This is a genomic window from Stenotrophomonas sp. AR029, from assembly GCF_047520695.2.
GTDB classification, from domain to species: domain Bacteria; phylum Pseudomonadota; class Gammaproteobacteria; order Xanthomonadales; family Xanthomonadaceae; genus Stenotrophomonas; species Stenotrophomonas sepilia.
This window is the reverse complement of the sequence record NZ_JAXBQQ020000002.1, coordinates 1,099,935-1,153,855: the sequence shown is the minus strand read 5'-3', so window position 1 is coordinate 1,153,855 and position 53,921 is coordinate 1,099,935. Positions and strand designations below refer to the sequence as shown.

Annotated in this window: 58 protein-coding genes; 24 read left to right on the top strand and 34 right to left on the bottom strand. The window is 67.7% G+C overall.

What is annotated here, in order from left to right:
* Positions 1-38: 38 nt before the first annotated feature.
* The 8 genes from ACM0PB_RS11970 to ACM0PB_RS11935 all read left to right on the top strand — a co-directional run bounded on the left by ACM0PB_RS11970 (position 39) and on the right by ACM0PB_RS11935 (position 6,358).
* Positions 39-1,199 (top strand): MFS transporter, encoded by a 1,161-nt coding sequence (locus tag ACM0PB_RS11970; protein ID WP_005415337.1) that lies wholly within the window; start codon positions 39-41, stop codon positions 1,197-1,199.
* Positions 1,200-1,765: 566 nt separating this feature from the next.
* Complete coding sequence (locus ACM0PB_RS11965; protein ID WP_069139522.1) at positions 1,766-2,386, top strand: LemA family protein; 621 nt, start codon at positions 1,766-1,768, stop codon at positions 2,384-2,386.
* A gap of 3 nt (positions 2,387-2,389) precedes the next feature.
* Positions 2,390-3,277 (top strand): TPM domain-containing protein, encoded by an 888-nt coding sequence (locus tag ACM0PB_RS11960; RefSeq protein WP_171956439.1) that lies wholly within the window; start codon positions 2,390-2,392, stop codon positions 3,275-3,277.
* Positions 3,277-3,771 carry a TPM domain-containing protein gene (locus ACM0PB_RS11955; RefSeq protein WP_053500484.1) on the top strand — a complete coding sequence of 165 codons (495 nt, stop codon included), beginning with the start codon at positions 3,277-3,279 and terminating at the stop codon, positions 3,769-3,771. Before ACM0PB_RS11960 ends, ACM0PB_RS11955 begins: the two co-directional genes overlap by 1 nt.
* A gap of 51 nt (positions 3,772-3,822) precedes the next feature.
* The gene (lgt, locus tag ACM0PB_RS11950) at positions 3,823-4,710 is read left to right on the top strand and encodes a prolipoprotein diacylglyceryl transferase (RefSeq protein ID WP_005415341.1); all 888 of its coding nucleotides are present in this window, start codon (positions 3,823-3,825) and stop codon (positions 4,708-4,710) included.
* Positions 4,707-5,501, top strand: a complete 795-nt coding sequence (locus ACM0PB_RS11945; RefSeq protein WP_005415342.1) for a thymidylate synthase — start codon at positions 4,707-4,709, stop codon at positions 5,499-5,501. The genes lgt and ACM0PB_RS11945 overlap by 4 nt, the downstream gene beginning before the upstream one ends.
* 81 nt (positions 5,502-5,582) lie before the next feature.
* A complete protein-coding gene (locus tag ACM0PB_RS11940) occupies positions 5,583-5,870 on the top strand; it encodes a hypothetical protein (protein WP_065179687.1) in 288 nt (95 codons plus the stop codon).
* A complete protein-coding gene (locus ACM0PB_RS11935; RefSeq protein ID WP_053500480.1) occupies positions 5,867-6,358 on the top strand; it encodes a dihydrofolate reductase in 492 nt (163 codons plus the stop codon). The genes ACM0PB_RS11940 and ACM0PB_RS11935 overlap by 4 nt, the downstream gene beginning before the upstream one ends.
* 86 nt (positions 6,359-6,444) lie before the next feature.
* On the opposite strand, the gene ACM0PB_RS11930 is transcribed toward ACM0PB_RS11935, so the two are convergent.
* From ACM0PB_RS11930 to ACM0PB_RS11885, 10 genes are all read right to left on the bottom strand, one after another.
* Positions 6,445-7,092 carry a DUF1287 domain-containing protein gene (locus ACM0PB_RS11930; RefSeq protein ID WP_032953945.1) on the bottom strand — a complete coding sequence of 216 codons (648 nt, stop codon included), beginning with the start codon at positions 7,090-7,092 and terminating at the stop codon, positions 6,445-6,447.
* Complete coding sequence (locus tag ACM0PB_RS11925) at positions 7,089-8,111, bottom strand: symmetrical bis(5'-nucleosyl)-tetraphosphatase (RefSeq protein ID WP_065179686.1); 1,023 nt, start codon at positions 8,109-8,111, stop codon at positions 7,089-7,091. Before ACM0PB_RS11925 ends, ACM0PB_RS11930 begins: the two co-directional genes overlap by 4 nt.
* 15 nt (positions 8,112-8,126) lie before the next feature.
* Entirely contained in the window at positions 8,127-8,510 is a 384-nt protein-coding gene (gene apaG / locus ACM0PB_RS11920; RefSeq protein WP_008268668.1) for a Co2+/Mg2+ efflux facilitator ApaG/CorD, read from the bottom strand.
* A 13-nt stretch (positions 8,511-8,523) separates the two neighbouring features.
* Positions 8,524-9,327, bottom strand: coding sequence for a 16S rRNA (adenine(1518)-N(6)/adenine(1519)-N(6))-dimethyltransferase RsmA (gene rsmA / locus ACM0PB_RS11915; protein ID WP_414604875.1), 804 nt, complete (start codon positions 9,325-9,327; stop codon positions 8,524-8,526).
* Positions 9,324-10,304: a 4-hydroxythreonine-4-phosphate dehydrogenase PdxA gene (gene pdxA / locus ACM0PB_RS11910; RefSeq protein ID WP_139726750.1), complete on the bottom strand. Its 981-nt coding sequence runs from the start codon at positions 10,302-10,304 to the stop codon at positions 9,324-9,326. The genes rsmA and pdxA overlap by 4 nt, the downstream gene beginning before the upstream one ends.
* Before the next feature lie 3 nt (positions 10,305-10,307).
* A complete protein-coding gene (locus ACM0PB_RS11905; protein ID WP_053500472.1) occupies positions 10,308-11,651 on the bottom strand; it encodes a peptidylprolyl isomerase in 1,344 nt (447 codons plus the stop codon).
* Positions 11,648-14,128, bottom strand: a complete 2,481-nt coding sequence (gene lptD / locus ACM0PB_RS11900) for an LPS-assembly protein LptD (RefSeq protein WP_081275821.1) — start codon at positions 14,126-14,128, stop codon at positions 11,648-11,650. The genes ACM0PB_RS11905 and lptD overlap by 4 nt, the downstream gene beginning before the upstream one ends.
* 89 nt (positions 14,129-14,217) lie before the next feature.
* A complete protein-coding gene (locus ACM0PB_RS11895; protein WP_053500468.1) occupies positions 14,218-15,156 on the bottom strand; it encodes a histone deacetylase family protein in 939 nt (312 codons plus the stop codon).
* A 9-nt stretch (positions 15,157-15,165) separates the two neighbouring features.
* Entirely contained in the window at positions 15,166-15,720 is a 555-nt protein-coding gene (locus ACM0PB_RS11890; protein WP_414604874.1) for a cob(I)yrinic acid a,c-diamide adenosyltransferase, read from the bottom strand.
* Positions 15,721-15,728: 8 nt separating this feature from the next.
* Positions 15,729-16,313, bottom strand: coding sequence for a hypothetical protein (locus ACM0PB_RS11885; RefSeq protein ID WP_005415353.1), 585 nt, complete (start codon positions 16,311-16,313; stop codon positions 15,729-15,731).
* A gap of 109 nt (positions 16,314-16,422) precedes the next feature.
* Between ACM0PB_RS11885 and ubiH the strand changes: the two genes are divergently transcribed.
* Positions 16,423-17,631, top strand: coding sequence for a 2-octaprenyl-6-methoxyphenyl hydroxylase (ubiH, locus tag ACM0PB_RS11880; protein ID WP_414604873.1), 1,209 nt, complete (start codon positions 16,423-16,425; stop codon positions 17,629-17,631).
* Positions 17,628-18,809, top strand: a complete 1,182-nt coding sequence (locus ACM0PB_RS11875) for a UbiH/UbiF family hydroxylase (RefSeq protein WP_374083007.1) — start codon at positions 17,628-17,630, stop codon at positions 18,807-18,809. Before ubiH ends, ACM0PB_RS11875 begins: the two co-directional genes overlap by 4 nt.
* A 68-nt stretch (positions 18,810-18,877) precedes the next feature.
* Here the strand turns inward: ACM0PB_RS11875 and ACM0PB_RS11870 are convergent, their stop codons facing one another.
* From ACM0PB_RS11870 to ACM0PB_RS11845, 6 genes are all read right to left on the bottom strand, one after another.
* Complete coding sequence (locus ACM0PB_RS11870; RefSeq protein WP_065179680.1) at positions 18,878-19,273, bottom strand: EF-hand domain-containing protein; 396 nt, start codon at positions 19,271-19,273, stop codon at positions 18,878-18,880.
* Between the two features lie 49 nt (positions 19,274-19,322).
* Positions 19,323-20,390, bottom strand: a complete 1,068-nt coding sequence (rlmM, locus tag ACM0PB_RS11865; protein ID WP_053501233.1) for a 23S rRNA (cytidine(2498)-2'-O)-methyltransferase RlmM — start codon at positions 20,388-20,390, stop codon at positions 19,323-19,325.
* Complete coding sequence (locus ACM0PB_RS11860; protein ID WP_005415358.1) at positions 20,374-20,934, bottom strand: nucleoside deaminase; 561 nt, start codon at positions 20,932-20,934, stop codon at positions 20,374-20,376. The genes rlmM and ACM0PB_RS11860 overlap by 17 nt, the downstream gene beginning before the upstream one ends.
* Before the next feature lie 96 nt (positions 20,935-21,030).
* Positions 21,031-21,753 carry a DUF6348 family protein gene (locus ACM0PB_RS11855; RefSeq protein ID WP_005415359.1) on the bottom strand — a complete coding sequence of 241 codons (723 nt, stop codon included), beginning with the start codon at positions 21,751-21,753 and terminating at the stop codon, positions 21,031-21,033.
* Positions 21,754-21,801: 48 nt separating this feature from the next.
* Positions 21,802-22,455, bottom strand: coding sequence for a hypothetical protein (locus ACM0PB_RS11850; protein ID WP_171956436.1), 654 nt, complete (start codon positions 22,453-22,455; stop codon positions 21,802-21,804).
* 43 nt (positions 22,456-22,498) lie between these two features.
* Entirely contained in the window at positions 22,499-24,247 is a 1,749-nt protein-coding gene (locus ACM0PB_RS11845; RefSeq protein WP_065186344.1) for a glutamine--tRNA ligase/YqeY domain fusion protein, read from the bottom strand.
* 258 nt (positions 24,248-24,505) lie between these two features.
* On the opposite strand from ACM0PB_RS11845, the gene ACM0PB_RS11840 reads away from it, so the two are divergent.
* Positions 24,506-24,769, top strand: a complete 264-nt coding sequence (locus ACM0PB_RS11840) for a putative signal transducing protein (RefSeq protein WP_005415362.1) — start codon at positions 24,506-24,508, stop codon at positions 24,767-24,769.
* A gap of 30 nt (positions 24,770-24,799) precedes the next feature.
* Positions 24,800-25,465: a peptide-methionine (S)-S-oxide reductase MsrA gene (msrA, locus tag ACM0PB_RS11835; RefSeq protein ID WP_065179689.1), complete on the top strand. Its 666-nt coding sequence runs from the start codon at positions 24,800-24,802 to the stop codon at positions 25,463-25,465.
* Between the two features lie 194 nt (positions 25,466-25,659).
* On the opposite strand, the gene ACM0PB_RS11830 is transcribed toward msrA, so the two are convergent.
* From ACM0PB_RS11830 to ahpC, 6 genes are all read right to left on the bottom strand, one after another.
* Positions 25,660-25,785, bottom strand: a complete 126-nt coding sequence (locus tag ACM0PB_RS11830; RefSeq protein ID WP_255313051.1) for a hypothetical protein — start codon at positions 25,783-25,785, stop codon at positions 25,660-25,662.
* Between the two features lie 258 nt (positions 25,786-26,043).
* Positions 26,044-27,000 carry a transaldolase gene (locus ACM0PB_RS11825; protein ID WP_414604854.1) on the bottom strand — a complete coding sequence of 319 codons (957 nt, stop codon included), beginning with the start codon at positions 26,998-27,000 and terminating at the stop codon, positions 26,044-26,046.
* A gap of 50 nt (positions 27,001-27,050) precedes the next feature.
* Positions 27,051-27,455, bottom strand: a complete 405-nt coding sequence (gene rnk, locus ACM0PB_RS11820; protein WP_005408156.1) for a nucleoside diphosphate kinase regulator — start codon at positions 27,453-27,455, stop codon at positions 27,051-27,053.
* A gap of 124 nt (positions 27,456-27,579) precedes the next feature.
* Entirely contained in the window at positions 27,580-28,542 is a 963-nt protein-coding gene (locus tag ACM0PB_RS11815; RefSeq protein WP_049414506.1) for a LysR substrate-binding domain-containing protein, read from the bottom strand.
* 85 nt (positions 28,543-28,627) lie between these two features.
* Positions 28,628-30,220 (bottom strand): alkyl hydroperoxide reductase subunit F, encoded by a 1,593-nt coding sequence (gene ahpF / locus ACM0PB_RS11810; protein WP_005415367.1) that lies wholly within the window; start codon positions 30,218-30,220, stop codon positions 28,628-28,630.
* A 225-nt stretch (positions 30,221-30,445) separates the two neighbouring features.
* The gene (gene ahpC / locus ACM0PB_RS11805) at positions 30,446-31,009 is read right to left on the bottom strand and encodes an alkyl hydroperoxide reductase subunit C (protein WP_005415368.1); all 564 of its coding nucleotides are present in this window, start codon (positions 31,007-31,009) and stop codon (positions 30,446-30,448) included.
* Positions 31,010-31,364: 355 nt separating this feature from the next.
* Here ahpC and prmC point away from each other — a divergent pair, with 355 nt between their 5' ends.
* On the top strand, positions 31,365-32,222 hold the full coding sequence (gene prmC / locus ACM0PB_RS11800; RefSeq protein ID WP_065196909.1) for a peptide chain release factor N(5)-glutamine methyltransferase: 858 nt from the start codon (positions 31,365-31,367) through the stop codon (positions 32,220-32,222).
* Between the two features lie 48 nt (positions 32,223-32,270).
* Entirely contained in the window at positions 32,271-33,212 is a 942-nt protein-coding gene (gene pip / locus ACM0PB_RS11795) for a prolyl aminopeptidase (RefSeq protein ID WP_019661138.1), read from the top strand.
* 90 nt (positions 33,213-33,302) lie between these two features.
* Here the strand turns inward: pip and ACM0PB_RS11790 are convergent, their stop codons facing one another.
* Positions 33,303-34,187, bottom strand: a complete 885-nt coding sequence (locus ACM0PB_RS11790) for a LysR family transcriptional regulator (RefSeq protein ID WP_414604855.1) — start codon at positions 34,185-34,187, stop codon at positions 33,303-33,305.
* 105 nt (positions 34,188-34,292) lie between these two features.
* On the opposite strand from ACM0PB_RS11790, the gene ACM0PB_RS11785 reads away from it, so the two are divergent.
* Positions 34,293-35,705: an MFS transporter gene (locus tag ACM0PB_RS11785; protein ID WP_414604853.1), complete on the top strand. Its 1,413-nt coding sequence runs from the start codon at positions 34,293-34,295 to the stop codon at positions 35,703-35,705.
* A 73-nt stretch (positions 35,706-35,778) separates the two neighbouring features.
* Here ACM0PB_RS11785 and ACM0PB_RS11780 read toward each other — a convergent pair whose 3' ends face one another.
* Genes ACM0PB_RS11780 through ACM0PB_RS11765 form a run of 4 tightly spaced genes read right to left on the bottom strand, consistent with a single transcriptional unit; the run spans position 35,779 to position 38,633 of the window.
* Positions 35,779-36,576, bottom strand: coding sequence for an N-formylglutamate amidohydrolase (locus tag ACM0PB_RS11780; protein WP_414604852.1), 798 nt, complete (start codon positions 36,574-36,576; stop codon positions 35,779-35,781).
* A complete protein-coding gene (locus ACM0PB_RS11775; RefSeq protein ID WP_061480126.1) occupies positions 36,569-37,123 on the bottom strand; it encodes an NUDIX hydrolase in 555 nt (184 codons plus the stop codon). The genes ACM0PB_RS11780 and ACM0PB_RS11775 overlap by 8 nt, the downstream gene beginning before the upstream one ends.
* Positions 37,120-38,055: a 5'-3' exonuclease gene (locus tag ACM0PB_RS11770; protein WP_088496471.1), complete on the bottom strand. Its 936-nt coding sequence runs from the start codon at positions 38,053-38,055 to the stop codon at positions 37,120-37,122. The genes ACM0PB_RS11775 and ACM0PB_RS11770 overlap by 4 nt, the downstream gene beginning before the upstream one ends.
* Positions 38,052-38,633 carry a nitroreductase family protein gene (locus ACM0PB_RS11765; protein WP_414604851.1) on the bottom strand — a complete coding sequence of 194 codons (582 nt, stop codon included), beginning with the start codon at positions 38,631-38,633 and terminating at the stop codon, positions 38,052-38,054. The genes ACM0PB_RS11770 and ACM0PB_RS11765 overlap by 4 nt, the downstream gene beginning before the upstream one ends.
* 331 nt (positions 38,634-38,964) lie before the next feature.
* Here ACM0PB_RS11765 and pacR point away from each other — a divergent pair, with 331 nt between their 5' ends.
* Together pacR and ACM0PB_RS11755 are read left to right on the top strand one after the other, a co-directional pair.
* Positions 38,965-41,286 carry a PacR family protein gene (pacR, locus tag ACM0PB_RS11760; protein ID WP_032953949.1) on the top strand — a complete coding sequence of 774 codons (2,322 nt, stop codon included), beginning with the start codon at positions 38,965-38,967 and terminating at the stop codon, positions 41,284-41,286.
* Positions 41,287-41,337: 51 nt separating this feature from the next.
* Positions 41,338-42,417: an NAD(P) transhydrogenase subunit alpha gene (locus tag ACM0PB_RS11755; RefSeq protein ID WP_065179594.1), complete on the top strand. Its 1,080-nt coding sequence runs from the start codon at positions 41,338-41,340 to the stop codon at positions 42,415-42,417.
* 62 nt (positions 42,418-42,479) lie between these two features.
* Here ACM0PB_RS11755 and ACM0PB_RS11750 read toward each other — a convergent pair whose 3' ends face one another.
* The 3 genes from ACM0PB_RS11750 to ACM0PB_RS11740 are packed head-to-tail and all read right to left on the bottom strand — an operon-like array spanning position 42,480 to position 43,852.
* The gene (locus ACM0PB_RS11750) at positions 42,480-42,941 is read right to left on the bottom strand and encodes a DUF3106 domain-containing protein (RefSeq protein WP_053500492.1); all 462 of its coding nucleotides are present in this window, start codon (positions 42,939-42,941) and stop codon (positions 42,480-42,482) included.
* Positions 42,942-42,944: 3 nt separating this feature from the next.
* The gene (locus tag ACM0PB_RS11745) at positions 42,945-43,271 is read right to left on the bottom strand and encodes a hypothetical protein (RefSeq protein ID WP_065186350.1); all 327 of its coding nucleotides are present in this window, start codon (positions 43,269-43,271) and stop codon (positions 42,945-42,947) included.
* A complete protein-coding gene (locus ACM0PB_RS11740) occupies positions 43,268-43,852 on the bottom strand; it encodes an RNA polymerase sigma factor (RefSeq protein ID WP_081275820.1) in 585 nt (194 codons plus the stop codon). The genes ACM0PB_RS11745 and ACM0PB_RS11740 overlap by 4 nt, the downstream gene beginning before the upstream one ends.
* A 98-nt stretch (positions 43,853-43,950) precedes the next feature.
* Between ACM0PB_RS11740 and ACM0PB_RS11735 the strand changes: the two genes are divergently transcribed.
* Positions 43,951-44,271 (top strand): NAD(P) transhydrogenase subunit alpha part 2, encoded by a 321-nt coding sequence (locus ACM0PB_RS11735; protein ID WP_005415382.1) that lies wholly within the window; start codon positions 43,951-43,953, stop codon positions 44,269-44,271.
* Positions 44,268-45,728, top strand: a complete 1,461-nt coding sequence (locus ACM0PB_RS11730; protein ID WP_414604850.1) for an NAD(P)(+) transhydrogenase (Re/Si-specific) subunit beta — start codon at positions 44,268-44,270, stop codon at positions 45,726-45,728. Before ACM0PB_RS11735 ends, ACM0PB_RS11730 begins: the two co-directional genes overlap by 4 nt.
* 92 nt (positions 45,729-45,820) lie before the next feature.
* On the opposite strand, the gene ACM0PB_RS11725 is transcribed toward ACM0PB_RS11730, so the two are convergent.
* Complete coding sequence (locus ACM0PB_RS11725) at positions 45,821-46,240, bottom strand: membrane protein (protein ID WP_032953950.1); 420 nt, start codon at positions 46,238-46,240, stop codon at positions 45,821-45,823.
* Between the two features lie 122 nt (positions 46,241-46,362).
* Between ACM0PB_RS11725 and sufT the strand changes: the two genes are divergently transcribed.
* From sufT to ACM0PB_RS11710, 3 genes are all read left to right on the top strand, one after another.
* The gene (gene sufT / locus ACM0PB_RS11720; RefSeq protein WP_005415385.1) at positions 46,363-46,914 is read left to right on the top strand and encodes a putative Fe-S cluster assembly protein SufT; all 552 of its coding nucleotides are present in this window, start codon (positions 46,363-46,365) and stop codon (positions 46,912-46,914) included.
* Between the two features lie 59 nt (positions 46,915-46,973).
* The gene (locus ACM0PB_RS11715) at positions 46,974-48,068 is read left to right on the top strand and encodes a branched-chain amino acid aminotransferase (protein ID WP_065186352.1); all 1,095 of its coding nucleotides are present in this window, start codon (positions 46,974-46,976) and stop codon (positions 48,066-48,068) included.
* Positions 48,069-48,518: 450 nt separating this feature from the next.
* On the top strand, positions 48,519-50,261 hold the full coding sequence (locus ACM0PB_RS11710) for a S8 family peptidase (protein WP_414604849.1): 1,743 nt from the start codon (positions 48,519-48,521) through the stop codon (positions 50,259-50,261).
* A gap of 189 nt (positions 50,262-50,450) precedes the next feature.
* Here the strand turns inward: ACM0PB_RS11710 and ACM0PB_RS11705 are convergent, their stop codons facing one another.
* The 3 genes from ACM0PB_RS11705 to wrbA form a co-directional block, all read right to left on the bottom strand.
* Complete coding sequence (locus tag ACM0PB_RS11705; RefSeq protein WP_053501049.1) at positions 50,451-50,936, bottom strand: asparaginase domain-containing protein; 486 nt, start codon at positions 50,934-50,936, stop codon at positions 50,451-50,453.
* 79 nt (positions 50,937-51,015) lie between these two features.
* Complete coding sequence (locus tag ACM0PB_RS11700; RefSeq protein WP_005415388.1) at positions 51,016-51,351, bottom strand: DUF2069 domain-containing protein; 336 nt, start codon at positions 51,349-51,351, stop codon at positions 51,016-51,018.
* On the bottom strand, positions 51,348-51,941 hold the full coding sequence (gene wrbA, locus ACM0PB_RS11695) for an NAD(P)H:quinone oxidoreductase (protein ID WP_053501045.1): 594 nt from the start codon (positions 51,939-51,941) through the stop codon (positions 51,348-51,350). The genes ACM0PB_RS11700 and wrbA overlap by 4 nt, the downstream gene beginning before the upstream one ends.
* Positions 51,942-52,018: 77 nt before the next feature.
* On the opposite strand from wrbA, the gene ACM0PB_RS11690 reads away from it, so the two are divergent.
* Both ACM0PB_RS11690 and ACM0PB_RS11685 read left to right on the top strand, forming a co-directional pair.
* Positions 52,019-53,293, top strand: a complete 1,275-nt coding sequence (locus ACM0PB_RS11690; RefSeq protein WP_005415390.1) for a YihY family inner membrane protein — start codon at positions 52,019-52,021, stop codon at positions 53,291-53,293.
* Entirely contained in the window at positions 53,290-53,865 is a 576-nt protein-coding gene (locus ACM0PB_RS11685; protein WP_053501043.1) for a TlpA family protein disulfide reductase, read from the top strand. Before ACM0PB_RS11690 ends, ACM0PB_RS11685 begins: the two co-directional genes overlap by 4 nt.
* Positions 53,866-53,921: the final 56 nt, after the last annotated feature.

The window sequence follows — 53,921 nt, the reverse complement described above, 5'->3', positions numbered from 1 at the left end:
GGCTACGCACTCCCGATTCCCGCCCCCAGGACCCCCCCATGAATTCCAGAGCCGCCTTGCTGGCGCTTGCCGTTGGCGCCTTCGCCATCGGAACCACCGAGTTTGCCCCGATGGGCCTGTTGCCGGTCATCGCCGACGGCGTCGGCGTTGGCATCCCCACTGCGGGCATGCTGATCACCGCCTATGCCGTGGGCGTGATGCTGGGCGCGCCGGTGATGACCCTGCTGATGGGGCGTTTCGGCAAGCGCACCGCGCTGATGCTGCTGATGTCGATCTTCGTCGCCGGCAATCTGTTGTCTGCGCTGGCGCCGAACTACGGGATGCTGCTGCTGTCGCGCCTGGTCACCAGCCTCAACCATGGTGCCTTCTTCGGCATCGGTGCGGTGGTCGCTGCGAGCCTGGTGCCGAAGGAAAAGCAGGCCGCTGCCGTGGCCACCATGTTCATGGGCCTGACCATCGCCAACATCGGCGGCGTGCCGCTGGCGACCTGGGTGGGGCAGCAGCTGGGCTGGCGCCTGTCCTTCGCCGGTACCGCAGTGCTGGGCCTGGTTGCGATCACTGCGCTGGGTTTCGCGCTGCCGGCATCTGCACCGGGGCCGCGCCCGGACGTGCGCCGCGAACTGAAGGCGATCCTGCAGCCGCAGGTGCTGCTGGCGATGGCCACCACCGTGCTTGGTGCGGGTGCGATGTTCACCCTCTATACCTACGTCGCACCGGTGCTGACCGAATTGACCGGCGCCTCCAATGCCTTCATCGCAATGTCGCTGGCCCTGATCGGCATCGGCTTCACCTTCGGCAACGGCATCGGTGGACGCATGGCTGACTGGTCGCTCGATGGCGCCACACGGATCCTGCTGGCCGTCCTGGCGGTGCTGATGTTCGTGCTGCCGCTGGCCTTCATGAGCCACGCCACCGCGGCGCTGGGTGTACTGCTGTTCGGTGCGGCGACCTTCGCCCTCGTGCCGCCGCTGCAGATCCGGGTGATGCAGGTGGCCAGCGAGGCGCCGGGCCTGGCGTCGTCGATCAACGTGGGTGCATTCAACCTGGGCAATGCGGTAGGTGCTGCGCTGGGTGGTGCGGTGATCAGCTCGGGACTGGGCTACGCCGCGATTCCGGTGGCCGGTGGCCTGCTGGCCGCGTCGGGCCTGCTGCTGGCATGGCTGGGGCGTCCGCGCACTGCGGTGGCTGAGGCCTGCTGAGGGTGAGGGGTTCCGGCAGGGCTGCGCCCTGCACCCGCAGAGGCAACGTCAAAAGCTGGGCTACTGAGGGATGGCGGGGCGGGTCCGGTGGCGGGGGACGCCGTAAACCCTTCCCTGGGGGCTTGGCCGCGGCATCCATGCCGCGGACACCCCCGCCACCGGACCCACCCCGCCTTCGACAGTCTTCCGCGATCTGTCGGAACGCGTTCTGCGCTGCTGTTGGTAGGTGTCGATCTTGGTCGACACGGTAGATCCACGCCATGCGTGGATGGCAGACACCAGGAATGTCTGAAGGGTCGGCTTTTGCCTTTGATTTTTCTTTTGATCTTCCCGCGGTGCGCAGAAAACTGTCCATGGCCGGGAGGGTGGGTCGGCTGGGGGCGTGAGCCGCATGGATGCGGCGACCGAGCTTACATGGACGTACTTGCAGCGGCCCCCAGCCGACCCACCCTCCCGGCCCATCCCCGAGCTGGCTGGACCACACCGCGGAGGGGGCGGCGCCCGATGGCCGGTCTTTCACCCGAACCATGGCATGCTCGGCGCCAAGCCCACCCGGAACCCCCGCCATGCGCCTGTTCACCCGTGTCCTGCCCCTGATGCTGCTGGCCTCCCTGTTGTCCGGCTGCGGCTACAACGCCATCCAGCAGAAGGATGAGGCGGTCAAGGCCAGCTGGTCCGAAGTGCTCAACCAGTACAAGCGCCGCGCCGACCTGGTGCCCAACCTGGTGCAGACCGTCAAAGGTTTCGCCAGCCAGGAAGAGCGCGTGCTGACCGAAGTCACCAACGCCCGCTCGCGTGTCGGCCAGATCAACGTCAACGCCGATGACGAAGCCTCGCTCAAGCAGTTCCAGCAGGCCCAGGGTGAACTCGGCAGCGCGCTGTCGCGGCTGCTGGTGGTGACCGAGAACTATCCGGTGCTGAAGTCCGACCAGAACTTCCGCGACCTGCAGGCCCAGCTGGAAGGCACCGAAAACCGGATCACGGTTGCGCGTGGTCGTTACATCCAGCAGGTGCAGGACTACAACACCTACATCCGTTCGTTCCCGCAGGTGATCACCGCCAAGATCTTCGGCTACAAGACCAAGCCGAACTTCACTGTGGAGAACGAGGCGCAGATCTCCAACGCACCGGCGGTGGATTTCGGCAACGCGCCGCAGCAGCAGCCGGCACCGCAGCCGGGCCACTGACCGATGCGCCTGGCCACTGCGCTGCTGGCCCTGCTGCTGTGGCTGCCGCTGGCGGCGCAGGCCCAGCAGCTGGCGCCGATTCCGGCGCTGGATTCGCCGGTGGTCGACACCACCGGCACGCTGGATGCCGCGCAGAAGCAGGCGCTGGTGCAGCAGGCGCTGGACCTGCAGCAGCGCAAGGGCAGCCAGCTGCAGGTGCTGGTGGTACCCACCACCCAGCCGGAGGACATCGCGCAGTACACCACGCGGGTCTTCGACCAGTGGCAGATCGGCCGCAAGGGCGTCGATGACGGCGTGCTGCTGGTGGTGGCCAAGGACGACCGGCGCGTGCGGATCGAGCCGGGTTACGGCCTGGAAGGCGCGATTCCCGATGCCATCGCCAACCGGGTCATCCAGGAATACCTGGTGCCGCGTTTCCGCGCCGGCGACTACGCCGGGGGCATCACCGATGCCACCGCCGTGCTGGTCAAGCTGATCGATGGCGAAACGCTGCCGGCACCGGTCAGCGGTCATCGCGGGCGCGAGCCCGGCGGTGGCGGCGACACCTGGTTCCTGGCGCTGTTCATCGGCGTGTTCGCCGGCAGCATCCTGCGCGGCGTGTTCGCGCGCGTGCCGCGCCCGCTGCGTGGCCTGCTCGGCGGCGCTGGCGCAGCCGTGGCGGCGTTCCTGTTCACCTCCACCCTGCTGGCCAGTGGCCTGGCCGGCGTGGTTGGCCTGATCGTGGCGATGCTGTCCGGCCATCCGGGGCGCTTTGCCGGCGGTGGTGGCTGGGGCGGTGGCAGCTGGGGCGGGGGAGGCGGCTTCGGCGGTGGTGGTGGATTCGGCGGCGGAGGCGGCTGGGGCGGCGGCGGTGGCCGTTCCGGTGGCGGTGGCGCTTCGGGAGGCTGGTGATGATCCAACGTCTGTTCCGCCATGTATGTTCGCCGTCGGTACGGCGCGCGTTCCCGCCAGCCACGCTGCAGGCGATCACCGAGGCCATCGCTTCCGGTGAGCAGCGCCACGGCGGTCAGGTGATGTTCGCGGTGGAGGCCGATCTGCCGCTGGCCGCGTTGTGGCACAAGGTCACCCCGAGGCAGGCCGCCGAGCATGCCTTCGCACGCCTGCGCACCTGGGACACCGCCCACAACAACGGCGTGCTGATCTACCTGCTGTTGGCCGACCATGCCATCGAGATCGTCGCCGACCGCGGCCTGCATGGCCGGGTCAGCCCAGCGCAGTGGCAGCGGGTCTGCACCCATCTGCGCGAGGGCCTGCGTGGTTCCAACCCGGTGGAAGCGCTGCAGGATGCCATCGACGAGGTCTCCAGCCTGATCGAAGGGCACTTTCCGGCCTCGACGCGGTCGAACGATGACGCGTTGCCGAACTCGCCGCAGATCCTTGGTTGAGCCGGGGCGGCACTGGCCCGAGAATAGACGTTCAACCGCAAGGCACCTTCCATGATCTACTTCCACGACATCGACCCCATCGCCCTCTCGCTGGGGCCGATCAAGGTGCACTGGTACGGCATCATGTACCTGCTCGGCTTCACTGCGGCCTGGCTGCTGGGCCGCACGCGCATCGCCGCCGGGCGCCTGCCGGGCGTCGATGCCAACGGCTTCTCCGACCTGTTGTTCTACGCCATGCTCGGCGTGGTGCTGGGCGGCCGCATCGGCTACATGCTGTTCTACGCGCTGGGCGATTTCCTGCACAACCCGCTGCTGCTGTTCAAGGTGTGGGACGGCGGCATGAGTTTCCATGGCGGCCTGCTGGGCGTGCTGGGTGCCTGCTGGTGGTGGTCGCGCAAGCACGCGCTGCACTTCTTCGACACCATGGATTTCATGGCGCCGCTGGTACCGCTGGGCCTGGGTTTTGGTCGCATCGGCAACTTCATCGGCGCCGAGCTGTGGGGCAAGTACACCGACGGCACGTGGGGCGTGGTGTTCCCGTCGGGCCTGCCGGCGCCGCTGAACCAGTTGGACCACGCGACCCTGCAGGCGCAGTTCGCCACCGGCGCGCTGAACCAGTTCGCCCGCCATCCCTCGCAGCTGTATGAAGCGTTCCTGGAAGGCCTGGTGATGTTCGTGGTGCTGTGGACGGTGTCGGCCAAGCCGCGCCACCGTTACCTGGTCGGCGGCCTGTTCGCGCTGATGTACGGCCTGTTCCGCTTCGCCGTCGAATTCGTACGCATGCCCGACAACGGCGTCTACGTGGCCTTCGACTGGCTGACCCGTGGCCAGATCCTCAGCCTGCCGCTCATCGCCTTCGGCCTGGTGCTGCTGGCGATGTCGCGCCGCGCGCCGGTGCTGCAGCCGCAACCGGTGATGGCTGCGGAGGGCAAGGCATGAAGGCCTACCTGGACCTGCTCGCGCATGTGCTGGAACATGGCGCGGAGAAGAGCGACCGCACCGGCACCGGCACCCGCAGCGTGTTCGGCTGGCAGATGCGCTTCGACCTCAATGAAGGTTTCCCGCTGGTCACCACCAAGAAGCTGCACCTGCGCTCGATCATCCACGAGCTGCTGTGGTTCCTGAAGGGCGATACCAACATCGGCTACCTGAAGGACAACCAGGTACGCATCTGGGACGAGTGGGCCGACGAGAACGGCGACCTCGGCCCGGTCTACGGCAAGCAGTGGCGCAGCTGGGCCACCGCCGATGGCCGCGAGATCGACCAGATGCAGTGGCTGGTGGACGAGATCAAGCGCAACCCCGATTCGCGCCGGCTGGTGGTCAGCGCCTGGAACGTGGGCGAGCTTTCGCAGATGGCGCTGATGCCGTGCCACAATCTGTTCCAGTTCTACGTGGTGGACGGCAAGCTCAGCTGCCAGCTGTACCAGCGCAGCGGCGACATCTTCCTCGGCGTGCCGTTCAACATCGCCAGCTATGCGCTGCTGACCCACATGGTGGCGCAGGCCACGGGCCTGGGCGTGGGCGACTTCGTGCATACGCTGGGCGACGCGCACCTGTATTCGAACCATTTCGAGCAGGCGCGCGAGCAGCTTTCGCGTGAACCGCGCGCGCTGCCGAAGCTGTGGTTGAACCCGGAGGTGAGCGACCTGTTCGGCTTCCGGTTCGACGACATCCGCATCGACGGCTATGACCCGCACCCGGCGATCAAGGCGCCGGTGGCGGTGTGAGTGATGTTTGGCATGCTGCGTATCAGCTGGTGAGACCTGACTGATGCAGATTGTTTCTCGGATTCACCAAGTGGAGAAGCAATGAGCAAACATTCACGAAAGGCACGGGAAAAGCTGGCGGAAGGCTTGATGTCGATGTCCGGCTCCCTGGCCGTTGCATTGACTGTTGGTGTGTTAATTACTCCTCTCCTGGCAGTCGCCAATGCGGCGGTCGCGGGAAAGGATGTGGACCTTTGGGTCATGATTACTGACCTCAAACCGACTACTGCGGCAATACTGTTCCTGCTCTATTGCTCAGCGGTTGCGACAGTACTCGGTGGACGTAGCGCGGCGATGAAAATCTTCAACGAGTTGTATCCGGACAAATGAAGCTCTCGATGATCGTGGCGCTGGACCGCAACCGTGGCATCGGCCAGGGCAATGCCATGCCCTGGCACCTGCCGGATGATTTCAAGCACTTCAAGGCGCTCACCCTGGGCAAGCCGATCCTGATGGGGCGCAAGACGGCCGAGTCGATCGGCCGCGTACTGCCGGGGCGCACCAACCTGGTGCTGACCCGCAGCGGCCAGGTGCCGTTCGCGGGCATGCGCGCGGTGGCGTCGCTGGACGAGGCGAAGGCGATTGCCGAAGGCGAGGGCGCCAGCGAGCTGTGCATCATCGGCGGCGGCGAGATCTTCCATCAGCTGCTGGACCAGGCCAGCGACCTGTACCTGACCTGGGTCGATGCCGAAGTCCCCGCCGACACCCATTTCCCCGAGGTGGCCGTGCAGGACTGGCGGGAAGTGAGCAGCGAGCCGCATCCGGCCGATGACCGCCACGCCTATGCGTTCCGCTTCGTGCATTACGTGCGCCGCTGAGGATGGTTTTCTGTAGAGCCGAGCCATGCTCGGCTGCTGTTGCCTGATACCTCCCGTAGCTGAGCATGGCCCGGCTCTGCAGGTGCCTACGGCATCCGGTAATGCCCGATGATCGCGTGCTGGAACAGCAGGTTCTCTTCACGCGTGCCGCGCGCGATGTTGTGCAGCACCAGCGGTGTGCCATTGGCCAGCCTCCGGTCGGAGACGATGCCGACATGCAGCAGACCGTTGCCGTTGAGCTTCCAGGCCACGATGTCACCGGCCGCATAGTCGGTGGCGAGGGCGGTGATCGGTTGCTGCCAGCCCTGCCGTTCGAACCAGCGCATCAGGTTCGGCACACGTCGATGATCAATGTTGCGGTCCGGCCGTGACAGGCCCCAGATCGCGGGATACGCGCTGAAGTTGCCGCGCATGTCTTCATGCACGCGCGCCTGCAGGTCCAGGCCCTGGCTGCGCAGGGCGCGCACCACCACGTCGGTGCACACGCCGCGATCAAGCGGGACGTCGCCGCCGGGATAGGACAGGACCTGGTAGGCGGGATCGTAACGGGTGGTGACGCCGATCTGTGCGCGCGCTGCGGCCACCAGTGGCGGTGAAGGGGCCTGCGGCTGCGATGGCGTGGGGGCGGCATTTCCGCCGCCGGTGGGAGCCGGGGGCGAAGCAGGCTGGCAGCCGCTGGCCAGGGCCAGCGTCAGCAGCAGCACCCTCCATGGTGCCCAGCCGCGTCGCGTCATGCCTGCGGCGCGGCGCCGTTGTTGTGGGGTCCACCGGAGCCTCCACCGCCACCACCTCGACGGCGACGACGGCGCGGACCACGGTTGCCCGGGTTGGCAGCAGCGGCGTTGCCGCCGCCCTGTTCCTTGCCCTGCACCGCAGCGGCGGAGCGCTCGTGCGCCGGTCGCGCCGGCGGGCGGGCGTGGGGTACGGGTGCCGGTACATCACGGCCCGGTACCTGCACCACGCGCAGCTCGTCGGTATCGAGCTGGATCGCGGTCAGCTTGCCGCCCCAGACTGCGCCGGTGTCGATGGCGTGCACGCCCTGGGTGATGGTCAGGCCCAGCGCCGACCAGTGGCCGCAGACGATCTTGAGGTCGCGCTCGACCCGTCCAGGTACTTCGAACCAGGGGTAGAGTCCCTGTTCCTGCGTGCCAGGGGTGCCCTTGTCCTCGATGCCGATGCGCCCGCGCGGGGTGCAGTAGCGCATGCGGGTGAGCACGTTGATGATCGCACGCGAACGGTCGTAGCCGGACAGGTTCGGCGCCCAGCTTGGCTTGTCGCCGTACATGTTGCGGAACAGCTTGCGGTAGCCGGCGCCGTGCAGCTGCACCTCGACTTCGGCGGCGTGCTTCTCTGCCATCTGCGTGGTCCACTTCGGCGCCAGGCCGGCGTGCACCATCATCCAGCCCAGCTCGCGATCCACATGCACCAGCTTCTGCAGGCGCAGCCAGTCCAGCAGTTCGTCGCGGTCCTCGGCCTGCACGATGCGCAGCAGGTCCGGGTTGACCTTGCGCTGCTCCTCTTCGGTGCGTGCACCGACGGCCAGCAGCGAAAGATCATGGTTGCCCAGCACCACCACGCTGTGCTCGCGCAGCGAATGCACCAGCCGCAGCGTTTCCAGCGACTGGCCGCCACGGTTGACCAGGTCGCCGCAGAACCACAGGGTGTCCTGGGCCGGGTCGAAGCGGATCTTCTCCAGCAACCGCTGGGTCACGTCGTAGCAGCCCTGCAGGTCGCCGATCGCCCACACACTCATCGTTCGGCCTCCGTGTCAGTGCAGGGTACGCGGGACGGCCAGCACGAACGGTGCGACCGGCGCGGCAAATTCGGTGCCATCGTCGGCGACCATGTCGTAGTGCCCCTGCATGGTCCCGTGATCGGTCCCCAGCATGACACCGGACGTGTAACGGAAGTCTTCACCGGGGCGCAGCCGCGGCTGCTCGCCGATCACCCCGTCGCCATCGACATGCTCGACACGGCCATTGGCATCGGTGATGCGCCAGTGGCGTGCGACCAGGCGTGCGGCGACCCGCCCCTGGTTGTGGATGCGGATCGTGTAGGCGAACGCAAAGCGACCGTCTTCCGGCGCGGATTGATCGTCGAGGAAGCGCGGCGCGACTTCGACGGAGATGGCATATACGTCAGCGTCTTCCATACCGGCAGTGTAATCAGGAGACATTGGCCAAAGCGATGAATTCGGCCACGTCCAGCTGTTCGGCGCGGGCATCGGGACGCACGCCGGCAGCGATGAACTGCTCGGCGGACACCACGTTGTTCAGAGCATTGCGCAGGGTCTTGCGGCGCTGCCCGAAGGCGGCCTTGACCACCTCGGCGAAGCGCGTGTGGTCGTTGATGCTGATCGAGGCCGGGTCACGCGGCACCAGCCGCACCACGGCGGAATCGACCTTCGGCGGCGGCCGGAACGCGCCCGGCGGAACCACGAACAGCGAGGTCACCTGGCAGTAGGCCTGCAGCATCACGCTGAGGCGGCCATACACCTTGCTGCCGGGGCCGGCGGCCATGCGGTCGACCACCTCCTTCTGCAGCATGAAGTGCATGTCGCGGATCACTGCGGCATGCTCCAGCGCATGGAACAGGATCGGCGAGGAGATGTTGTAGGGCAGGTTGCCGACCAGGCGGATCGGCTGGCCATTGGCCAGTTCGGTGAAGTCCACGCGCAGCACGTCGCGATGGACGATGGTCAGCTCGCCCAGCGGCTCGGCGGCGGCGGTCAGCGGCGCGATCAGGTCGCGGTCGAACTCGATCACCGTCAGCGTCGGGTGCACGCGCAGCAGCGGCAGGGTGATGGCGCCCTGGCCGGGTCCGATCTCGACCAGGCGGTCACCATCTTTCGGATTGACCGCCATCACGATCTTGTCGATGTAGTGGCGATCGGCCAGGAAATGCTGGCCAAGCTGCTTCTTGGCCGGTGCGGTGAACACCGGGCCGGAGGGGGAATGCGGGGAATTCATGCGCTCAGTGTACGTTGCCGCGCCAGCTGCGCACACAGCGTCGTTGCCGCCTGCAGGCTGGAAGGATCGGCGATGCTGCGGCCGGCCAGGTCCAGCGCGGTGCCATGGTCGACCGCCACGCGCGGGTAGGGCAGGCCGAGGGTCAGGTTCACCGCCTGTTCGAAGCCGGAATACTTCAGCACCGGCAGGCCCTGGTCGTGGTACATCGCCAGCACGGTGTCGAAACCGGCCAGCTTGGCCGGCAGGAAGGCGGTGTCGGCCGGCAGCGGCCCGACCAGGTCCATGCCCTCCGCGCGCAGGCGCTGCAGCAGGGGGATGACCAGGTCCAGTTCCTCGCGTCCCAGATGACCGTCTTCGCCGGCATGCGGGTTCAGCCCGAGCACCGCGATGCGCGGCGCAGGCAGGCCGAACTCGCGGCGCAGCGCGGCATGCACCGTGCGCAGGGTGTGTTCCAGGCTGGGCGCGGTGATCGCATCGGCCACCTCGCGCAGCGGCAGGTGGGTGGTGGCCAGGGCCACGCGGACAATGTGATTGGCCAGCATCATCACCACCTTCACTCCGGCCTGGTCGGCCAGCAGTTCAGTGGTGCCGCTGTAGGCGATGCCGCCCTCGTTGATGACCGCCTTGTGCACCGGGCCGGTCACCACACCGTGCAGCTCACCGGACAGGCAGGCCTGGCCGGCGCCGAGCAGGGCGCCGATGACCGCGCTGGCATTGGCCGGATCGGCCTGGCCGAAGTGGCTGGGCGCCGCGTTGCGGACGGCGCGCAGGCGCAGATCGCCGGGGACGCGTGCTTCGGCGTGCTCGGGCAGCAGTTGCAGGGGCAGGTTCAGGGCGGCCGCAGCCGCGCGCAGGGTGTCCGGGTCGGCGAAGGCCAGCAGCCGGCAATCTTCACGCGGCTGCTGAACGAGGCGGACACACAGCTCCGGGCCGATCCCGGCGGGCTCGCCCGGTACCAGAGCGAGCTCGGGGCGCATCGGTCAGGACTGCGGCGGCGTGGCGGTGTTTTCCGCGCGGTCGCCGCTGCGGAAGCTGACGTAGGCTTCGCCACGCAGTTCCTGCAGGAAGCGGTTGTACTCGTCTTCCAGCTTGCGGCGGCCGATGGTCTCGCGGACCTGGGCGCGCTGGTTGTCGGTGGTCACGTCGGTCTGGCGGGTCGCCACGCGCTGCACGATGTGCCAACCGGCGTCGGTGCGGAACGGCTGGCTGACGCCACCATCCTGCAGGCCACTCACCTGCTGGCCGAAGGCCGGACCGAACGCGTCAGCCGGGAACCAGCCGAGATCACCGCCCTGGCCCTTGCTGTTGTTGTCCTCGGAGGACTCCCTGGCAACGGTCTGGAAGTCGGCGCCGCCGGCAATGCGGGCGCGCAGGGTATCGATCTTGGCCTTGGCAGCGGCATCGGTCTGGTGGTCGTCCACGCGGACCAGGATGTGGCGGCCGTGGAACTCGGTGACCGTCTGCTCACCGGCGGCGGAACTGCTGTCACGCACTTCCACCAGCTTCAGCAGCTGGAAGCCGCTCGGGCCGCGGATCGGGCCGACCACCTCGCCCGGCTTCATCTTTTCCATCAACTGGGCAAAGGCCTGCGGGATTTCATCCAGGCTGCGCCAGCCCAGATCGCCGCCTTCCAGCGCGTTCGGGCTGTCCGAATAGCGCACGGCCGCCGCGTTGAAGTCCAGCTCGCCCTTGTCCAGCAGGGCCTTCACGCCATCGGCCTTCTTCTGGCCGGTGGCGATCTGGTCGGCGTTGGCACCGTCGGGCAGGGCGATCAGGATGTGCGCCAGGTGATACTGGTTGCCTACCGTGGCCTGCTGCTTCAGCGCGGCGTCGACTTCACCCTCGCTGACGCTGATGCGGCTCTGCGCGAAGCTCTGGCGCAGGCGCTGCACGGTGATCTCGTCACGCACCGACGCGCGGAAATCGTTGAAATCGATACCGTCATGGGCCAGGCGCTGGCGAAGGGCATCCAGGTTCGAACCGTTCTGCTGGGCGATGGCGTTCATCGCCTGGTTCAGCTCCTGGTCGCTGACACGGATGCCGCTGCCCTGGGCGCGGGCCACCTGCAGCTTGACCAGCACCAGGCGTTCGAGCACCTGGCGGCTGAGCACGTCTTCCGGCGGCAGCTGGTTTTCGCGACCGGCATACTGCGCCTTGATGTTGGCGATCGCACGCTGGAGCTCGCTCTGCAGGATCACGTCCTCATCGACGACGGCAGCGATGCGGTCAAGCGGCTGCGCCTCCTGGGCAAGCACCTGCAGGGGGGCGGACACGCTGGACACCGCCAGCAGCGAGGCGAGAAGAACGGGGAAGCGCTTGGTCATGGGATCAGGTTCGGATCGTAGTCATCCCGGGTCGCCCCGGTGTTGCTCGGCGGCACGAGATAGAGGTCGTCGCGGTTGTAGCCGAGGATAGCACGGCGCAGGGTACGGTCCGTGTCCTGCCCCAGGGAGCTCAGGCCCTTGAGCACGAACTCCACCTGGATGGAGTTGTTCATCTCGCCTTCGCGGTTGCGGACATAGCGGCGGCCGACCACACGCACGGCCAGGCAGCAGCTGTCCCACTGGACACCGCCGATGATTTCCAGCGGCTCCTTGTCCTGCAGCGAGTAGTAGTAGCGACCGACCAGGCTCCAGCGCGCATTCAGCGGGTACAGGAACGACAGGTCGGCCTGTTCCAGCAGGGTACGGTCGTGCTTGTTGGCGTTGGCCGGGGCGCCCGAGTTGATGCGGTAGCGGTAGCTGAGGTTGATCACGCCATCGTTGGGCATCAGATAGCGGGCACGGACGCTGGCCAGATCCTCACGCTTGTACTTCGGGTCCCACTGGTAGGTGGCACCCAGGGTCCAGCGGTCGTTGATCATGTAGTTGCCGTCGGCGATCCACGCCGACTTGCCCTTTTCCACCGGCGCGCCGCCCGGGGTGACGGTCACCCGCGACTCGTCGAAATACTGGATCTGGCCGATGGCCGCCGAGAAGCGTTCCTTGCCGGTGGTCTGGTCGATGAAGCGGGTGCCCAATGCCAGGGTCAGCTGGTTGGCATCGTTCTGGCGGTCGGCGCCGGTGTAGCGCGAGTCGCGGAACAGCTGGCCCCAGCTGAACGTGAAGTCACGGGTGTCGAAGATCGGAAGGTCGTCCTGGTTGCGGTACGGCGTGCGCAGGTAGAACAGGCGCGGTTCCAGCGTGTGCAGGAATGACTTGCCGCCGATCGTGGTCTCGCGATCGAAGAACAGGCCGGCGTCGATGCTGCCGATCGGCAGGCTGCGGCTGGGCGATTTGTTGCCGCGCAGCTGCTCCGGCGTGGCGGTGTTCGGGTCGACGCCCTGCGAGGCCAGCACGTTGCGGCGGACGCTGTCAGCCAGGCCCTGGTCCAGGTCGTAGCCGGTGTAGCGGTAGGCCAGGGTCGGGGTGACGTACCACGCCGCGCCACTGATCGGGAACGACACGTACGGCTTCACGTCCAGTCGCGAGCCGCCGTACATGCGTTGGGTCTGGCCGTTGCGCGTGTACTGCAGGTCGGGTCCCGCATCGGCGCCGTACTTGAAGTTGATGTCGTCGTGGGTGAAGCGCACGGCTTCGGCATAGATGCCGGTTTCCAGCCACGGCAGGACCGGCTTGTCCCAGTTGAAGTACAGGCGCGGCTGGCGGTTGTACGGCAGCGCGCTTTCATTGAGCGTGTAGTCGGTCAGCTGCCAGCGGTCGGCCATGATGCCGGCCGTCCAGTTCCTGCCGGTGCCGTACAGGCCCACGGTGCTCTGCAGGTTCGAGGCAGTCACCCCGACCAGGCGGTTGGCGAAGTCCTCGACATAGCGCTCGTCGCTGACCCAGGCCAGGTTCGCACGGGCCTGCCAGTGGCTGTCCACGTTGTGGTAACCGCTGAACATCACCCGGCCGCGGTCGCGGTCGCGCAGCTTGTCGTTGGGCATGAACGCGGTCAGCAGTTCGCCGCGGCCGCCGTTGTAGAGATAGCGGAACTCGTTGTCGAGCATCAGGCCGCGGCGGCTCATGTAGCGCGGGGTCAACGTGTCGTCGTAGTTCGGCGCCAGGTTGAAGTAGATCGGCTGTGCGTAGTCGAATCCGTTGCGCCCGGACATACCCAGCTGCGGGAACAGCAGGCCGGTCTTGCGGCGGTCATCGATCGGGAACTTGAAGTACGGCGCCCACAGCACCGGCACCTTGCCGATCCGCAGCACGGCGTTGCGGGCGGTGCCGAAGCCCTCGTCGTTGTCCACTTCGATCTGCGGCGCCGACAGCTTCCACACCGGCTGTGACGGGTCGCAGGTGGTGTAGGTGGAGCGGTGCATCTGGCCGACCGCGCCCTGCAGGTCGACCGACTCGGCATCGCCGTTGCCGCGGCGCGACACCAGCTGGTACTTGATGTCGGTGATCTTGTGGGTGTCGCTTTCCTGGTTGCCCTCGGCGCGCTTGGCGACCATGCGGATCGAGGAGTCCTGGTAGCGGACATTGCCGTCGGCGATGTAGTTGCCGCTCTCGGTATCGAAGCTGAGCTTGTCGGTGCCGACGAACTGGTCGCCGCGGCGCAGGGCCACGTTGCCTTCGTACTGCGGCACAGTGGTCGTGCCCAGCAGCTGGTCACCCTCGATGTCGGTCGGCTGCTGCTCGCGCGCAGCGCTGGCGGCGGCCTTGTCCTGCCCCGGGACCGGGGTGGGCGCATCGGTGAACGCGGGAATCACGTCGGTAGCCGGGCACAGGCCCCAGTTGAGCGGCTTTTCATCGGCCATTGCCGGCAGGCAGATGGCGATGCTCAGAGGCAGGGGAAGCAGGCGGAGGGCTCGGCGCACGCGGTTCGGATTCGGGCGAAAACGGACGGTAGCTTGCCCCATCCCTTGCATAGGGGCAATGAAGGACGCCGCAGCCTGCCGGTTCGGGTTCATCCGGAGACGCTGCCGGGAGGGGGCAGCAGCAGGGCCCGGACATGGGCCACGCTGCACTCGGCAAGGGCCTGCAGGTCATAGCCGCCTTCCAGCATCGAGACCACCCGGCCGGCCGCATGACGGCGCGCCAGCGCATGAAGCTCCCGGGTGATCCAGGCGAAATCGTCGGTTTCCAGCATCAGGTCGGCCTGCGGGTCACGCAGGTGGGCGTCGAAGCCGGCCGAGATCAGCAGCAGCTGCGGACGGAAGTCGTCGATGGCCGGCAGCATTTCGTCGGCCCACACGTTGCGGAAGCGGAAACCGCCACTGCCCGGGGGCAGCAGGATGTTCATCAGGTTGCCGGCACCGCGGTCGCGGCGCAGGCCGGAATTGGGGAACAGGCCGGCCTGGTGGGTGCTGTAGTACGAGACCCGGGCGTCGTGCTGGAAGATGTCCTGGGTGCCGTTGCCATGGTGGACATCGAAATCGACCACCGCGATCCGCTCCAGCCCATGGCGGTCGCGGGCATGGGCCGCGGCAATGGCAATGTTGTTGAGCAGGCAGAAGCCCATCGCGGTGCTGCTGGTGGCGTGGTGGCCCGGGGGCCGCACCGCGCAGAACGCCAGCGGATCCTCGCCCAGCATCACTGCATCGACCGCGGCCACCCCGGCGCCGGCGGCGTGCACGGCGGCACTGGCCGAGCCCGGCGAGGTCCAGGTGTCCATGTCCAGCTGGCGCAGCGGCGCGGTCTGCGGCTGCAGCACGAAGTCGAGCAGGGCACTGTCGTGGACCCGGGTCAGTTCGCCGAACTTGGCCGGCGGCGCCTCGCGCCAGTCGAGCTGGCCGGGGAACGCGGCGTGCAGGGCATCGAGTACTTGCTGCAGGCGTTGCGGGCACTCCGGATGGCCGGGGCCGGGGTCATGCAGCAGGCAGGACGGATGGGTGAAGACCAGCATCGTGCCGACTCAGCGCTGGCGCTGCTGTGGCTGCCACAGCGCTTCGCCATGGCCGTCGGCGCGGGCCAGTACGCGCGCCAGCACGAACAGCAGGTCCGACAGCCGGTTGAGGTACTGCAGCGCCTCGCTGCGCACGGGCTCAAGGCGGGCCAGGGTGACGGTCTCGCGCTCGGCGCGGCGGACGATGGTGCGGGCCAGGTGGCATCGTGCGGCGGCCTCGCCACCAGCCGGCAGGATGAACTCCTTCAAAATCGGCAGGTTGGCGTTGTAGTGGTCCAGCTGCTGTTCCAGTGCCGAGACATCGGCGGCGTGGATGGCGGCGTGGCCCGGGATGCACAGCTCGGCACCCAGGTCGAACAGCTGGTGCTGCAGATGCACCACCAGCGCACGGACATCCTCGGGCAGCGCGGTGGCAAGCAGCAGGCCGAGCGCAGCGTTGGCTTCATCGACGGTGCCGTAGGACACCACCCGGGCGTCGTCCTTGGCCACGCGCTGGCCGTCGCCGAGGCCGGTACTGCCGTCGTCGCCGGTGCGGGTATAGATGCGCGAGAGGCGATGACCCATGGCGCGGCTCAGTGCCGGATGTCGCGGCGGGCCTGCTGGAGCTTCAGTACCTGCTCCACGGCCAGCTGCAATGCCGCCGCCAGCGCCACGTAGATCGCGGTGGTGCGCAGGTAGGGGCCGAACCATTGTGCGTAGTTCTGCGCCCAACCGGCCAGCGTCGGCTCGGCCACGTTGCGGGTGGTCCAGTAGAAACCGCCCTGCGCCAGCAGGTGGCAGACCGCCACCGAGGCCACCAGCAGCAGTGCACCCTTGGCCAGCACCGGCCAGCGTGCGCCCTGGTAGTTGCGGCCCAGCAGCATGCCGCCGGCCCACAGCGAGAAATACGCCGGCAGCAGCAGCCAGTAACCCGGCGACACGCAGTAGTGCTGCCAGAAATCCAGGCCGCTGCTGCGGATCACGATCCAGTCCACCAGCACGGCGAACACCATCAGCAGCGGAAACGCCCAGCGTGTCCACGTGGCCAGGTAGAAGCCACCGATGAAGAACACCGCCCAGGAGGCATCGGGGATCGCCGCGAAGTGGTTGACCCGGGTCGCCGCCAGCAACAGCACGAGGACGGACAGGACGAAGGCGCGGTTGGCGGTGGCGGACATGGCAGCGGGCCCGGAGCGGATTCAGGTTTCATTCTAGCCCGCCGCGCCGGTTGGCGCAGGTCGGGTGGTGTTGGGCGTTCGGGCAGGGCGAGCGCGTATCATGAACATCATGAGTGAACGACATGACGTGCTGATCGTCGGTGGTGGCCTGGTCGGTGCCAGCCTGGCCATCGCCCTGGACCGCCTGGGCCGCGATGTGGGCCTGTTCGAGGCCAGCCCGGCCGGCGAGCTGCCGGCGGTGTTCGACCAGCGCAACCTCAGTTTTGCCGCTGCCACGGTCAATGCGCTGACCGCGCTGGGGGTCATGCAGAAGCTGGCGATGGCGCCGGGCCCGATCCGCCGCATCCACGTCAGCCGCGCCGGCGATTTCGGCCGCGTGCAGCTGGAGGCTTCCGACTATGACCGGCCGTGGTTCGGCCAGGTGGTGGTGGCGCGGGACTTCGGCCAGGCGCTGGAAGCGCGCCTGCAGGAGCTGCCGCGGCTGCGGCGCTACCGGCCCATGCGTTTCCTGGGCCTGGGCGAGGTGGTCGACGGCTACCGCCAGGTGCGGGTGGCCGACGAGACCGGCGAACGCGTGCTGCAGGCCCGGCTGGTGGTGGGGGCCGATGGCACGACCAGTGGCGTGCGCGGCGCGCTCGGCATCGAGGTCGACCGCCATGATTTCCAGCAGACCCTGTTCGTGGCCCGCGTGCGCAGCCAGCGCGCGCCGGACGGCACCGCCTGGGAGCGCTTCACCGATACCGGCCCGACCGCCCTGCTGCCGCGTGGTGATCGCCACTTCGGCACCGTGCACGGTGTTGCGCGCGACCAGGCCGATGCGGTGATGGCGCTGGACGATGCGGCTTGGCTGCAACGCCTGCAGAACGCGATCGGCTGGCGCGCCGGCCGGCTGCTCGAATCCGGCCCGCGCAGTGCTTATCCGCTCATCCAGGTGCTGGCGCGCGCGTTGGCCGGAGAGCGCGCGGTGCTGCTCGGCAATGCCGCGCAGACCATCCATCCGCTGGGTGCGCAGGGCTTCAACCTGGGCCTGCGCGATGCGCTGACCCTGGCTGAACTGCTGGAGGATGCGCATGAGGATGCCGGCAGCGATGCACTGCTGCAGGCCTATGTCGCGCGCCGCGAAGAGGACCGCCGGCAGACGGTGGCGTTCTCCGGCGGGCTGGCGCGCCTGACCAGCAATCCGGCGCCGTTGATGCGGCCGCTGCGCAGCCTCGGCCTGGTGGCCGCGCAGCGCGCCTCGGTGCAATCGATGCTGGTCGGTGGTGCGATGGGCTTCCGCGGCGAGGTGCCGCGGCTGTGCCGTGGAGAAGCGGCATGAGCCGGCGCGCGCGTCTTGATGTGGCCATCATCGGCGGTGGCGTGGTCGGTGCCGCGTGTGCGCTGGCGCTGGCTGATGCTGGCCTGTCGGTGGCGCTGGTGGAAGGTAGCGAACCGGCGCCGTGGCAGGCCGCACAGCCGGACCTGCGCGTGTTCGCCTTCGCTGCCGACAACGTACAGCTGCTGAATCGTCTTGGTGTGTGGCCGGCGATCGCGCAGGCCCGTGCATGGCCCTACCGGCGCATGCAGGTGTGGGACGCTGCCGGTGGCGAGGATCTGCTGTTCGACGCCGATCGCTTCGGCCGTCGCGAACTGGGCTACATCGTCGAGAACGGGCTGCTGCAGGACCGCCTGTGGTCGGCGCTGCCGGCGGCGGGTGTGCAGCTGCACTGCCCGGCACGGGTGGACGCGCTGGAGCAGGACGAGGACGGCGTGCGCCTGCGCCTGGATGACGGGCGTCGCCTGGAAGCGGCGTTGGCGGTGGCCGCCGACGGCGCCGAATCGACCCTCCGCCAGCTGGCCGGGATAGAGGTGGAGCGCCATGACTACCACCAGCGTGGCGTGGTGGCCTACGTGGACAGCGATCTTCCCAACCAGGCCACGGCCTGGCAGCGCTTCCTGCCAAGCGGGCCGCTGGCGTTGCTGCCGGTGGCCGAGCGCCGCAGCTCGATCGTCTGGACCCTGCCCGAGGACGAGGCGGCGCGTGTTCTGGCACTGGACGAGGACAGCTTCAACCGCGAACTGACCCGCGCCTTCGCGGCACGCCTGGGTGAGCTGCGGTTGGCCTCCCCGCGAGCGGCATTCCCGCTGCGCCGCCAGCTGGCCCGTCACTACGTGGCCGGTCGTGTACTGGCGTTGGGTGACGCGGCGCATGTGGTGCATCCGCTGGCCGGGCAGGGCGTGAACCTGGGGCTGCGTGATGTCGCCGCCCTGCAGCAGTGGCTGGCACCCTCGGCAGAGCGCCGCGGCCAACCGCGGCTGTCGCCGCAGCGCCTGCAGCGCTGGGCACGCGAACGGCGGAGCGACAACCACATCGCCGCCTACAGCTTCGATGCGATCAACCGCCTGTTCTCCAACGACGAAATGCACCTGACCCTGGCCCGGGGCCGTGCGTTGGGCTGCGTCGGCCGATGGCCGCCGCTGGTGCAGGCGTTCTGGAAGCGCGCCGCCGGCGTCTGAAGCAAAAAGGGGACGGAGGGGATTAAGTCGTATGTGCACATACGACTTAATCCCCTCCGTCCCCTTTTTCAATCCACCAGCCAGCCGGCCAGGTCGGTGCGGTCCAGCTTGCCGCGATGCCTGCGGTCCAGCGAATTGAATTCGTCGGCCAGCGCCGGGTTGGCCTGCGCTTCCTCGCGGCTGATGAAACCATCGCCGTTCACATCCAGCGCGGCGAAGTGGATGCGGTACTGGCCAACCACGCTGCTGGGCTCCAGCGAACGCACCGTCACCTGTGCCTCGCCGGCCGGCTGTGCAATCTCGACGCTGCCGCTGACCCGACCGGCATCCAGTGGCTGCTGGCGGATCGCGCCGCCGGTGGGGCCCAGCGGCTGGCTCTGCGCAGGGGTGTGCGGCAGTTGCTGGGCCATGGCCGGTGCGACTGACAGCAAAGTGATCAGCAGGGTGAGCGAGTGGTAGCGCATGGTTCCGTTCCCCGGTAGCGCCGGGCCATGCCCGGCGGATGCAATGGGATCAGCGCAGCGGCGAGGCCAGCACGGTGATCTCTTCACGATCGTGATAGAGCTGCTTGGCGCGCACCACCAGCGGCTTCCCGGCCTGGTCCTGGAACAGGTCCAGGCACAGCCGGGTCTCGTCCCAGCGCTTCTTCATCGGCAGCTTCAGATTGAAGATCGCATGCCTGCACCAGCCTTCGCGGAACCAGGTGGCCATGCGTTCGGCGACGCGGCGCGGCTGCTCGACCATGTCGCAGACCATCCAGTCCAGCGGTTGTTCCGGGTGCCAGTGGAAGCCATCGGCGCGCAGGTGCTCGACCAGGCCGGTGTCCAGCACGTGCTGGCGCAGCGGGCCATTGTCGATGCTCAGCACGTGCATGTGCTGCCGGGTGAGCACCCAGGTCCAGCCACCGGGGGCGGCGCCAAGGTCGGCCGCGCGCATGCCGGGCTTGGCCAGCGCCTCGCGTTCTTCAGGCGTCAGTAGGGTCAACAGCGCCTCGTCCAGCTTCAGCGCCGAACGCGAAGGCGCTTCGGGCAGCAGCTTCAGGCGCGGAATGCCCAATGCCCACGGCGCGCTGTCGCCCGGGTCGGCCACGCAGACGAAGGCATGGGTACCGTCGACGAACACCACATGCAGGCGCGGCAGGCGGGTGTTCGGCTTGTCGCTGAGCTTGCCGGCCTTGCGCAGCGCCGGGCGCAGTGCATTGCCAAAGGAACGCGCCAGGCCGGACAACGGCTTGCCAGCGTCGGAATCGGGATGCTCCACCCACAGGTCGCCGAAGCGCGGCGCATCGGCCAGCACCTCCAGCATCGGCGTGATGCGGTCGGCCGGATCCAGCTGCGGCAGCTCGGCCAGCACCACCAGCTTCTGCCGCGCGAAGATCAGTTCGCGCCAGCGCAGGCGCGGTGCCAGCGCCGCGGCCTCGTCGCACATGAACAGCACGTAGCCGTCATTGCGCTGGGTACGCGCATAACCGGCGAAACCGGCTTCGCCGGCACGGAACTGCAGTTCGCCGGCCAGCTCGGGCTCGAAACCCTGCCGGCACAGGCACAGCAGGCCGATGCCGGTTTCAGTAACGGGCGCCATCGCTTTCCCCATAGGCACGCAGCACGCTGCGCGCGGCGTCGCGGTTCAGGCCCTGCACCACTTCGATGCCACGCTTGTTGAGCTCGCCGACCCAGTCGGCCGGCAGCGGGCCTTCGTCAAACGGAGTCAGTTCTTCGACGTCGGCTGCACTGGCACCGATCAGCAGGCGGTCGATGCCGGCCCACACGGTGGCGCCGTAGCACTGGCAGCACGGCTGCGAGCTGGTGGCCAGGGTGACCGGCGACAGCACCGCGTTCAGGCGCGGGGTCTGCAGGCGTTGCTGGGCCAGCATGTAGGCCATGTTCTCGGCGTGCGCCAGCGAGGTCGCGTGTGGCATCACCCGGTTCACGCCGGCAGCGATCACCTTGTCGTCCGGGCCGAACACCACGGCGCCGAACGGGCCGCCACTGGCGTGCTCGACGTTCAGCCGCGACAGCTCGATCGCCAGCGCGACCTTGGCCTCATCGCCCGGATATCGACGATCCAGGTCGATCTGGTCGTGGATCCAGGCGGGAAGGGTCAGGTGGACTTGCGCGTACAGCATCGCGGGGGTGCCTCGTAGGGATGGAAGAAAGTGCGGTTGCTTGGGAAACCGGCGCGCAGTGTAGCCGCACCGGCCTGTATCGGGTGTGGCGGTGGGTCAGCCGGGCGAGCCGGTGCGGATCACCACGTACTGCTTGCGGAACTCCAGCCCGGCCTGCGGCCAGCTGGCTGCATAGGCACGCAGCAGGGGCAGGGCGGCGGCGAAATCGTGGCCGTTGACCCGGCAATCGGCCTCGCACAGGCCATCGGCATCGCGCGAGGCGAACAGGCGGATGGCCAGGAACGGGCGCGCCTTCAGCAGCTCGTCGAAGGCGTCCATGCTCCTGGTGAACAGGCAGCACGGACAGGACCCATGGTCGTCCTCGCTGCAGGTGCTGGCGTCCACCTCGTGCTCGCGGTAATGCGCCAGCGGACCCAGCACCACGGTGCGTTCGTGTTCCCGGCCCTCATCGCCGGCCGGATAGGTCAGGCCCATCATTGGCAGGGCCTGTGCGTCTTCGGCGCCGATCGCGGTCTGCAGGGTCACCAGGTCCACCCGTGCCCAGGCCTGGAAGCCGGCCAGCAGCGATGTCTGTTCATCGGTACCGTTGGCGTGCTGGTACTCGAACAGGCCGTCAGCGAACAGCAGCGGATGCTGGCTTTCGATGACGGTGGAGGTCTGCCAGCCCCCGTTGTCGCGCGCGTGTGCGGCCATCGCATGCGGGGTCAGGCGCAGTCCGCTGTCCAGCAGCAGCGCGTTGCCGTCGATGCGGCTGGCGACGCTGGCGTCCTGCAGGGCCTGCTGCAGCAGTGGGAGGAGGGCGGTGGACGTCGTGGTCATGTCAGGCCTGTGGATGGATCGGGTGGAGCATCCAGGCCGGGCCTGGTGCTAGCGGTCGAGCGCGTCAAGTTCGGCGCGATAGCGCTGCGCGTCGGACTGCTGCTGCGGGTCGTTGCCGTGGTCGCGCAGCCAGCTTTCCAGTTCGCGGCGATACTCCGCGCGGAAATCGGCATTGCCCGGGCTGAAATGCAGCTTGCGTGCTGCCACCTCCACGCGCTCGCGCGCGCTGGACCGGGCCTGGGCGATGCCGTGGGGTGATTCGTTGGTGAGGATGACGAAGTTGCGCGGGAAACCCGGCGTGTACTTGACCACGAACGGCTGGTCGCGCGCCGGGATGCGGATGGCGTTTTCCAGCGGCCACAGCGAAGCGGTGTTGGTGTGGAACACCACGTCCACGTCGCGGCCCTCGGCGGTACGCAGCACCCCTTCGTAGCGCCAGATGTACTGTTCGTTGAGCGTCGAGCTGGTTCGCTCTGCCTTGACGATCACCGCTTCGCCGCGCTCGCCCACCAGGTTGAGGAAGGTGGCGTTGAGGAAGTGGCCGAAGAACATGTTGAGCATCGCCAGCGGGAACACCACGATGGCGTAGCCTGGAAAGCGTCGCCACCACGAGACCAGCCCGGCCAGCACCATCGCTGCAAAGAACGTCAGCAGCGGATGCTGCGAGATGAACCAGAGCAGGACGGACAGGGCGGTGATCATCGTCGGGGGCGTGCGGGCGCCGTGTGGGCGCCCGCGCAGGTCCTCAGGCCGACCAGGTGTCGCGCAGGGTCACGCTGCGGTTGAACACCGGCTTGGCTTCGGTGTGATCGCGGCGGTCGGCGACGAAATAGCCGGTGCGCTCGAACTGGAACGACTGCTCCGGTGCGGCGCTGGCTGCGGCCGGCTCGACATAGCCGGTGACGGTACGGCGCGATTCCGGGTTCAGGTAGTCGCGGTAGGTCTTGCCTTCCGATTCGTCGTCAGGGTTCGGCACCGAGAACAGGCGGTCGTACAGGCGGATCTCGGCCGGCACGCCGTGCACGGCGCTCACCCAGTGGATGGTGCCCTTGACCTTGCGGTTGGCGCCTTCCATGCCCGGACGCGATTCCGGATCGAGCCAGCCGCGCAGTTCGATGATGGTGCCGTCGGCATCCTTGATCACTTCGTCGCAGCGGATGATGCCGGCGCCACGCAGGCGCACTTCGCCGCCCGGCACCAGGCGCTTCCAGCCCTTCGGCGGCACTTCGGCGAAGTCCTCGCGATCGATCCACACTTCGCGGGCGAACGGAACTTCGCGGCTGCCGAAGCTCTCGTCCTTCGGGTGGTTGCTGAAGGTCAGCAGTTCTTCGTGGCCTTCCGGAAGGTTGGTCAGCACCAGCTTGACCGGGTCGACCACGGCCATGCGGCGTGGCGCGGCGCTGTCGAGGTCCTCGCGCAGTGCGCCTTCGAGCACGCTGAAGTCGATCAGCGAATTCTGCTTGCTGATGCCCACGCGCTCGGCGAACAGGCGCATCGCGGCCGGGGTGTAGCCACGGCGGCGCAGGCCCTGCAGGGTGGGCATGCGCGGGTCTTCCCAGCCGTCCACCAGCTGTTCGGTGACCAGCGCCATCAGCTTGCGCTTGCTCATCACCGTGTAGTTGATGTTCAGGCGCGAGAACTCGATCTGGCGCGGCTTGGCCGCTTCGCGTGGCAGCCCGGCATCGACCAGCGGCTGGGTCAGCGCGTCGTCATGGGCGAAATCGACGTTGTCCACGCACCAGTCGTACAGCGGGCGGTGGTCTTCGAATTCCAGCGTGCACAGCGAGTGGGTGATGCCCTCGATCGAATCACCCAGCGCATGGGCGAAGTCGTACATCGGGTAGATCGGCCACGCGTTGCCGGTGTTCTGGTGCTCGACGTGCTTGATGCGGTACAGCGCCGGATCGCGCAGGTTGATGTTGCCGCTGGCCATGTCGATCTTCGCGCGCAGGGTGCGCGCGCCATCCGGGAACTCACCGGCGCGCATGCGGCGGAACAGGTCGAGGTTTTCCTCGACGCTGCGGTCGCGCCATGGCGACGGACGGCCCGGCTCGGTCAGGGTGCCGCGGTAGGCGCGCACTTCCTCGGCCGACAGGTCGCAGACATAGGCCTTGCCCTGTTCGATCAGCTTCTCGGCGGCCAGGTAATAGGCCTGGAAGTAGTCCGAGGCGTGGCGCAGCTCGTTCCAGCTGAAGCCCAGCCAGCGCACGTCGTCCTGGATCGCGGCCACGTATTCCGGATCTTCCTTGGCCGGGTTGGTGTCATCGAAGCGCAGGTTGCAGACGCCGCTGAATTCACCGGCGATGCCGAAGTTCAGGCAGATCGACTTGGCGTGACCGATGTGCAGGTAGCCGTTCGGCTCCGGCGGGAAGCGGGTCTTGATCGCCTGGTGCTTTCCGCTGGCCAGGTCCTCGCGCACGATCTGGCGGATGAAATCGCGCTTCTCGTGGCTGTCGGCGGGGGTCTCGGGGCTGGCGGGGGTGTGCTCGGACATGAGTCGGCGAAAAGAAAGGCAGAAAGACCAACAGTCTAGCGCGTACCGGGCAGGGCTGCCCGGTGGGGTGTGGGGATGCCGGCCAGCGGCCGGCACTACCCAACTGCACGGCGATCCACATTCCGCCGGCCCGCTGCCGGCGCTACCGGAAGGTGGATGGGTAGTGCCGGCCGCTGGCCGGCAGAACGGTCATGCGCCGTCACCACCACCATTCAGCCCCCAGGCGTATGCTGGACCCTTGCCCCGAGGAGCCGCCACATGCACATCGTGTACAAGGCCGACAACCTGTTCGACGCCCATCTGGTCAAGCACGCCTTGGAAGACGCCGGTATCCCCGCGTTCGTGTTCGGAGAGCAGCTGCTGGGCGGGATGGGCGAGCTGCCGCTGTTTGGCGTGCTGCGGGTCGGCATCCCCGATGCGGCGCGGCCGCAGGCCGAGGACATCGTAGCGGCGCTGGACTTGGGCCAGGCCCCGTCCGACCCCATTTCCGATGCAGACGACATTGCCGGTCTTCCGGCGTAGGAGCGCATCATGTTGGGAGTTGGCCAGGGCATCCTCGGCATCGGCGCCTTCAAGCAGCGCCTGCCGCGCCCGGAAGAGGCGCTACCGGGGCGTGACCAACCGCTGCCGCTGCACAGCAACCAGCACTTCGTGAACAGCCATCCGCTGAAGGACCGTTTCGCCGGCCTGCAGCAGATCCGCTTTGCGCTGGGCTGTTTCTGGGGCGCCGAGCGCAAGTTCTGGACCGAGCCGGGCGTGTACAGCACCTCGGTCGGCTATGCAGGTGGCATCACGCCGAACCCGACCTATGAAGAGGTCTGCTCGGGCCTGACCGGCCACACCGAAGTGGTGCAGGTGGTGTTCGACCCGGCGGTGGTGAGCCTGGAGCGGCTGCTGCAGCTGTTCTGGGAAAGCCACGATCCAACCCAGGGCATGCGTCAGGGCAACGACACCGGCACCCAGTACCGCTCGGCGATCCATGCCACCGACGAGGCCCAGTACAAGGCCGCGCTGGCCAGCCGCGAGGCCTACCAGACGCAGCTGGCTGCGGCCGGCTACGGCCCGATCACCACCGAGATCGTGTACCCGGCACCGGCGTACTACTACGCCGAGGACTACCACCAGCAGTACCTGGCGAAGAATCCGAACGGCTACTGCGGCATCGGCGGCACCGGCGTGAGCTGCCCGATCGGGTTGGATGTGGAGGCGCCGCGCTGACGCGCGGTGGTCCGCCTGCGGCGGGCTGAAGCTGAAAGCAACTGCCAAAGCCAAAGCCAAAGCGGCTCTGGGTTGCTGATGGTTTGGCGGGACGGGTACAGATGGCGGGACACGCCGTAAACCCGTCCCTGGGGGCTCGGCCACGGCATCCATGCCGTGGACGGTCCCGCCATCTGTACCCGTCCCGCCTCCGATCATTTCCCGGTGACGGTGGGCAGGAGCAGTGGATTACTGACGAACTGAAGGAAAACAAAAAGGACGCGGCGTTCGCCGCGTCCTTCTTGTTTGATCCTGCAGTGCTTTCTGTAGAGCGGAGCCATGCTCCGCTCCAAGCAAGCGAAGCGCGCGACCCGCTGTTGCTCTTCTTTCTTTCTTCCGTGGCGGGTGGCCACCGGAAACTGTCAGAGGGCGGGCGGGTTGGGTTCGCGGGAGTGTCCGCCGCATGGATGCGGCGGCCAAGCCTCCAGGGATGGATTCACGGCGTCTCCCGCGAACCCAACCCGCCCGACCCAGCGCGGCTTTTTGCTCTTTGCGGCCAACCGACCTGCCACGAGGGGCTCAGCCGTTGGCCGGAATCCTCACAGTGCCGCGCGGATCCGCTCGCGCAGCACTTCCAGATCCTTGGCAAACGCATCGATGCCGGTCGCCAGCTTCTCGGTGGCCATCGGATCGGCCGCCAGATCCGCCGCGAACTTGGCCGCATCGATCGGGGTCACCGCCGCGCCATCGGCGGCACCGGCCACCAGCTTGCGCGGCAGCTCGCCGTGGTCGGCGTCCAGCTTCTCCAGCAGGTCCGGCGAAATCGTCAGGCGGTCGCAGCCGGCCAGTGCTTCGATCTGCGCGGTCGAACGGAACGAGGCGCCCATCACCACCGTCGGCGAACCGCGACGCTTGAATTCGGCATACACGCCGCGCACGAACTTCACGCCCGGGTCTTCATCGATGGTGGCCGGGGCCTGTCCGTTGGCCACGTACCAGTCCAGGATGCGGCCGACGAACGGCGAGATCAGGAACGCCCCGGCTTCGCTGCAGGCCAGCGCCTGGGTCGGGTTGAAGATCAGGGTCAGGTTGCAGTCGATGCCCTCGGCCTGCAGGATGCGTGCGGCTTCCACGCCTTCCCAGGTCGCGGCGATCTTGATCAGGATCTTCTCGCGCGGCACGCCGGCATCGGCGTACATCTGGATGAACTGGCGGGCCTTGGCCACGGTGGCAGCGGTGTCGTGAGCCAGGTCGGCATCCACCTCGGTGGACACCCGGCCCGGCACCAGCGTGCTCAGCAGCGCGCCGACGCCGATGGTCAGGCGGTCGGCCACGGCGTGCACCACGGCTTCGCGGTCGCCACTCTGCTGGCGGCCCCAGGCCAGTTCGCGTTCGATCAGCTCGGCGTAGACCGGCAGGTCCAGCGCCTTCTTCACCAGGGTCGGATTGGTGGTGCAGTCCACCGGCTGCAGGCGCTTGATCGCCTCGTAGTCACCGGTATCGGCAACGACCACGGACAGTTCGCGCAGCTGGGACAGTTTGGACGGGGTACTCATTACGGCTCCTGGGGCAGGGGGATCGAATCGCGCGCGGTGCGCAGCGGTAATCAGGGGCGGTCGTTGTGGACCGCGGTCACGCGCAGGCGCAGCTTGCGGCCGCCGGGCGCGTTCCAGTCGATGCTCTGGCCGATCGAAAGGCCGAGCAGGGCACTGCCGACCGGGGCCAGCACGGAAACCTTGCCTTCATCGACGTTGGCTTCGCGGGGGAAGACCAGGGTCAGGACGTGCTTCTCGCCCGACACTTCATCTTCGCACTCCACGCGCGAATGCATCATGACGATGCCTTCGGGAATCTGGTCCGGTGCCAGCACGGTGGCCCGGTTGAGTTCTTCAGCAAGCGCGAGCGCGGCAGGCGTCTGGCTCAGCGCGGGAGATTCGAGCATGGCGTCCAGGCGGTCCATGTCGAAGGTGGAAACGGTGATCGACGGCGGCAGGCCGCTGGCGGTACTCATGGTGAAGCTCCTTGGTTGAAAGCCATGCAAAAGGCGGCACCTGCTGGCGCCGCCTGTCTGTATTGTGGGGACAAATGCGGCCGGAATCGACTCCTGCCGATTCCAGGCCGGTACTGCGGGGGGCTCAGCCGTTCAGCGCGGGGCCGGGCAGGGCCGGTGCATCGCTGCCGGCATCGAGCGCCTCCAGGGTGAACAGCGCCTGCGGCAGGCGCTTGAACTGGTCGGCCAGGTCCATCAGGAAGTCGTTCATGGCCGAGCTGCGGCGCCAGATCATGGCGATGCGGCGGCTGGGACGGCCTTCGCCGGTGAAGTCGAGCAGGCGGATGTTGTTCGAGCGCGGCACTGGCGGCTGCACCGACAGACTCGGCAGCAGGGTGATGCCGACGTCGGCGGCGACCATCTGCCGCAGCGTTTCCAGGCTGGTGGCGCGGAACTCGGACTTCTCGTTGGCGCCGAACAGGCGGCAGACTTCCAGCGCCTGGTCGCGCAGGCAATGGCCGTCCTCCAGCAGCAGCAGCTTCTGCGTGGCCAGTTCCTGCACGTCCAGGTGCTCGCGACGTGCCAGCGGGTGGCGACCGGAGACGGCCAGCAGGAACGGTTCCTCGAACAGGAACTCGGCATGCAGCTGGTCGTCGATCACCGGCAGCGCCAGCAATGCAGCGTCGAGCTTGCCTTCGCGCAGGCGGTCCAGCAGCACATCGCTCTTTTCCTCGACCAGCAGCAGTTCCAGCTCCGGGAAGCGCTCGCGGATGCGCGGGATCACATGCGGCAGCAGGTACGGACCGAGGGTCGGGAAGATCCCCAGGCGCACCGTACCGGCTTCCGGATCGCGGCTGCGTCGCGCCGCTTCCTTCAGCTGTTCCACTTCGGACACGATCACCCGCGCCCGTGCGGCCGCTTCCTGGCCGGCCGGGGTCAGCATCACCTTGCGCGGTGCGCGTTCCACCAGCGGCAGGCCGAGCTCTTCCTCCAGCTTGCGGATCTGCGTGGACAACGTCGGCTGGCTGACAAAGCAGGACGCGGCAGCCCGGCCGAAATGCTTGTGGTCGGCCAGGGCTACCAGGTACTTCAGATCACGTAGGTTCATCCTTACACCCCAGGGGTAACGGACCGGCTGACGGCGTGGTTACCCGACAGGCAGACAATGTTCCCGGTGATCTGGGAACGGTGGATCAGGCCGCTTCAGCAACGGCACCGCTGCTGTTGCTCACCGACGAGCGGATCAGGTGGTCGAACGCGCTCAGTGCGGCGGTGGAACCGGCGCCCATGGCGATGATGATCTGCTTGTAGGGCACCGTCGTGCAATCGCCAGCAGCAAACACACCCGGCAGGTTGGTCTGGCCGCGATCGTCGATGACGATCTCGCCACGCGGCGACAGCGCCACCACATCCTTCAGCCACTCGGTGTTGGGCAGCAGGCCGATCTGCACGAAGATGCCTTCCAGCTCGACGCGGTGGGCATCGCCGCCGATGCGGTCCTTGTAGACCAGGCCGGTGACCTTGCTGCCGTCGCCGAGCACTTCGGTGGTCTGTGCGCTGGTCAGCACGGTGACGTTGCCCAGGCTGCGCAGCTTCTTCTGCAGCACTTCGTCGGCACGCAGGCTGGAATCGAACTCCAGCAGGGTTACATGCGACACGATGCCGGCCAGGTCGATGGCCGCTTCCACACCGGAGTTGCCGCCGCCGATCACCGCCACGCGCTTGCCCTTGAACAGCGGACCATCGCAGTGCGGGCAGTAGGCCACGCCCTTGTTGCGGTACTGGTCCTCGCCCGGCACGTTCATCTGCCGCCAGCGCGCGCCGGTGGACAGGATCACCGAACGCGACTTCAGCACCGCGCCGTTCTCCAGCTGCACCTGCACCAGGCCGTCTTCGCCGGCCGGCACCAGCGCACTGGCGCGCTGCAGGTTCATGATGTCCACGTCGTACTCGCGCACATGCTGCTCCAGCGCCGTGGCCAGCTTCGGGCCTTCGGTTTCCTTCACCGAGATGAAGTTCTCGATCGCCATGGTGTCCAGCACCTGGCCACCGAAGCGCTCGGCAGCGATGCCGGTACGGATGCCCTTGCGCGCGGCATAGATCGCCGCTGCGGCGCCAGCCGGGCCACCACCGACCACCAGTACGTCGAAAGCATCCTTGGCGGCGATCTTCTCGGCATCGCGCTTGCTGGCATTGGTGTCCAGCTTGGCCACGATCTGCTCCAGGGTCATGCGGCCCTGGTCGAACACTTCACCGTTGAGGTACACGGTCGGCACCGACATGATCTCGCGCTTCTCGACTTCGTCCTGGAACAGCGCACCATCGATGGCCACGTGCTGGATGCGTGGGTTGAGTACCGCGGCCAGGTTCAGCGCCTGCACCACGTCCGGGCAGTTCTGGCAGGACAGCGAGAAGTAGGTTTCGAACTTGTATTCACCTTCCAGGTTCTGCACCTGCTCGATCAGCTCGGCGGTGGCCTTGGACGGGTGGCCGCCGACCTGCAGCAGGGCCAGCACCAGCGAGGTGAACTCGTGACCCATCGGCAGGCCGGCGAAGGTCAGGTGGATGTCCTGGCCCGGCGTGCCCAGGTCGAAGGACGGCACGCGGCCCTGGCCATCGCGCAGGACCTGCAGCGTGATCTTGTCCGACAGGTTTTCCAGGGTCTGCAGCAGTTCCAGCATTTCCTGCGACTTGGCGCCGTCGTCGGCGTGCGCGGTGATCTGGATGGGGCGGGTCACGCGCTCCAGATAGGTCTTCAGCTGCGACTGCAGGTTGGCGTCCAACATCGGGTCATCTCCTGGCTTCAGGCAAACAGGGGGCGTGGCACCGCTGTAGAAGGTAGCGGACCAGCAGGGGGTAGGGGTGAACCCAAGACAGCGACCGTGGAAGGGGCTGGCTGGCCAAGGCGGGCGAGCGTTGGCTGTCTTGGGTTCACCCCCACGCCGGCGGGGGGACCGGCACGGGGATGAAGGGCGCGCCGTGGCGTGGGGCCACGGCAGGCCGGTACTGCTTTAGATCTTGCCGACCAGGTCCAGCGACGGGGTCAGGGTCTTCTCGCCTTCCTTCCACTTGGCCGGGCAGACCTGGTTCGGGTTGGCGGCGGTGAACTGGGCAGCCTTGAGCTTGCGCAGGGTCTCGGACACGTCACGGGCGATCTCGTTGGAGTGGATCTCCAGGGTCTTGATCACGCCTTCCGGGTTGATGATGAAGGTGCCGCGCAGGGCCAGGCCTTCTTCTTCAATGTGCACGCCGAAGGCGCGGGTCAGCTGGTGGGTCGGGTCGCCGACCAGCGGGAACTGGGCCTTGCCGACGGCCGGCGAGGTCTCGTGCCACACCTTGTGCGAGAAGTGGGTGTCGGTGGTGACGATGTAGACCTCGGCGCCGGCCTTCTTGAACTCGGCGTAATGGTCAGCGGCGTCTTCGATCTCGGTCGGGCAGTTGAAGGTGAAGGCGGCCGGCATGAAGATCAGGACGGACCACTGGCCCTTCAGGCTGGCGTCGGAAACCTTGATGAACTCGCCGTTGTGGTAGGCGTTGGCTTCGAACGGCTGGATCTGGGTATTGATGAGGGACATCATTTTTCCTCTTGGTGAAGGGGAGTGGGTGAATCGACAGGAGCTAGCTTACCCATTCGCTCGCGATAAGAACAATCCATTGATTGCATCTATTTGATAGATGGAGCCTATCAAATGGCCACGAGCAGGCACTGAACCCTGCCGCTCCCATCCTGCAACTGCTTGTGTGACAAGGAAAATCGACCGGGACGTGTTAAGAGGGCTGATAGCCCCTCCTTATACCCTCTTGCGAAACCTGAACGGATTCCAGCTTTTTGTAGCGTCGAGCCATGCTCGACGGTGGATCTGTAGAGCCGAGCCGATGCTCGGCTGTTCCAGCAGCAGCCGAGCATCGGCTCGGCCCTACAATTGAGGCATGTCTTTCCAACCCGAACCCACCCTGCGTCAGGTCGTAGCCGACGCCAGTGCCCGCTTGGGCGGTGTCGACGCCCGCCACGAAGCCGAACTGCTGCTGCTGCATGTACTGGAGCGCCCGCGCAGCTGGCTATTCGCCCATGCCACCGATCCGCTGGCCGCCAATGACCAGGCCGCCTTCGAAGCCTTGCTGGCCCGCCGTGTGGCCGGTGAGCCGGTTGCCTACCTGACCGGGCGCCGCGGTTTCTGGACGCTGGACCTGGAGGTCGACCCGGCCACGCTGATCCCGCGCCCGGAAACCGAGCTGCTGGTCGAGTTGGCGCTGGAGCGACTGCCGCCGGACCAGGCGTTGCAGCTGGCCGACCTCGGTACCGGCAGCGGTGCGATCGCACTGGCACTGGCCAGCGAACGGCCCCGGGCACAGGTGCTGGCCACCGATGCCAGCCCGGGCGCGCTGGCCGTGGCCGCGCGCAATGCCGCCCGCCATGAACTGGACAACGTCCGTTTCGCCGAGGGCGGGCACGACTGGTATGCGCCGCTGCAGGGCGTGCGCTTCGACCTGATCGCCAGCAATCCGCCGTACATCGCCAGCAACGACCCGCACCTGGAACAGGGCGACCTGCGCTTCGAACCGTCTACCGCGCTGGCCTCGGGCATGGACGGCCTGGATGACATCCGCCGCATCGTCGATGGTGGCCAGGCCCACCTGCGGCCCGGCGGTTGGTTGCTGATCGAGCACGGTTGGGACCAGGGCGCGGCGATCCGGGCACTGTTCGAGGCGACGGGATTTGCCGAGGTGCAGACCGTGCAGGACCTGGAGCAGCGCGACCGCATCACCCTGGGCCGGCGTCCGGCCTAGAATGGCAGTTCTCCTGCCCCGGCAGGGCATCACCCTGGAGCTGCAAGCATGCGTACGCTGTACCCCGCCATCACCCCCTACGACGTCGGCACCCTGAAGGTCGACGACCGCCACACGCTGTACTTCGAACAGTGCGGCAACCCGGAAGGCAAGCCGGTGGTGATGCTGCATGGTGGCCCGGGTGGCGGCTGCAGCGACAAGATGCGCCAGTTCCACGATCCGTCCAAGTACCGCATCATCCTGTTCGATCAGCGCGGTGCCGGCCGTTCCACCCCGCACGCGGACCTGGTGGACAACACCACCTGGGACCTCGTCGCCGATATCGAGAAGCTGCGCGAGCACCTGAAGGTCGATCGCTGGCAGGTGTTCGGTGGCAGCTGGGGCTCGACCCTGGCGCTGGCCTATGCCGAGACCCATCCGCAGCGCGTGACCGAACTGGTCCTGCGCGGCATCTTCATGCTGCGTCGCTGGGAGCTGGAATGGTTCTACCAGGAAGGCGCCAACCGCCTGTTCCCGGATGCGTGGGAGCACTACCTCAAGCCGATTCCGCTGGTGGAGCGTCATGACCTTATCTCGGCCTTCCACCGCCGCCTGACCAGCGAAGACGAGACCACCCGCCTGGAAGCGGCCAAGGCGTGGGCGGTGTGGGAAGGCGCGACCAGCTTCCTGCACGTCGATGATGACTTCATCAACAGCCACGAAGACCCGCATTTCGCGCTGGCGTTTGCCCGCATCGAGAACCACTACTTCGTCAACGGCGGCTTCTTCGAGGTGGAAGACCAGCTGCTGCGCGACGCACACCGCATCGCCGACATTCCGGGCGTGATCGTGCACGGCCGCTACGACGTGGTCTGCCCGCTGGCCAACGCCTGGGACCTGACCAAGGTGTGGCCGAAGGCGAAGCTGGAAATCACCCCGGCTTCGGGCCATTCGGCGTTCGAGGCCGAGAACGTGGACGCGCTGGTGCGCGCCACCGATAGCTTCGCCTGATCGGTAGTGCCGGTCGCTGGCCGGCAACGCTTCACCATTCGCGCCGGGCATCGCCCGGCGCTACCGGCCTCATCCACGCATGGCGTGGATCTACCAGTCCCCAGCCAGCAACGCGTCGGCCAGTACCTGCAGTTTCGGCGAATGCTGGCGCGACGGCGGGTAGATCAGTGACAGCGCGCGGCTGCGGCCCTCGAACGGCTGCAGCACGCGCTGCAGGCGGCCATCGGCCAAGGCGTCGGCCACCGCGAAATCCATCACCTGCACGATGCCGATGCCGGCGATCGCCGCTTCCACCAGCGGATCGCCGCTGTCGAACACCATCCGCGCCGGTGGCGTGAAATCATGAAGCTGGCCGTCCTGCAGGAACTGCCAGTCCACCAGCCGGCCACTGCGCAGGTTGCGCACCGCCAGGCAGGCATGATCCCGCAAGGCGGCCACATCGTCGGGCGCGCCACAGCGGTCGAGGTAGTCCGGGCTGGCCACCGTCACCCAGCGCAGCGGCCGCAGTGGCCGCGCGACGATGCGCTGGTCGGCGATGACGCCGGTGCGCAGCGCGGCATCGAAACCTTCCTCGACCAGATCGACCAGGCGGTCGTTGAGCACGGCTTCCACCTGCAGTTGCGGGTGCTGCTGCAGCACCGGCCCCAGCAGCGGTACCAGCACCTTGCGCCCGAACATCGAGGGCGCACTGATCTTCAGGGTGCCCGAGGGCGTGCACGGACGGTCGGCCAACTGGCGTTCGGCATCCTCGAGGCCGCACAGCAGGGGCGCGACCTGATCGACGAACTGGCGACCATCCGGGGTCAGTGCCACGTTGCGGGTGTTTCGCTGCAGCAGCTTCACCCCCAGCGTGGCCTCCAGCCGACTGATCGCGCGCGACAGGCCTGACTGGCTCAGGCCCAGTTGCCCGGCGGCGGCGGTGAAACTGCGTGCTTCGGCCACCTGCACCAGCATGCGCACGGCATTGAGGTCCATCGAGGTTCCATTCATGCTGAAAATCATGACAGATATGGACGGAAAGGGGTTTATTGAGCGCGCTGCATCAATGAGACTGCGCTCCCCCACAGCACCGGAGCGTCGATGCCTCCCCTCAAGTACCCGCGCTGGGCGCTGGCCCTGCTGGCCACCGCCCAGCTGATCATCGCCCTGGACGCCACCATCATCTTCGTCGCCCTGCATGACATGGGGCGCGCGCTGGAGATCAACGCACAGCAGCTGCAATGGGTGGTCAGTGCCTACACCGTGGCCTTTGGCGGCAGCCTGCTGCTGGGGGGCCGTGCCGCCGACCTGATCGGCCGTCGCCGCTTCTACCGGCTGGGCATGCTGCTGTTCGCACTGGCGTCGCTGCTCGGCGCGCTGGCGCCGAACGCCACCCTGCTGATCATCGCGCGTGCGGCGCAGGGCATCGGCGCGGCATTGCTGTTCCCGGCCACGCTGGCGCTGATCAACACGTTGTATGCGGAAGGTCCGGTGCGCAACCGTGCACTTGCGATCTGGAGCATGGCCAGCGCGGTGGGCCTGGCGCTGGGCACGCTGCTCGGCGGCGTGCTGACCCAGGCGTTCGGCTGGCCGGCGGTGCTGGCGGTGATCGTGCCACTGGCCACCACCTGCGCGGTGGCTGCGGGTGCGTGGTTGCCGGCCGATGGCCCGCGTGCGCGGGGCCGCTCGTTCGATCTGGCCGGCTGCATCACCGTCACTGCCGGCGGCAGCCTGCTGGTCACTACCCTCGTGCAAGGGCCGGAGTGGGGCTGGACTGCGCCGGCCACGCTGGGCTGCCTGCTGCTGTCGGTGCTGCTGCTGGTGGCGTTCGTGCAGATCGAACAGCGCAGCCGCGATCCGCTGATGCAGTTCGCGTTGCTGCGGCTGCCCGGACTGCGCGCGGCACTGGGCCTGACCTTCGCCTTCATGAGCAGCTATGGGGTGCAGTACTACTTCATGGCGCTGTACTTCCAGGACGGCTACGGCTGGAGCCCGCTGCAGGCCGGCCTGGCGTTCCTGCCCGCCACTGCGGTGTGCACGGTCGGCATCCAGCTGGCCGAGTGGACGCTGCAGCGCTGGAGCGCGCGCAAGGTGCTGGTGATCGGGCAGCTGGCCGGCGCCATCGGTATCGCCTGGGTGGCCGCGACGCTGCCGCACGGCGCGAACTTCTGGCCGCTGCTGCCGGGCGTGGTAGTGCTGAGCATCGGCCAGGGCATGACCTGGACCTCGATGTGGATCGTGGCCGGGCAGGGCGTGCCGTCCGCACAGCAGGGTGTTGCATCTGGCATGGCGGCGACCGCGCAGCAGATCGGTGGTGCGCTGGGCCTGGCCGTGCTGGTGATGGTGGCCAATACCGATGCCGGTACAGCCGGTTCGCCGAGTGCACTGGCCGGGCTGGTGCGCGCCGAATACGGTGCCGCCTTGTTTTCACTGTTCGGCGTGGTGATCGCGCTGGGCCTGCGCCCGGCACCGGCCGAATCGGCCGCCACCGTCTGCCCGGCCAACGAGGCATGATTGAAGGCGCTGCCGTGGAAGGATGTGCCGGCCAGCGGCCGGCACTACCGGTTCGGCATGGATGCACGCGCGTTCAACCCAGCGCCAGCAACTCCGGTTGCAGCGCGCTGAAGATCCGCGCCAACCGCTCGGCCCACGCCTGCTGCCCTGCCATATCGGCAATGAGGTCCTGGCGGATCTCCAGTTCCACGTGCACCAGCCCGCGGCCTTCGCCATGCACCGGCACCGCGTAGTCGCTGGTACTGCTGACCGAATACGGTTCGTTGTCCCCCACCACCAGGTCGCCTTCGTCGCGCAATGCCTGCAGCAGTGCATGGGCAAAACGCATGTCCTGGTGGTACAGCACGCCGGCGTGCCAGGGCCGCTGCGTGCCGTTCATCACGGGGGTGAAGCTGTGCATCATCACCAGCAGGGTGGGCTGGCCGGCATCACGGCGCGCATCAAGCTCGGTCTCGATGCGTGCATGGTACGGCGCGTGGACCGCATCGATGCGCTGCTGGCGCTGCGCCGCCGACAGCCCGGCATTGCCCGGCACCACGGTGTGGTCGCTCACCTCCGGAATCAGCGTCGGTGAGGCCAGTGGGCGGTTGCAGTCGATCAGCAGCCGCGAGTACGTCTGTTCGATCGCCCAGGCATCGAGCCGTTCGGCCAGTGCACGGGTGGTGCCGGCGATGCCGATGTCCCAGCCGATATGGCGGTCCAGCTCGGCCTGGGGCAGGCCGAGCCCGGTCAGCGCACGCGGCACCTGCTGGCCAGCGTGGTCGGCCAGCAGGAGGTAGGGCGAGACGCCCTGCGCCCGGTGGATCGTGTAGATCGCCGGGTCGTCGGCGCCGAGCAACGCAGGCAGCCTGTGCAGGTCAGCGTCAGCCACGCGGGCGCCCGTCCAGGTGGTGCTCGATCATCCACAGCCCGGCCCAGAGCTTGGCGTCCAGCTCGTAGCCTTCGCCCATCTTCTGCACCAGCCACGCTGCAGCCTCATTGCGTGGAATCTCGTGCACGGTGATGTCCTCGCTGTCATCACCGCCCCCTTCGCCGATGCGGCGCAGGCCGGTGGCGCGCACGAAGGCGATCTTCTCGCTGCTGGCGCCGGAAGACGTCGGGCCGATCATCAGCACTTCGGCGTGATCGGCGGTCCAACCTGTTTCTTCTTCCAGTTCACGCACCGCCGAGACTTCGATCGATTCGCCGGCGTGGATGTCGCCGACCAGGCCGGCCGGCATTTCGATGGTGGGCGCCTGCAGCGGTACACGGAACTGTTCGACGAACAGCACCTTGTCCTCCGGGGTGACGGCGATGATGATCGCGGCCAGGCCACCGGCATGGGTGCGTTCGCTGTATTCCCAGGTACCGCGCACCAGCATGCGCTGGTACTTGCCTTCGTAGACGACGCGCGGGGCTTCGGTATTGCGCTGGCTCATGCGGGCTCGCTGTGGGAGGGAAGAGGATCGGCCACGCCGGCGGCGTCGAACAGCCGGCGGCGGGTCATCGGGCCGAAGCGCAGGGTCTGGCACAGGCCACCGAGCAGCTCTGGATCGGCCGATTGGCGCAGCAGTCCGGGCTGGCTGCCCTCCAACGGCGCGTCCAGCGCGATGGTGGTCAGCTGGCGCCAGAGCTGGGCGTGCTCGCGCTGCTCGCGCAGCCGCACTGCCATCTGTGCAGCGCCACGCAGGCGCAGGAACGGCACTTCGTCCAGTCGTTCGAACAGCGCATCCATGCTGCCGAAATGGGCCAGCAGCACGGCGGCCGATTTGCTGCCGACGCCACTGACACCGGGAATGTTGTCCACCGCATCGCCACACAGCGCCAGGTAGTCGGCGATCTGGTGCGCGTGCACGCCGTGCCGCGCCTTCACCCCGGCCACGTTCCAGCGCTGGTTGCGGGCGTAGTCCCACTGCTCGTCATGGTCGACCAGCAGCTGCGACAGGTCCTTGTCGGCGGAGATGATCACCCCGCGATGGCTGCCCCGGTGTACGTGCAGGGCGCTGCCGATCAGGTCGTCGGCCTCGTAGTCGTGGTGGGCCAGGACCGCAAGGCCCAGCGCCGCGCACAGCGCCTTGCAGTGCACGAACTGGCGCTTGAGCGCCTCCGGTGCCGGCTCGCGGTTGGCCTTGTAGGCCGGATACAGCCGGTGGCGGAAACCGCTGTCGAGCGCTTCGTCGAAGGCGATGGCGATGTGCCGCGGGCGCTCGCGCTCGAGCAGGTCCAGCAGGAAGCGGGCGAAGCCGTGCACCGCATTGGTGGGCCAGCCCTGTGCGTCCTGGAACTGGTCTGGCAGTGAATGCCAGGCACGGAACACGTAGATGCTGGCATCAACCAGGTACAGCGACGGCGGGGCGGCCGGCAGGGTCATGCCGGGGGCGTCCAGTCGCGCAGCAGGGCCGCCGGGTCGGGGCGCTCGCGCTCGGGTACGTCGGCCTTGGGCGTACCGATGTGGATGAAGCCGGCGATGCGTTCGCCGTCGACCAGGCCCAGGTGGGCCTGCACGGTTGGATCGAAGGCCATCCAGGCGGTCAGCCACTGTGCGCCGAAACCCAGCGCCTGCGCGGCCTGCAGCAGGGCGAAACAGACGCAGCCGGCGGTCATCAGCTGTTCCTGTTCGGGCACCTTCGGGTCCGGCCGCGGGCTGGCCACCACCACGATCACCAGCGGTGCGTGGCTGAAACGCTGGCGGTCCTTCTCGAACACGGCCTCGCCCGCATGTGGGTCGCGCTGGCGGCTGCGTTCAGCCAGGAACTCGCCCAGAGTGTGACGTGCATCGCCTGCGATTTTCAGGAAGCGGAACGGCACGCGCTTGCCGTGGTCGGGCACGCGCACCGCTGAGGCCAGCATCCGCTGCAGGGTGGCCGGGTCCGGCCCGGGCTCGCCCAGTTGCCGCGAGGGCACCGAGCGGCGGGCATCCAGGGCGAGCAGGGCGGCAGGATCGGGCATGGAGGCTGAACCGGTCATCACGGGCGTTTGATTATAGTCGGGGTGGTCAATGACGCCGTCTGTGTCGCGTCCGGCCCCTGAATACCAAACTGTGATGAACATCATGCCACTGGCGGGAAACGGACAGCCGCTTCCCCTCGCCTCGTGGGCCTTGCACGGCTTACGATATCTGTCTTGCCGGGCCGCCGGTCATGAGGTTTGAAGTGAGGACTGTTTCACTGTCCGTGACGGGCTGGCCGGCCTACCATCGACGTTCCGGTACATGGGGTGTGCCGGAAGCCGCGATGTCCATGCTGTCTGTCGTACCAGAGAAGGTGGGGAGCCTTCCCGAATGATGAGCGTGCCCACACCGATGGGATCGCCGGGCCGTGACCCGGCCCAGCTCCAGCGTGCCCGGGACATGGTCCTGCCCGCGTTGTGCCAGGCCTTCGGGGCGGCACTGGCGCGTTTCGACGATGCCCTGTTCGACCGCGCCGGCAATGCCGGCTCGTCGCAGTTGCTGTTCCTGGACGCGATGCGCGAACTGCGCCGGCGCCGTGAGGACATCGCGGCCGCTTTCGCCGGCCACCTGCAGCAGGCCTGGGCCGCATTGGAGGCTGGTGAGCCGCTGTCAGCCGAGGCGACCCTGTCCGGGCCGGCCGAGGATGGGCTCAGCCTGCTGGCCGAGCATGTGCTGGAATCACGGTTGGCGGTGCGCAATTTCGCCACTGTATTGCTGCGTGACTTCAAGCCGGTGCTGGCGCGGCTGGATCGCCGCCTGGGCCGGTTGATCGGCGGCGCGGAACTGGACGCGGACCACAATCCGATCAGCCCCGAACACCTGGGCGTGGCCATCCACGAAGCCTTTGCCGGCTGTGAACTGGCCCCGGAAGTGCATCTGGTGCTGATCAAGCTGTGCGAGCGCGACCTGCGTGCACCGGTCGGTCGCATCTACGAGAAGCTGGACGAGCAGCTGGCCGCAGCCGGCGTGATGTCGCAGATGGGGGCTCCGCAGCGCCCACAACCGCCGGCACCGGATCCGCGCATGGCCGGGATGCTGGATGACCTGGTCGAGCATCGCCACGGCGCGGGCGTCGATCCGGGGTTCAGCGATGACGAGCAGGCCGCACCGGCCTGGGCGCAGCGCTTTGCTGCCCGCTGGTCCGAGCGCCGCGGGCATATGCAGCAGCACCTGGGCGGCGATGACGGCGCCACCGGCGAGGCCTACGCTGGCCAGCAGGGCATGCTGCTGGAAGCGCTGCACGAACTGCTGCAGCAGACCCGCCATGTGCGTGAGGACGCCACGTCTGCGGCACAGGTGGCGGTTGGCCAGCAGCGCCCGCTCAGCCAGCGCGAAATGATGTCGGTGCTGTCGCTGCTGCAGGCCACGCCCAGCGCCACCCTGCGCGCGGCCATCGGCGAGGACGGCGAATCGCTGGCGCAGCGCCTGAAGAGCGAAGTGCTGTCCAGCGCCACCCAGCTTGGCGTCGATCCGGGCCAGACCCGGCTGGACCCGCAGGATGAGGATGCCATCGACCTGGTCGGCATGCTGTTCGACGTGATGCTGGACGAGCGTGAACTGGAAGGCCGCTCGCGCGAACTGATCGGCCGCCTGGTGGTGCCTTTCGTCAAGGTCGCCATGCTCGACCGCCGCATGTTCGTGCAGAAGACCCACCCGGCGCGCAAGCTGCTCAACTCGCTGGCCGAGGCCTGCGAGGGCAACACCGGCGAGAGCCAGGCCGAGCGCATGCTGATGGCCAAGGTCGAAGAGATCATCGAGCGCCTGGTGGCCGAGTTCAACGAGAACCTGGCGATCTTCCTGACCCTGGAAGAGGAATTCCGCGAGTTCCTGGTGCAGCATCGCCGCCGCGTGGAAATCGCCGAGCGCCGTGCCGCAGAAACGCAGCGCGGCCAGGAAAAGCTGGAAATGGCCCGCAGCCGGGCCGGTGCGGAACTGGACCGCCGCATCGGTGACGCCACGCTGCCGCCGGCCATTGCCGAGTTTCTGCGCCAGCCGTGGCAGCATCATCTCACCTTGGCGTTGCTGCGCGAGGGAGAAGAAGGCGCGTCGGTGGCCGAGGCATTGAGCCTTGGCGATGGCCTGCTGGAGGAAGTGGCCGAGGCCCGCCGCCAGATCGTCGGCAAGCCGTGGCTGCAGGCCTGGCAGCCGGTGCTGGCCAAGGTGTTTGCCAGCGTCGGCGTGCACGGCGATGCGGCAACCGCCGCCATCGATGCCCTGCATGACACCCTGCAGGGCATCGCCGAGTCGCGGCCGGAACTGCAGCGTGCGCTGCCGGAGCTGCCGCAGGTTGCCTTGCCGGCCCCGCCAGTGGCTGAATCGCCGGCGGTTGAGCTTGGCGGGCAGATCGACGCCGACGATTTCGACAACGCCGATGCCGACCGCTTCCGCCGCATGGAAATCGGCAACTGGCTGGACTTCGTCGACAAGGATGGCAAGGTGCAGGCGGGCAAGCTGTCCTGGGTCAGCCCGATTTCCTCGCGCCTGCTGTTCGTCAACCGTCGCGGCGTGCGCTTCTGCGTGGCCTCGCCGGAAGAACTGGCGGTGATGATGCGGCTGGGCCGCCTGCGTGCCCACGTTGATGATGGCGCCTTCGACAGCGCCATGCAGGGCGTGATCGATCGCCTCGACCCGGGCAGCGCCACGCTGCACTGAGCGGGTGCTGCCTGCTAGGATCGGGAAACTCACCGATCAGCGGGGACCTGCATGGCCGTGGCGTTGCTGGGGATCAAGGAGACCGCGCCGGGCGAACGGCGCGTGGCACTGACGCCGGAGACCGCGCGCAGGCTCGGGGCCTTGGGCATTGCCGTCTGGTATGAGGCGGGCGCGGGTTTGGCGGCTGGTTTCACCGACGCCGCCTATGACGATGCCGGTGCACGCGTCTTCGACGCGGGCCGCTGGGCCGAGATCGATATCCTGCTGTGCGTGCAGGCCCCCCCTGCGGCGGTGCTGGAACAGCTCAAGCCCGGCGCCAGCGTGGTCGGCCTGCTGGCCCCGGCCAGCGATCCGGCGCTGGCCGCGCTGGCGGCCGATGGTCGCCTGCAGCTGTTCCCGCTGCAGCAGCTGCCGCGCACCACCCGCGCGCAGGCGATGGATGTGCTCAGTTCGCAGGCCGGCATGGCCGGCTACAAGGCGGCGCTGATTGCGGCCGAACGCGCGCCCCGTTTCTTCCCGATGCTGACCACTGCGGCCGGCACCGTGCGGCCGGCCAAGGTGCTGGTGATCGGTGCCGGCGTGGCGGGCCTGCAGGCCATCGCCACCGCGCGCCGCCTCGGTGCACAGGTGGAAGGCTTCGACGTGCGCCCGGAAACCCGCGAGCAGATCCAGTCACTGGGCGCACGCTTCCTCGACCTCGGGGTCAGCGCGGCGGGCGAGGGAGGCTATGCGCGGGCGCTGACCGATGACGAGCGCGCCGAGCAGCAGCGTCGGCTGGCCGACCACCTGCGCAGTGTGGACGTGGTGATCTGCACGGCTGCGGTACCGGGCCGCCCGGCACCGACCATCGTGACCGCCGCGATGGTGGAAGGCATGGCCGCCGGCAGCGTCATTGTTGATCTGGCGGCGGAAAGTGGCGGCAACTGCGCACTGACCCTGCCGGGGCAGTGCATCGAACACCAGGGCGTGACCATCGACGGTCCGCTGGGCCTGGCCAGCCGCGGCGCGACCCAGGCCAGCGAGATGTATGCACGGAACCTGCTCAACTTCGTTGCGCTGTTCGTGCGCGACGGGCAGCTCGGTTTCGATTGGGACGACGAACTGCTGGCGAAGACGCGCTGGCAGGCGTGAGTGATACGGGGTCAGATCCCTTTGCCTCTGGCAAAGGGATCTGACCCCGGTATCCCGAAGGCTTACCGTGGCTTCGCCGGCGGCGGGTTCTCCCGCACCCAGTCCTTGCGTTGCTCCGGCGTCATCTGCGACCAGCGCTCGCGCAGTGCGTCGCGCTGCGCGGGCGGCAGATCCCGCATCTGACCGAACAGGGCCCGGGCCTGCTCACGCTGTTCCGGGCTCATGTGCTCGAAGCGGCGCAGGCCGCGGCGGGCCTTGTCGCGTTCCTCCGGGCTCATCGATTGCCAGCGCTGGCCATGCGAGAGCATCCGCTGGCGCTGGCCGGCATCGGCGCTGTTCCAGCGGTCGCGCAGCGGCGCCAGCAAGGATTCCCGCTGCGCTTCACTCAACTGTTCCCAGGCCGGCAGCGGTGGGGCTGGCGCGGGGCGTGCGGCAGGGGCGGGCGCGGCGTTCTGCGCCAATACCGGGAAGGCCGGCAGCAGCAACAGGGTCAACAGCAGCGGCAGGGTATGCAGTCGGGACATGGTTCACTCCATCGCCAGGTCGGTATCGCCCAGCCACAGGTACAGATCGGGATTTTCGTCGTACAGCGCGTTGTTGTCTTCCACCGAGGCCAGCACCGGTGCCGGCACGGCGGGCGACAGGGGGCTGTGGCCGCTGAACTGCAGGCCGATCCCCAGCGCCACCACCAGAGAACAGGCGCTGGCCAGCCACCAGCGCCAGCGCCCGTGACGAGCCGCGCTGGCGCCGTGGCGGGCCTGGCGCAACCGTGCCAGCGTGGCCGGCGACAGCGCCTGCAGCGACTGCGCGTGCAGGTTGCGCAGCATGTCATCGGAGGGCAGGGAGCGGTTCACGGGTGGGTCTCCAGGTAGTCCTGCAGCGCCTGGCGGGCGCGTGCCAGATGGGTTTTTACCGCGCCTTCGCTGCAGCCCATGGCGCGGGCAGTGGTGGCTCCGTCCAGGTCCTGCAGCACCCGCAGGGTGAAGGCCTCGCGCTGGCGTGCGGGCAGGGTACGCAGCGCCTGCACCAGTTGCTGGTACTGCTGGCGCTGTTCGTGCGCCTGCGCCGGGTCCGGGCCGGTGTCGGCCCAGTCGATCCCGCCTCCGTCGGCGTCCTGGTTGTCGCGCCAGAACGGCAGGCGGAAACGGCGCCGGCGCTGCAGGTCGATCACGCGGCGGCGCAGGATGCTCCAGAACAGGGGCGCCCATTCGGCCGCCGGCTTGTCGGCGTAGTCCAGCATGCGCATCAGCGCGTCCTGCACCGCGTCCATGGCGTCTTCGCGCTGGCGCAGGCCGGCCTCGGCGAAACGGAACGCGCGCGGGCCGACGCTGGCCAGGAACGCCTCCAGCGATGCTGGCAGGGCATCGGTGTCGGCGCTCGGGGGGACGGGGCTGCTCACCAGCACAGGGTACGGTTCCTCGCTCGGGGTCACCATCGACAACGCGTGAGCGTCACCGCGGTTGACGCCGGGTGCGCGCCGGGTTCAGCCCGTGGTTATGATGGGCCGACGAAGACAGAGCGGGAGCGTTGCCAGTGAGTGACGGGTTCGTAGCGCTGTACATCTTCATGCTGGCGGCCATCGCCGGCCACGTGATCATTTCGCGGGTGCCGGTGATCCTGCATACCCCGCTGATGTCGGGTTCCAACTTCATCCACGGCATCGTGCTGATCGGCGCGATGGTGGTGCTGGGGCACGCGCAGACGCCGCTGGAAAAGGCGCTGGGCTTCCTTGCCGTGGTGCTCGGTGCCGGCAATGCCGCCGGTGGCTACGTGGTCACCGCGCGCATGCTGGAGATGTTCAAGCCGAGCGCGCCCAAGGGCGGCAGGGACGAACCGAAGGAGCCACAGGCTTGAACATCAGCACCGTCGAACTGCTCGACTTGCTGGTCAAGGCCAGCTACCTCGTCGCCGCCACGCTGTTCCTGCTGGGTCTGCAGCGCATGGCTTCGCCGCTGACCGCGCGCAGCGGCATCCGCTGGGCCGGGCTGGGCATGCTGCTGGCCACGGTGGCGACCTTCTTCCTGCCTGAACTGCACAACGTGCCGCTGATCCTGGTCGCACTGCTGCTGGGCGCGGGCCTGGCCTGGTGGTCGGCCGGCAAGGTGGCCATCACCGACATGCCGCAGATGGTGGCGTTGTACAACGGCATGGGCGGTGGTTCGGCCGCGGCGATCGGTGCGGTGGAGCTGCTGCGCTATGCCTTCCTTGCCAACCGCGATACCCGCCATTGGAGCGAGCAGGCGCTGGCCGACCTGGCCGCGCGCCAGCCGTCGGGCATGGTGCTGCTGCTGGCGGTGGTCGGCGCGGCGATCGGTGCGGTCTCGCTTTCCGGTTCGGTGATCGCCTGGGCCAAACTGGACGGACGACTGGACAAGCGGGTGACCTGGCCCGGCCAGCAGGTGATGAACCTGATGGTGGCACTGGCAGTGGCGGTGCTGGCGATCATCGCGGCCAGCACGCTCAGCACCTCGGCAATCGTCGCCTTCTTCGTGCTGGCGCTGGCACTGGGCGTGCTGATGACGTTGCCGATCGGTGGCGCCGACATGCCGGTGGTGATCTCGCTGTACAACGCATTCACCGGCCTGGCGGTGTCCTTCGAAGGTTATGTGCTGGGCAATGAGGCGCTGATCATCGCCGGCATGATGGTCGGCGCGGCCGGCATCCTGCTGACCCGGTTGATGGCCAAGGCGATGAACCGGCCGATCCGTAACGTGCTGTTCTCCAACTTCGGCGGCGGTGCCGGAGGCGAGGCACAGGCGATCACCGGCGCGCAGAAGCCCATCGAAGCGTCGGACGTCGCGGCGATGATGGCCTTTGCCGAGCGCGTGGTGATCGTGCCCGGCTACGGCATGGCGGTGGCACAGGCCCAGCACAAGATCTGGGAACTGGCGCAGCGGCTGGGCCAGCGCGGCGTGAAAGTGAAGTTCGCGATCCACCCGGTGGCCGGGCGCATGCCCGGGCACATGAACGTGCTGCTGGCCGAGGCCGGCGTGCCCTACGACCTGATCGCCGACATGGACGACATCAACCCCGAATTCGCCAATACCGATGTGGTGCTGGTGATCGGTGCCAACGACGTGGTCAATCCGGTGGCGCGGACCGACCCGGCCAGCCCGATCTACGGCATGCCGGTGCTGGACGTGGTCAACGCGCGCAACGTGGTGGTGATCAAGCGTGGCAAGGGCACCGGTTTTGCCGGCATCGAGAATGCGCTGTTCTACGCCGACAACACCCGCATGCTCTATGGCGACGGCGCCGAAGCGGCGGCCTCGCTGGTGAGCGAACTGAAGGCGCTCGACGGCGGGCATTGAGGACGGGGGTCGGATCCCTTTCCGCAGGAAAGGGCTCTGACCCCTTTGCCGGCCAGCGGCCGGCACTACCGAATCCAAGGATCTCTACGCGCTCAGCGCGCCAGCCAGGCACCTACGGCCACGGCCACGGCCAGCCACAGCCATTCCACCGCGCCATTGGCCAGGCTGATCAGGGTCCAGGCCAGGTGCGGGCCCATCCGCGTGGTGGCATCCCACAGGTCCAGGCCGATCGAGCCGCCCATCCAGGCGCTGGCGATGGCCCAGTTGGCCACGGCGGCCACCAGCAGGGTGCCGAGCACGACCAGGGCGACGCGCAGCCGGCCTGGGCCCAGCGTGCCCAGGCGCAGCATGAACACCAGTTCCAGGGCGGCCAGCACCGCCATCCAGCCGACCTGCCGGCCGGTCATCAGCGCCAGGACCATCCAGGCGAGGGGAGCGACAAACAGGCCCAGCAGCAGCATGAGGGGCCAGAGCCAGGTCACGGTCCTGGCACGCGCGGCATTGGAGGACATCGAAGCTCCCAGAAGATCACCCACAGGATACTGTGGTTTGCCGCAGTGCACCGGCGGTGCGGGGGCGGCTGGGCTAGAATCCCGTCTTGCGTGGCCTCGGCCACGGCCCCATATCGGTCCCCATGTATTCCCGTAGCAGCGAACCTGTCCACTTCGAACGCGATTGCGAGGCCGTGATGGTCCCGCAGGGCGATACCGTGACCCTGCCTGCCGGCAGCTATGGGTACATCACCCAGGCGCTGGGCGGCAGTTATTCGGTGTTCGTCGAGGGCAACCTGTTCCGCATCGCCGGCAAGGACGGCGATGCCATCGGCAAGGAGGCACCGGCGCCGCTCGAGCTGCCGGCCGACGCCACCGATGAACAGGTGGAGCAGCTGGTGTGGCAGCAGCTGCGCACCTGCTTCGATCCGGAAATTCCGGTCAACATCGTGGAACTGGGCCTGGTCTATGAAGTCGAGATCAAGCACCTGGATGAGGGCAAGCGCGAGATCGACGTGAAGATGACCCTGACCGCCCCGGGCTGCGGCATGGGCGAGATCCTGGTCGACGACGTGCGCAGCAAGCTTGAAATGATCCCGACGGTGGCCGAGGCCGACGTCGACCTGGTGTTCGACCCGCCGTGGAACCAGCACATGATGTCCGAGGCGGCCCGGCTAGAGACCGGCATGCTTTGACCCAAGGCCCGCAGTGACGCGGGCCCGGCACTACCCGCAACCAGAACAGGAATCCTCCGGTGTCCCAGTCCATCCCCAGCTTCGCCGTCACCCGTTCGGACCACCCGCGCAGCGCTGAAGAGCGCGCCAAGATCCTGGAGAAGCCGGGCTTCGGCCTGCACTTCACCGATCACATGGTGGAAGTGCGCTGGGACAAGGATGCCGGCTGGCACAATGCCAATGTGCGCGCCTACGGCCCGCTGCAGCTGGACCCGGCCGCCGCAGTGCTGCATTACGGCCAGGAAATCTTCGAAGGCATCAAGGCCTACCGCCACGCCGACGGTTCGATCTGGACCTTCCGCCCGGATGCCAACGGCCGTCGCCTGCAGCGTTCGGCGCAGCGCCTGGCGTTGCCGGAACTGCCGGTGGAGATCTTCGTCGAATCGCTGAAGCAGCTGATCGCCGTCGACAGTGACTGGGTGCCTTCGGCCGATGAGTCGAGCCTGTATTTCCGTCCGTTCATGATCGGCGACGAGGCCTTCCTCGGCGTGCGCGGCGCGCACAAGGCCGGCTACTACGTCATCGCCAGCCCGGCCGGCCCGTACTTCGCCAAGGGCGTTGCCCCGGTGTCGATCTGGCTGTCCACCGAGTACGCGCGTGCGGCCAAGGGCGGCACCGGTGCTGCCAAGTGCGGTGGCAACTACGCCGCCTCGCTGCTCCCGCAGCAGAAGGCGCAGGCACAGGGCTGCTCGCAGGTGCTGTTCCTCGACCCGGTCGAAGGCAAGTACCTGGAAGAACTGGGCGGCATGAACGTGTTCCTGGTCTACAAGGACGGCACGCTGGTCACCCCGGAACTGTCGGGCAGCATCCTCGAGGGCATCACCCGCGAGAGCATCCTGCAGCTGGCCCGCGACCGTGGCATGAAGGTCGAAGAGCGCAAGGTCAGCATCGACGAGTGGAAGGACGGCGTCACCTCCGGTGCGATCAGCGAAGTGTTTGCCTGTGGCACCGCCGCGGTGGTCACCCCGATCGGCCAGCTGAAGGGCGAGGGCTTCTCGGTGGGCGACATCAACGCGCCGGCCGGCGAAGTGACCATGTCGCTGCGCAAGGAACTGACCGATATCCAGTACGGCCGACTGCCGGACCGCCACAACTGGCTGGTCAAGCTGGGCTGATCGCCCACATCGAATCGTAGAGCCGAGCCCGCGCCCGGCTGCGCTTCTGGAAAGCCCGTCCCCGCGACGGGCTTTCTGCGTTTCAGGCCAAGGGTCAGATCCCTTTCCGCGTGAAATGGGATCTGACCCCGGATCGGTGGACGCCGATGTCGGCAAAGTCATTCCAGGACACGTGACGACCCAGTCAGGTCTGTGCAGGGCACGAGAAAGTTCCTTCACCTTCACAAACCTTCGACCCGAAAAGTCTCAGAACGAACATTTCATCTTGCTGAAAAGACGCTGAAAATCTTGTGGTGTCCGGTTTCGGCCATTAGCGTCATCTGCACGGCGGATCGTTAGGGGGATCCGCTGACTCGCCGGACTTCGAACCTCGCCAACGCAAGCCAGCCCAGGGTTCGGGCCGGTGCTTCTGCCGATTCCGGCATTCACACCACAAGAAAGGGAAATACGATGTCCCAGGTAACGCAACCGCGTGTGCGTCGAGTGTGGGTGGTCCTTGGTGCGTCCGTTCTGTCATCGCTGCTGCTGGCCACGCCTGCGCTGGCCGGTGACGTCCAGCTCAGCGGCCTGCAGTCCGCGCCGACGCACCAGCGCTTCATCGTGAAGTACCGCGACGGTAGTGCGCCGGTGGCCAACACCACCGTACTGGCCTCTTCGCTGAAGAGTGCCGCCGCCGGCCTGGCCAGCAGCCAGGGCCGCGCGCTGGGCCTGCAGGAGGTCCGCAAGCTGGCCGTTGGCCCGACCCTGGTCAGGACCGATCGGCCGCTTGACCAGGCCGAATCCGAGCTGCTGATGCGCAAGCTCGCCGCCGACCCGAACGTGGAATACGTCGAAGTCGACCAGATCATGCGTGCGACGCTGACCCCGAATGACACCCGCTTCAGCGAGCAGTGGGGCTTCGGTACCTCCAACGCGTCGATCAACGTGCAGCCGGCCTGGGACAAGGCTACCGGCACCGGCGTGGTGGTGGCCGTGATCGATACCGGCATCACCAACCATCCCGATCTCAACGCCAACATCCTGCCTGGCTATGACTTCATCAGCGATGCCGCGATGGCGCGCGATGGCGGTGGCCGCGACAACAACCCGAATGACGAGGGCGACTGGTACGGCGCCAACGAGTGCGGCTCGGGCATCCCGGCCTCCAACTCCAGCTGGCACGGTACCCACGTCGCCGGCACTGTGGCGGCGGTGACCAACAACAGCACCGGCGTGGCCGGTACTGCGTTCAATGCCAAGGTCGTCCCGGTGCGCGTGCTGGGCAAGTGCGGCGGTTACACCTCAGACATCGCCGACGCGATCGTGTGGGCCTCTGGCGGCACCGTCAGTGGTGTGCCGGCCAACGCCAATCCGGCCGAAGTCATCAACATGTCGCTGGGTGGTGGCGGCAGCTGCTCCACCACCTACCAGAACGCCATCAACGGCGCGGTCAGCCGTGGCACCACCGTGGTGGTCGCCGCCGGCAACAGCAACACCAACGTGTCCTCGTCGGTGCCGGCCAACTGCCCGAACGTGATTGCCGTGGCGGCCACAACCTCGGCCGGTGCGCGTGCCAGCTTCTCCAACTACGGCACCGGCATCGACATCTCAGCACCGGGCCAGAGCATCCTGTCCACCCTCAACACCGGCACCACCACGCCTGGCAGCGCCAGCTACGCGTCGTACAACGGCACCTCGATGGCGGCGCCGCACGTGGCCGGCGTGGTTGCGCTGATGCAGTCGGTCGCGCCAAGCCCGCTGAGCCCGGCGCAGGTCGAAAGCATCATCAAGAGCACTGCACGCCCGCTGCCGGGCGCCTGCTCGGGTGGCTGCGGCGCCGGCATCGTCGACGCCAACGCGGCCGTGGCTGCGGCGATCAACGGCGGTGGCAACCCGAACCCGGGTGGCAACGTGCTGCAGAACAACGTGCCGGTGACCGGCCTGGGCGCCGCAACCGGTGCCGAGCTGAACTACACCGTCGCCGTTCCGGCCGGTAGCAGCCAGCTGCGCGTGACGATCAGTGGCGGCAGCGGCGATGCCGACCTGTACGTGCGCCAGGGCAGTGCCCCGACCGATACCAGCTACACCTGCCGTCCGTACCTGAGTGGCAACAGCGAGACCTGCACCATCAACAGCCCTGCCGCCGGCACATGGTATGTGCGGGTGAAGGCCTACAGCACCTTCTCGGGCGTGACCCTCAACGCCCAGTACTGAGCCCAAGTCCCTCTCCAAGGGCACGCCCTGGCTTCGGCCGGGGCGTTTTCGCTTCTGCAGAGCCGAGTCCATGCTCGGCTGCTCCGGCTGCCGACCGTTGTGCCACGCTGGCACGCGGTTGCCGAGCATGGCCCGGCACTACAAGGACAGTGCTCTGGCAGGTGCCGACCTTGGTCGGCACGCGGTTCCTCAGACCGACTCGAAGCGGTTCGCAGCCACGTTCTTGCGCACGTGCTGCGGGTCGAAGATCCGCCCGTTCATCGCGATGTACACGCCGCTCGGCAGCGACTGCACCGCACCGATCGCGCAGCCGATGTTGAACTCGGCATCCGAGCCGCGGAAGCGTGCCGGGCTCAGTGCGCCGGTCATCACGATGGTCTTGTCGGGGATCGTCGCCAGCACCTTGCCGGTGTGCACCATCGAGTCGGTGCCGTGGGTCACCAGGACGTGCCGGGTCGGCTGCGCGGCGATGGTGGCGCGGATCAGTTCGCGGTCCTCATCGTTGATGTGCAGCGAATCCTTGCGCAGGATCGGAATCACGTTGAAGCGGAACGTCACGCCCAGCTCGCGCAGGATCATGCCGATCTGCGGATCGCCGATCTGGTAGTCCGACTTGTCGTCGAAGTAGATCTTGTCGATCGTGCCACCGGTGGTGACGACCAGGAGCTCTTCCATCATGTGCATGCGCGAAACCAGGACAGGTACTGCGGCGCGGGGCCAGGAATGCAGATGATACGACCCAGCGGGCGCAGCGTCAGCGTTGCTTGCCGAAGCGGGCGCGCAGGCCGGGCAGGCTGGCGCTGAAGATCACCAGGAGGGCCAGCGCGATCTCGATCAGCGCCAGCCAGCGCGTTTCCGGGTGGCTCCAGGCGCTCATCACGCCGTGGCTGAACCAGCCCAGCGCCAGGACCGAGGCCCAGAATCCGGCCTTGCGCCAGCCCAGGCGCACGGCGATGGCCAGCGCCAGCGGCGGCGCGGTGAACACCAGCTGGGTCGCCAGCCAGTGCTTGTCATTGATGAACCAGCCCGCGAACAGCGCGGCCAGCCCCATCAGGGCCAGCAGCAGGACCGTGCGCGGCGCGGCGCTCATCGGGCCAACCGCTGCGCGATGCCGGCCACCCGGCGCCCCAGCGCGCGCGCCAGCACGGCTTCGTCGTCGGTCGGCTGCGGGTCGTCGGCGGCACCGGCTACGTGGCTGGCGCCATAGGGTGTGCCGCCACTGGTGGTATGGCTCAGCGCCGGTTCGGTGAACGGGATGCCGACGATCACGCAGCCATGGTGCAGCAGCGGCACCTGCATCGACAGCAGGGTCGATTCCTGGCCGCCATGCATGGATGCGGTGGACGTGAACACGCCGGCCGGCTTGCCGGACAGGGTGCCATTGACCCATTCGGCGCCCAGCCCGTCCAGGAAATGCTTCACCGGCGCGGCCATGTTGCCGAAGCGGGTCGGGCTGCCGAGCAGCAGGCCCTGGCATTCGACCAGGTCCTGCACGCTTACATAGGGGGCGCCATCTTCGGGTACCGGCGGCTGCGCGGTCTGGGTCACTGCGGCCACCGGCGGCACCGTGCGCAGGCGCGCGGTCATGCCCGGCACTTCGCCGATGCCCCGCGCGATCTGGCGCGCCAGCCGTGCCACCGAACCGCCCCGGCTGTAATACAGCACCAGAATCTCGCCCATCGTGCCCGCTTCTCCTCGTCGTGTGGCCACCAGTATGGCTATCCTGCGAGCATTCCGCATCGGGTACCCTTCCACCGATGGAACCTTTGGATACGCTCAACCTGTGGATGGAGCGCGCGCGGGATCGCGCACGGGCCATCAGTTTCGGCCGCTTCCTGTGGCATCGCTTCCTCGACGACCGCCTGTTCCAGGCAGCGGCGGCGCTGGCGTACACCACGGTGTTCGCGCTGGTGCCGCTGGCCATCGTGGTATTCGGCGTGCTCTCGGCCTTTCCCGTTTTCGACCGCTGGAGCGATCAGCTCAGCGACTACGTGTTCTCCAACTTCGTGCCCTCCGCGGCGCGCGCGGCCGAGGGTTACCTGCGGCAGTTTTCGGCCAGTGCCGGCCAGCTGACGGCCGCCGGCTTCATCGCACTGGTCGCCTCACTGCTGATCACGCTCAACAGCGTGGAAGAGACCTTCAACCAGATCTGGCGGGTCGGCTCGAGCCGGCCCAAGCTGACCCGCTTCCTGGTCTACTGGACCGTGCTGACCCTGGGCGCGATGCTTGCCGCCGCATCGCTGGCAGTATCGGCGAGGGTGTTCGCGATGCCGTTGTTCGGTACCCAGGAGGGCCGTTGGTTGGCCGAACTGGCGCTGCGGCTGGCACCGATCCTGATCGAGTTCGTCTGCATCACGCTGATGTTCCGCGTGGTGCCGCACCACACGGTGAAATGGCGGCATGCCGTGCCCGGCGCGATCCTGGCGGCGGTCATCCTTGAACTGGTGAAGTGGGGCATCGGCGCGTATCTGGGCAGCTTCCAGTCCTATCAGAAGCTGTATGGCACGGTCGCCTTCGTGCCGATCCTGCTGCTGTGGATCTACCTGTGCTGGGTGGCGGTGCTGCTGGGTGCGTCGCTGGCCTCCTCGATGGCCGCCTTCCGCTACCAGCCGGTCGAGCTGCGCCTGCCGCAGGGGTACGAGTTCTATGGGCTGCTGCGCCTGCTTGGCCGCTTCCAGCATGCACGGGCCAAGGGCAAAGGCCTGGCCGATGACGAGATCCTGCGGCTGGAGCCGATGCTGACCGATTCACTGCTGCAGGACCTGATCTGCAACCTGCAGGAGATCGACCTGCTGCGCCGCGATGAGCGCGGCGAGTGGCTGCTGTCACGCGACCTGGACCAGGTCAGCCTGGCCGATCTGTACGAATGCACCCAGCTGCGCATCCCAGTAGCCGAGCAGCACCTCCCGTACCGCGACGACAGCCTGGGCCGTGCCGCCTTGGCGGCGCTGGATGACCTGCGACTGCCCCTGCGCGAACGCCTGAAGCGCAAGGTCAGTGATATCTATACCGACTCTGGAGACACCCCATGACCCGCAAGACGTCGTTGCCGCTGCTGCTCCCGTTGACCCTGCTGCTGGCCCTGGCGGCCTGCAAACCGGCCCAGGAGCCGGCACCGGCCAGCAGCCAGCCACCGGCGCAGGCACCGACGCCGAGCACGCCGGCACCGGTCGAGGAAACCCCGGCCGAGCGCACCACCGCCGAGTTCCCGACGCTGAAGATGAAGGCGGTGGATGGCAGCGACTACGACCTGGCCGCGCATCGCGGCAAGTGGGTGGTGGTGAACTTCTGGGCCACCTGGTGCGCGCCGTGCCGCAAGGAAATGCCCGAGCTGTCGGCCCTGCATGCGATGCGTAGCAACATCGAAGTGGTCGGCTTGGCTTACGAGGACATCGAAGTGCCGGAGATGCAGTCGTTCCTGGCCAAGCATCCGGTGACCTATCCGATCGTGATCGTGGACCCGTTCGATCCGCCGGCCGACTTCGCCACGCCGCGTGGCCTGCCGCTGACGCATCTGCTGGACCCGCAGGGCAAGCTGGCGCACACGTTCCTTGGCCCGGTGACCGCCGCCGACATCGAGAAGCAGATCGCGGCTGCCAAGTAGTGGGTTTGTCGGCAGGGCCTGCGGCCCTGCACCCGCGGTAGTGGGGGGCGGCGGGC

Coding starts and splice junctions, on each gene's coding strand:
- ACM0PB_RS11970 (WP_005415337.1), top strand. CDS start 39: ATGAATTCCAGAGCCGCCTTGCTGGCGCTTGCCGTTGGCGCCTTCGCC.
- ACM0PB_RS11965 (WP_069139522.1), top strand. CDS start 1,766: ATGCGCCTGTTCACCCGTGTCCTGCCCCTGATGCTGCTGGCCTCCCTG.
- ACM0PB_RS11960 (WP_171956439.1), top strand. CDS start 2,390: ATGCGCCTGGCCACTGCGCTGCTGGCCCTGCTGCTGTGGCTGCCGCTG.
- ACM0PB_RS11955 (WP_053500484.1), top strand. CDS start 3,277: ATGATCCAACGTCTGTTCCGCCATGTATGTTCGCCGTCGGTACGGCGC.
- lgt (WP_005415341.1), top strand. CDS start 3,823: ATGATCTACTTCCACGACATCGACCCCATCGCCCTCTCGCTGGGGCCG.
- ACM0PB_RS11945 (WP_005415342.1), top strand. CDS start 4,707: ATGAAGGCCTACCTGGACCTGCTCGCGCATGTGCTGGAACATGGCGCG.
- ACM0PB_RS11940 (WP_065179687.1), top strand. CDS start 5,583: ATGAGCAAACATTCACGAAAGGCACGGGAAAAGCTGGCGGAAGGCTTG.
- ACM0PB_RS11935 (WP_053500480.1), top strand. CDS start 5,867: ATGAAGCTCTCGATGATCGTGGCGCTGGACCGCAACCGTGGCATCGGC.
- ACM0PB_RS11930 (WP_032953945.1), bottom strand. CDS start 7,092: ATGACGCGACGCGGCTGGGCACCATGGAGGGTGCTGCTGCTGACGCTG.
- ACM0PB_RS11925 (WP_065179686.1), bottom strand. CDS start 8,111: ATGAGTGTGTGGGCGATCGGCGACCTGCAGGGCTGCTACGACGTGACC.
- apaG (WP_008268668.1), bottom strand. CDS start 8,510: ATGGAAGACGCTGACGTATATGCCATCTCCGTCGAAGTCGCGCCGCGC.
- rsmA (WP_414604875.1), bottom strand. CDS start 9,327: ATGAATTCCCCGCATTCCCCCTCCGGCCCGGTGTTCACCGCACCGGCC.
- pdxA (WP_139726750.1), bottom strand. CDS start 10,304: ATGCGCCCCGAGCTCGCTCTGGTACCGGGCGAGCCCGCCGGGATCGGC.
- ACM0PB_RS11905 (WP_053500472.1), bottom strand. CDS start 11,651: ATGACCAAGCGCTTCCCCGTTCTTCTCGCCTCGCTGCTGGCGGTGTCC.
- ACM0PB_RS11895 (WP_053500468.1), bottom strand. CDS start 15,156: ATGCTGGTCTTCACCCATCCGTCCTGCCTGCTGCATGACCCCGGCCCC.
- ACM0PB_RS11890 (WP_414604874.1), bottom strand. CDS start 15,720: ATGGGTCATCGCCTCTCGCGCATCTATACCCGCACCGGCGACGACGGC.
- ACM0PB_RS11885 (WP_005415353.1), bottom strand. CDS start 16,313: ATGTCCGCCACCGCCAACCGCGCCTTCGTCCTGTCCGTCCTCGTGCTG.
- ubiH (WP_414604873.1), top strand. CDS start 16,423: ATGAGTGAACGACATGACGTGCTGATCGTCGGTGGTGGCCTGGTCGGT.
- ACM0PB_RS11875 (WP_374083007.1), top strand. CDS start 17,628: ATGAGCCGGCGCGCGCGTCTTGATGTGGCCATCATCGGCGGTGGCGTG.
- ACM0PB_RS11870 (WP_065179680.1), bottom strand. CDS start 19,273: ATGCGCTACCACTCGCTCACCCTGCTGATCACTTTGCTGTCAGTCGCA.
- rlmM (WP_053501233.1), bottom strand. CDS start 20,390: ATGGCGCCCGTTACTGAAACCGGCATCGGCCTGCTGTGCCTGTGCCGG.
- ACM0PB_RS11860 (WP_005415358.1), bottom strand. CDS start 20,934: ATGCTGTACGCGCAAGTCCACCTGACCCTTCCCGCCTGGATCCACGAC.
- ACM0PB_RS11855 (WP_005415359.1), bottom strand. CDS start 21,753: ATGACCACGACGTCCACCGCCCTCCTCCCACTGCTGCAGCAGGCCCTG.
- ACM0PB_RS11850 (WP_171956436.1), bottom strand. CDS start 22,455: ATGATCACCGCCCTGTCCGTCCTGCTCTGGTTCATCTCGCAGCATCCG.
- ACM0PB_RS11845 (WP_065186344.1), bottom strand. CDS start 24,247: ATGTCCGAGCACACCCCCGCCAGCCCCGAGACCCCCGCCGACAGCCAC.
- ACM0PB_RS11840 (WP_005415362.1), top strand. CDS start 24,506: ATGCACATCGTGTACAAGGCCGACAACCTGTTCGACGCCCATCTGGTC.
- ACM0PB_RS11830 (WP_255313051.1), bottom strand. CDS start 25,785: ATGGCTCCGCTCTACAGAAAGCACTGCAGGATCAAACAAGAAGGACGC.
- ACM0PB_RS11825 (WP_414604854.1), bottom strand. CDS start 27,000: ATGAGTACCCCGTCCAAACTGTCCCAGCTGCGCGAACTGTCCGTGGTC.
- rnk (WP_005408156.1), bottom strand. CDS start 27,455: ATGAGTACCGCCAGCGGCCTGCCGCCGTCGATCACCGTTTCCACCTTC.
- ACM0PB_RS11815 (WP_049414506.1), bottom strand. CDS start 28,542: ATGAACCTACGTGATCTGAAGTACCTGGTAGCCCTGGCCGACCACAAG.
- ahpF (WP_005415367.1), bottom strand. CDS start 30,220: ATGTTGGACGCCAACCTGCAGTCGCAGCTGAAGACCTATCTGGAGCGC.
- ahpC (WP_005415368.1), bottom strand. CDS start 31,009: ATGTCCCTCATCAATACCCAGATCCAGCCGTTCGAAGCCAACGCCTAC.
- prmC (WP_065196909.1), top strand. CDS start 31,365: ATGTCTTTCCAACCCGAACCCACCCTGCGTCAGGTCGTAGCCGACGCC.
- pip (WP_019661138.1), top strand. CDS start 32,271: ATGCGTACGCTGTACCCCGCCATCACCCCCTACGACGTCGGCACCCTG.
- ACM0PB_RS11790 (WP_414604855.1), bottom strand. CDS start 34,187: ATGGACCTCAATGCCGTGCGCATGCTGGTGCAGGTGGCCGAAGCACGC.
- ACM0PB_RS11785 (WP_414604853.1), top strand. CDS start 34,293: ATGCCTCCCCTCAAGTACCCGCGCTGGGCGCTGGCCCTGCTGGCCACC.
- ACM0PB_RS11775 (WP_061480126.1), bottom strand. CDS start 37,123: ATGAGCCAGCGCAATACCGAAGCCCCGCGCGTCGTCTACGAAGGCAAG.
- ACM0PB_RS11770 (WP_088496471.1), bottom strand. CDS start 38,055: ATGACCCTGCCGGCCGCCCCGCCGTCGCTGTACCTGGTTGATGCCAGC.
- ACM0PB_RS11765 (WP_414604851.1), bottom strand. CDS start 38,633: ATGCCCGATCCTGCCGCCCTGCTCGCCCTGGATGCCCGCCGCTCGGTG.
- pacR (WP_032953949.1), top strand. CDS start 38,965: ATGATGAGCGTGCCCACACCGATGGGATCGCCGGGCCGTGACCCGGCC.
- ACM0PB_RS11755 (WP_065179594.1), top strand. CDS start 41,338: ATGGCCGTGGCGTTGCTGGGGATCAAGGAGACCGCGCCGGGCGAACGG.
- ACM0PB_RS11750 (WP_053500492.1), bottom strand. CDS start 42,941: ATGTCCCGACTGCATACCCTGCCGCTGCTGTTGACCCTGTTGCTGCTG.
- ACM0PB_RS11740 (WP_081275820.1), bottom strand. CDS start 43,852: ATGGTGACCCCGAGCGAGGAACCGTACCCTGTGCTGGTGAGCAGCCCC.
- ACM0PB_RS11725 (WP_032953950.1), bottom strand. CDS start 46,240: ATGTCCTCCAATGCCGCGCGTGCCAGGACCGTGACCTGGCTCTGGCCC.
- sufT (WP_005415385.1), top strand. CDS start 46,363: ATGTATTCCCGTAGCAGCGAACCTGTCCACTTCGAACGCGATTGCGAG.
- ACM0PB_RS11710 (WP_414604849.1), top strand. CDS start 48,519: ATGTCCCAGGTAACGCAACCGCGTGTGCGTCGAGTGTGGGTGGTCCTT.
- ACM0PB_RS11705 (WP_053501049.1), bottom strand. CDS start 50,936: ATGGAAGAGCTCCTGGTCGTCACCACCGGTGGCACGATCGACAAGATC.
- ACM0PB_RS11700 (WP_005415388.1), bottom strand. CDS start 51,351: ATGAGCGCCGCGCCGCGCACGGTCCTGCTGCTGGCCCTGATGGGGCTG.
- wrbA (WP_053501045.1), bottom strand. CDS start 51,941: ATGGGCGAGATTCTGGTGCTGTATTACAGCCGGGGCGGTTCGGTGGCA.
- ACM0PB_RS11690 (WP_005415390.1), top strand. CDS start 52,019: ATGGAACCTTTGGATACGCTCAACCTGTGGATGGAGCGCGCGCGGGAT.
- ACM0PB_RS11685 (WP_053501043.1), top strand. CDS start 53,290: ATGACCCGCAAGACGTCGTTGCCGCTGCTGCTCCCGTTGACCCTGCTG.